Source organism: Phenylobacterium aquaticum (assembly GCF_022695515.1).
Taxonomy (GTDB): Bacteria; Pseudomonadota; Alphaproteobacteria; order Caulobacterales; family Caulobacteraceae; genus Phenylobacterium; species Phenylobacterium aquaticum.
Genome location: NZ_JALDPT010000019.1, coordinates 1 through 57,671 on the forward strand (window position 1 = coordinate 1; position 57,671 = coordinate 57,671).

Annotated in this window: 46 protein-coding genes and 2 pseudogenes (1 of these 48 running past the window's edge); 24 read left to right on the forward strand and 24 right to left on the reverse strand. The window is 69.5% G+C overall.

What is annotated here, in order from left to right; genetic code table 11:
* On the forward strand, nucleotides 1–2,011 hold a 2,011-nt coding region (locus MQH10_RS14705), incomplete at its 5' end, for a CocE/NonD family hydrolase (protein WP_242564787.1).
* 184 nt (nucleotides 2,012–2,195) lie between these two features.
* On the opposite strand, the gene MQH10_RS14710 is transcribed toward MQH10_RS14705, so the two are convergent.
* The 4 genes from MQH10_RS14710 to MQH10_RS14725 are packed head-to-tail and all read right to left on the reverse strand — an operon-like array spanning nucleotide 2,196 to nucleotide 7,209.
* Complete coding sequence (locus tag MQH10_RS14710) at nucleotides 2,196–3,827, reverse strand: dipeptide ABC transporter ATP-binding protein (protein ID WP_242564788.1); 1,632 nt, start codon at nucleotides 3,825–3,827, stop codon at nucleotides 2,196–2,198.
* Nucleotides 3,820–4,653 (reverse strand): ABC transporter permease, encoded by an 834-nt coding sequence (locus tag MQH10_RS14715; protein WP_242564789.1) that lies wholly within the window; start codon nucleotides 4,651–4,653, stop codon nucleotides 3,820–3,822. Before MQH10_RS14715 ends, MQH10_RS14710 begins: the two co-directional genes overlap by 8 nt.
* Nucleotides 4,650–5,606, reverse strand: a complete 957-nt coding sequence (locus tag MQH10_RS14720) for an ABC transporter permease (RefSeq protein WP_242564790.1) — start codon at nucleotides 5,604–5,606, stop codon at nucleotides 4,650–4,652. The genes MQH10_RS14715 and MQH10_RS14720 overlap by 4 nt, the downstream gene beginning before the upstream one ends.
* Complete coding sequence (locus MQH10_RS14725; RefSeq protein ID WP_242564791.1) at nucleotides 5,599–7,209, reverse strand: ABC transporter substrate-binding protein; 1,611 nt, start codon at nucleotides 7,207–7,209, stop codon at nucleotides 5,599–5,601. The genes MQH10_RS14720 and MQH10_RS14725 overlap by 8 nt, the downstream gene beginning before the upstream one ends.
* 99 nt (nucleotides 7,210–7,308) lie before the next feature.
* Between MQH10_RS14725 and MQH10_RS14730 the strand changes: the two genes are divergently transcribed.
* The 4 genes from MQH10_RS14730 (at nucleotide 7,309) to MQH10_RS14745 (ending at nucleotide 14,380) form a co-directional block, all read left to right on the forward strand.
* A complete protein-coding gene (locus tag MQH10_RS14730) occupies nucleotides 7,309–8,988 on the forward strand; it encodes a tetratricopeptide repeat-containing sulfotransferase family protein (protein ID WP_242564792.1) in 1,680 nt (559 codons plus the stop codon).
* 233 nt (nucleotides 8,989–9,221) lie between these two features.
* Nucleotides 9,222–11,657 (forward strand): TonB-dependent receptor, encoded by a 2,436-nt coding sequence (locus MQH10_RS14735; RefSeq protein WP_242564793.1) that lies wholly within the window; start codon nucleotides 9,222–9,224, stop codon nucleotides 11,655–11,657.
* 240 nt (nucleotides 11,658–11,897) lie between these two features.
* The gene (locus MQH10_RS14740; RefSeq protein ID WP_242564794.1) at nucleotides 11,898–13,208 is read left to right on the forward strand and encodes an alpha/beta hydrolase family protein; all 1,311 of its coding nucleotides are present in this window, start codon (nucleotides 11,898–11,900) and stop codon (nucleotides 13,206–13,208) included.
* Nucleotides 13,209–13,285: 77 nt separating this feature from the next.
* Nucleotides 13,286–14,380 carry a glutathione S-transferase family protein gene (locus MQH10_RS14745; RefSeq protein WP_242564795.1) on the forward strand — a complete coding sequence of 365 codons (1,095 nt, stop codon included), beginning with the start codon at nucleotides 13,286–13,288 and terminating at the stop codon, nucleotides 14,378–14,380.
* Nucleotides 14,381–14,619: 239 nt separating this feature from the next.
* On the opposite strand, the gene MQH10_RS14750 is transcribed toward MQH10_RS14745, so the two are convergent.
* Entirely contained in the window at nucleotides 14,620–15,579 is a 960-nt protein-coding gene (locus MQH10_RS14750; protein ID WP_242564796.1) for a LysR substrate-binding domain-containing protein, read from the reverse strand.
* Nucleotides 15,580–15,738: 159 nt separating this feature from the next.
* Between MQH10_RS14750 and MQH10_RS14755 the strand changes: the two genes are divergently transcribed.
* Genes MQH10_RS14755 through MQH10_RS14770 form a run of 5 tightly spaced genes read left to right on the forward strand, consistent with a single transcriptional unit; the run spans nucleotide 15,739 to nucleotide 20,956 of the window.
* Nucleotides 15,739–16,950: an aromatic ring-hydroxylating oxygenase subunit alpha gene (locus MQH10_RS14755; RefSeq protein WP_242564797.1), complete on the forward strand. Its 1,212-nt coding sequence runs from the start codon at nucleotides 15,739–15,741 to the stop codon at nucleotides 16,948–16,950.
* Nucleotides 16,947–18,215: a cystathionine gamma-synthase family protein gene (locus MQH10_RS14760; protein ID WP_242564798.1), complete on the forward strand. Its 1,269-nt coding sequence runs from the start codon at nucleotides 16,947–16,949 to the stop codon at nucleotides 18,213–18,215. The genes MQH10_RS14755 and MQH10_RS14760 overlap by 4 nt, the downstream gene beginning before the upstream one ends.
* Nucleotides 18,215–19,792 (forward strand): FAD-dependent oxidoreductase, encoded by a 1,578-nt coding sequence (locus tag MQH10_RS14765; protein ID WP_242564799.1) that lies wholly within the window; start codon nucleotides 18,215–18,217, stop codon nucleotides 19,790–19,792. The genes MQH10_RS14760 and MQH10_RS14765 overlap by 1 nt, the downstream gene beginning before the upstream one ends.
* Nucleotides 19,793–19,802: 10 nt before the next feature.
* The gene (locus tag MQH10_RS26455) at nucleotides 19,803–20,084 is read left to right on the forward strand and encodes an FAD-dependent oxidoreductase (RefSeq protein WP_272886951.1); all 282 of its coding nucleotides are present in this window, start codon (nucleotides 19,803–19,805) and stop codon (nucleotides 20,082–20,084) included.
* Nucleotides 20,060–20,956: an NAD(P)/FAD-dependent oxidoreductase gene (locus tag MQH10_RS14770; RefSeq protein ID WP_336605109.1), complete on the forward strand. Its 897-nt coding sequence runs from the start codon at nucleotides 20,060–20,062 to the stop codon at nucleotides 20,954–20,956. The genes MQH10_RS26455 and MQH10_RS14770 overlap by 25 nt, the downstream gene beginning before the upstream one ends.
* On the opposite strand, the gene MQH10_RS14775 is transcribed toward MQH10_RS14770, so the two are convergent.
* The gene (locus MQH10_RS14775) at nucleotides 20,953–21,426 is read right to left on the reverse strand and encodes an Lrp/AsnC family transcriptional regulator (protein ID WP_242564800.1); all 474 of its coding nucleotides are present in this window, start codon (nucleotides 21,424–21,426) and stop codon (nucleotides 20,953–20,955) included. The genes MQH10_RS14770 and MQH10_RS14775 overlap by 4 nt on opposite strands.
* 127 nt (nucleotides 21,427–21,553) lie before the next feature.
* On the opposite strand from MQH10_RS14775, the gene MQH10_RS14780 reads away from it, so the two are divergent.
* Nucleotides 21,554–23,899: a transketolase gene (locus tag MQH10_RS14780; RefSeq protein WP_242564801.1), complete on the forward strand. Its 2,346-nt coding sequence runs from the start codon at nucleotides 21,554–21,556 to the stop codon at nucleotides 23,897–23,899.
* A 4-nt stretch (nucleotides 23,900–23,903) separates the two neighbouring features.
* Complete coding sequence (locus MQH10_RS14785) at nucleotides 23,904–25,256, forward strand: pyruvate dehydrogenase complex dihydrolipoamide acetyltransferase (protein WP_242564802.1); 1,353 nt, start codon at nucleotides 23,904–23,906, stop codon at nucleotides 25,254–25,256.
* Here MQH10_RS14785 and MQH10_RS14790 read toward each other — a convergent pair.
* Genes MQH10_RS14790 through MQH10_RS27260 form a run of 5 tightly spaced genes read right to left on the reverse strand, consistent with a single transcriptional unit; the run spans nucleotide 25,246 to nucleotide 30,213 of the window.
* Nucleotides 25,246–25,767 (reverse strand): sarcosine oxidase subunit gamma family protein, encoded by a 522-nt coding sequence (locus MQH10_RS14790; RefSeq protein ID WP_242564803.1) that lies wholly within the window; start codon nucleotides 25,765–25,767, stop codon nucleotides 25,246–25,248. The two genes, MQH10_RS14785 and MQH10_RS14790, sit on opposite strands and share 11 nt — an antisense overlap.
* Complete coding sequence (locus tag MQH10_RS14795; RefSeq protein ID WP_242564804.1) at nucleotides 25,760–28,705, reverse strand: 2Fe-2S iron-sulfur cluster-binding protein; 2,946 nt, start codon at nucleotides 28,703–28,705, stop codon at nucleotides 25,760–25,762. Before MQH10_RS14795 ends, MQH10_RS14790 begins: the two co-directional genes overlap by 8 nt.
* Nucleotides 28,702–28,950, reverse strand: a complete 249-nt coding sequence (locus MQH10_RS14800; RefSeq protein WP_473828312.1) for a sarcosine oxidase subunit delta — start codon at nucleotides 28,948–28,950, stop codon at nucleotides 28,702–28,704. The genes MQH10_RS14795 and MQH10_RS14800 overlap by 4 nt, the downstream gene beginning before the upstream one ends.
* Nucleotides 28,835–29,506: an NAD(P)/FAD-dependent oxidoreductase gene (locus MQH10_RS27255; RefSeq protein ID WP_473828310.1), complete on the reverse strand. Its 672-nt coding sequence runs from the start codon at nucleotides 29,504–29,506 to the stop codon at nucleotides 28,835–28,837. Before MQH10_RS27255 ends, MQH10_RS14800 begins: the two co-directional genes overlap by 116 nt.
* Nucleotides 29,464–30,213, reverse strand: coding sequence for an FAD-dependent oxidoreductase (locus MQH10_RS27260; RefSeq protein WP_473828311.1), 750 nt, complete (start codon nucleotides 30,211–30,213; stop codon nucleotides 29,464–29,466). Before MQH10_RS27260 ends, MQH10_RS27255 begins: the two co-directional genes overlap by 43 nt.
* A 192-nt stretch (nucleotides 30,214–30,405) precedes the next feature.
* On the opposite strand from MQH10_RS27260, the gene purU reads away from it, so the two are divergent.
* Nucleotides 30,406–31,281, forward strand: a complete 876-nt coding sequence (gene purU / locus MQH10_RS14810; protein ID WP_242564806.1) for a formyltetrahydrofolate deformylase — start codon at nucleotides 30,406–30,408, stop codon at nucleotides 31,279–31,281.
* Here the strand turns inward: purU and MQH10_RS14815 are convergent.
* The 5 genes from MQH10_RS14815 to MQH10_RS14835 all read right to left on the reverse strand — a co-directional run bounded on the left by MQH10_RS14815 (nucleotide 31,278) and on the right by MQH10_RS14835 (nucleotide 35,076).
* Nucleotides 31,278–31,706, reverse strand: coding sequence for a hypothetical protein (locus MQH10_RS14815; protein WP_242564807.1), 429 nt, complete (start codon nucleotides 31,704–31,706; stop codon nucleotides 31,278–31,280). The genes purU and MQH10_RS14815 overlap by 4 nt on opposite strands.
* A gap of 14 nt (nucleotides 31,707–31,720) precedes the next feature.
* Nucleotides 31,721–32,359 carry a hypothetical protein gene (locus MQH10_RS14820; protein ID WP_242564808.1) on the reverse strand — a complete coding sequence of 213 codons (639 nt, stop codon included), beginning with the start codon at nucleotides 32,357–32,359 and terminating at the stop codon, nucleotides 31,721–31,723.
* Nucleotides 32,360–32,427: 68 nt separating this feature from the next.
* Nucleotides 32,428–33,057, reverse strand: a complete 630-nt coding sequence (locus tag MQH10_RS14825) for a TetR/AcrR family transcriptional regulator (RefSeq protein ID WP_242564809.1) — start codon at nucleotides 33,055–33,057, stop codon at nucleotides 32,428–32,430.
* A 19-nt stretch (nucleotides 33,058–33,076) separates the two neighbouring features.
* Nucleotides 33,077–34,069, reverse strand: coding sequence for a glutathione S-transferase family protein (locus tag MQH10_RS14830; protein WP_242564810.1), 993 nt, complete (start codon nucleotides 34,067–34,069; stop codon nucleotides 33,077–33,079).
* On the reverse strand, nucleotides 34,069–35,076 hold the full coding sequence (locus MQH10_RS14835; RefSeq protein ID WP_242564811.1) for an alpha/beta fold hydrolase: 1,008 nt from the start codon (nucleotides 35,074–35,076) through the stop codon (nucleotides 34,069–34,071). Before MQH10_RS14835 ends, MQH10_RS14830 begins: the two co-directional genes overlap by 1 nt.
* A 395-nt stretch (nucleotides 35,077–35,471) precedes the next feature.
* On the opposite strand from MQH10_RS14835, the gene wecB reads away from it, so the two are divergent.
* Nucleotides 35,472–36,650: a non-hydrolyzing UDP-N-acetylglucosamine 2-epimerase gene (gene wecB / locus MQH10_RS14840; RefSeq protein ID WP_242564812.1), complete on the forward strand. Its 1,179-nt coding sequence runs from the start codon at nucleotides 35,472–35,474 to the stop codon at nucleotides 36,648–36,650.
* Between the two features lie 734 nt (nucleotides 36,651–37,384).
* Nucleotides 37,385–38,203 (forward strand): annotated as a pseudogene (locus MQH10_RS14845) (DUF2334 domain-containing protein); the annotation flags it as partial.
* A 19-nt stretch (nucleotides 38,204–38,222) separates the two neighbouring features.
* Here MQH10_RS14845 and MQH10_RS14850 read toward each other — a convergent pair.
* The 4 genes and pseudogenes from MQH10_RS14850 to MQH10_RS26460 all read right to left on the reverse strand — a co-directional run bounded on the left by MQH10_RS14850 (nucleotide 38,223) and on the right by MQH10_RS26460 (nucleotide 44,970).
* Nucleotides 38,223–40,538, reverse strand: coding sequence for a glycosyl transferase family protein (locus tag MQH10_RS14850; RefSeq protein ID WP_242564813.1), 2,316 nt, complete (start codon nucleotides 40,536–40,538; stop codon nucleotides 38,223–38,225).
* Nucleotides 40,539–40,709: 171 nt separating this feature from the next.
* A complete protein-coding gene (locus MQH10_RS14855; protein ID WP_242564814.1) occupies nucleotides 40,710–42,863 on the reverse strand; it encodes a malate synthase G in 2,154 nt (717 codons plus the stop codon).
* A 162-nt stretch (nucleotides 42,864–43,025) separates the two neighbouring features.
* A pseudogene (locus MQH10_RS14860) lies at nucleotides 43,026–44,443 on the reverse strand (helix-turn-helix domain-containing protein).
* A gap of 65 nt (nucleotides 44,444–44,508) precedes the next feature.
* On the reverse strand, nucleotides 44,509–44,970 hold the full coding sequence (locus MQH10_RS26460) for a hypothetical protein (protein ID WP_272886952.1): 462 nt from the start codon (nucleotides 44,968–44,970) through the stop codon (nucleotides 44,509–44,511).
* Between the two features lie 64 nt (nucleotides 44,971–45,034).
* Between MQH10_RS26460 and MQH10_RS14865 the strand changes: the two genes are divergently transcribed.
* The 4 genes from MQH10_RS14865 (at nucleotide 45,035) to MQH10_RS14880 (ending at nucleotide 49,284) form a co-directional block, all read left to right on the forward strand.
* The gene (locus MQH10_RS14865; protein WP_336605110.1) at nucleotides 45,035–46,198 is read left to right on the forward strand and encodes an isocitrate lyase; all 1,164 of its coding nucleotides are present in this window, start codon (nucleotides 45,035–45,037) and stop codon (nucleotides 46,196–46,198) included.
* A gap of 164 nt (nucleotides 46,199–46,362) precedes the next feature.
* On the forward strand, nucleotides 46,363–47,292 hold the full coding sequence (locus tag MQH10_RS14870) for a GlxA family transcriptional regulator (RefSeq protein WP_242564816.1): 930 nt from the start codon (nucleotides 46,363–46,365) through the stop codon (nucleotides 47,290–47,292).
* 41 nt (nucleotides 47,293–47,333) lie between these two features.
* Nucleotides 47,334–48,728, forward strand: a complete 1,395-nt coding sequence (locus MQH10_RS14875; protein ID WP_242564817.1) for a DUF6880 family protein — start codon at nucleotides 47,334–47,336, stop codon at nucleotides 48,726–48,728.
* A 79-nt stretch (nucleotides 48,729–48,807) separates the two neighbouring features.
* Complete coding sequence (locus MQH10_RS14880) at nucleotides 48,808–49,284, forward strand: hypothetical protein (protein WP_242564818.1); 477 nt, start codon at nucleotides 48,808–48,810, stop codon at nucleotides 49,282–49,284.
* 61 nt (nucleotides 49,285–49,345) lie between these two features.
* On the opposite strand, the gene MQH10_RS14885 is transcribed toward MQH10_RS14880, so the two are convergent.
* Nucleotides 49,346–50,455, reverse strand: coding sequence for an alkene reductase (locus MQH10_RS14885; protein WP_242564819.1), 1,110 nt, complete (start codon nucleotides 50,453–50,455; stop codon nucleotides 49,346–49,348).
* Between the two features lie 163 nt (nucleotides 50,456–50,618).
* Here MQH10_RS14885 and MQH10_RS14890 point away from each other — a divergent pair, with 163 nt between their 5' ends.
* A complete protein-coding gene (locus tag MQH10_RS14890) occupies nucleotides 50,619–51,392 on the forward strand; it encodes an SDR family NAD(P)-dependent oxidoreductase (protein ID WP_242564820.1) in 774 nt (257 codons plus the stop codon).
* Nucleotides 51,393–51,478: 86 nt separating this feature from the next.
* Entirely contained in the window at nucleotides 51,479–51,949 is a 471-nt protein-coding gene (locus MQH10_RS14895) for a MarR family winged helix-turn-helix transcriptional regulator (protein ID WP_242564821.1), read from the forward strand.
* On the opposite strand, the gene MQH10_RS14900 is transcribed toward MQH10_RS14895, so the two are convergent.
* The 3 genes from MQH10_RS14900 to MQH10_RS14910 are packed head-to-tail and all read right to left on the reverse strand — an operon-like array spanning nucleotide 51,946 to nucleotide 54,182.
* Nucleotides 51,946–52,722 (reverse strand): molybdopterin-binding protein, encoded by a 777-nt coding sequence (locus MQH10_RS14900; RefSeq protein ID WP_242564822.1) that lies wholly within the window; start codon nucleotides 52,720–52,722, stop codon nucleotides 51,946–51,948. The genes MQH10_RS14895 and MQH10_RS14900 overlap by 4 nt on opposite strands.
* Nucleotides 52,719–53,555 (reverse strand): cytochrome b/b6 domain-containing protein, encoded by an 837-nt coding sequence (locus tag MQH10_RS14905; protein ID WP_242564823.1) that lies wholly within the window; start codon nucleotides 53,553–53,555, stop codon nucleotides 52,719–52,721. Before MQH10_RS14905 ends, MQH10_RS14900 begins: the two co-directional genes overlap by 4 nt.
* Nucleotides 53,556–53,579: 24 nt before the next feature.
* Entirely contained in the window at nucleotides 53,580–54,182 is a 603-nt protein-coding gene (locus tag MQH10_RS14910) for a hypothetical protein (RefSeq protein ID WP_242564824.1), read from the reverse strand.
* Nucleotides 54,183–54,331: 149 nt separating this feature from the next.
* On the opposite strand from MQH10_RS14910, the gene MQH10_RS14915 reads away from it, so the two are divergent.
* The 3 genes from MQH10_RS14915 to MQH10_RS14925 all read left to right on the forward strand — a co-directional run.
* Nucleotides 54,332–54,982 carry a glutathione S-transferase family protein gene (locus tag MQH10_RS14915; RefSeq protein ID WP_242564825.1) on the forward strand — a complete coding sequence of 217 codons (651 nt, stop codon included), beginning with the start codon at nucleotides 54,332–54,334 and terminating at the stop codon, nucleotides 54,980–54,982.
* Nucleotides 54,983–55,021: 39 nt separating this feature from the next.
* Nucleotides 55,022–56,026 (forward strand): zinc-dependent alcohol dehydrogenase family protein, encoded by a 1,005-nt coding sequence (locus tag MQH10_RS14920; RefSeq protein ID WP_242564826.1) that lies wholly within the window; start codon nucleotides 55,022–55,024, stop codon nucleotides 56,024–56,026.
* Nucleotides 56,027–56,249: 223 nt separating this feature from the next.
* On the forward strand, nucleotides 56,250–57,671 hold the 5' portion of the coding sequence (locus tag MQH10_RS14925; RefSeq protein WP_242564827.1) for an NAD-dependent succinate-semialdehyde dehydrogenase. The gene runs 63 nt beyond the window's last position; 1,422 of the gene's 1,485 nt are visible here — the first part of the coding sequence; the start codon lies at nucleotides 56,250–56,252; its stop codon lies off the right edge, out of view.

Consider the following 57,671-nt stretch of genomic DNA (forward strand, 5'->3'; position numbering starts at 1 on the left):
GCCTTCGCCGGCCTCGCCGACCGCGCCCGCCGCCGCCGGCTGGACCCTGCCGCCGGCCGGCGGGGTCACGGAGACGGAGCATGTCTGGATCCCCATGCCCGACGGGGTGCGGCTCTCGGCCCGCCTGTTCGTGCCGGACACCGCCGGCAAGACCCCGGTCCCGGCGGTGCTGGAATACATCCCCTACCGCAAGCGCGACGGCTATCGCGGCCACGACAGCGCCTGGGGCCCGCAGCTGGCCAGCCGCGGCTTCGCCTATGTCCGGGTCGATGTCCGCGGCTCCGGCGATTCCGAGGGCGTCATGGTCGACGAATACGACCTGCCGGAGCTCTCCGACGGCGAGGCGATCATCGCCTGGATCGCCCGCCAGCCCTGGTGCTCGGGCGCGGTCGGCATGCGCGGCATCTCCTGGGGCGGGATCAACACCTTGCAGGTGGCCTCCCGCCGTCCCCCGGCGCTCAAGGCGATCCTGGCGCTGGGGACCACCGACACCCGCTATGGCAATGACGCCCACTATGTCGGCGGCGCGCTCGGCCACACCAATCTGCAATGGGCCATCGCGTTTAAGTCGGTCATGGCCGGCCCGCCCGATCCGGCCAATGTCGGCCCGGCCTGGGAGGCCATGTGGCGCCAGCGCCTGGCCGCGACCCCGCCCATCACCAAGACCTGGCTCAGCCACCAGACCAACGACGCCTATTGGAAGCGCGGCTCCCTGGATCAGGACTGGCGCGCGATTCAGATCCCCACCTATGTCGTCTCCGGCTGGCAGGACAGCTATTCCAATCCCGTCGGCCGCATCCTCGAACACCTGAAGGTCCCCAAGAAGGGCCTGATCGGCCCCTGGGGCCACACCTATCCCTGGACCGCCGCCCCCATGAGCCTCGACTGGGCGGTCGAGGAGCTGCGCTGGTGGACCCAGTGGCTCAAGGGCGTCGACACCGGCATCATGGCCGAGCCCATGCTGCGCGCCTTCATGCCCTATGCGACCTGGGCCGAGACCCGGCCCCGGGAGATCCCCGGCCGCTGGGTGGCGGAACCGACCTGGCCCTCGCCCAAGATCCGCCCCCGCATCCTCCACCTCACCCCGGACGGCCTCGCCGACCGGCCCGGTCCCGGCCATACCGCCACCGTCGTCGGCGACAAGGTCGTGGGCCTGACCAAGCCGGAATGGATCGACCGCCCGCCTATCGACCAGGGCCTCGACGACGCCCGTTCGCTCACCTTCGACAGCCCGCCCCTGACCGAAGACCTGGAGATCCTCGGCTATCCGAGCTTCAGGGTCCGCGTCGCCGCCGACGTGCCCGTGGCCAAGCTCGCCGTGCGCCTCACCGAGGTCACCCCCGATGGCCGCTCCTGGCTGGTCAGCTACGGCCTGAAGAACCTGACCCACCGCACCTCGGACACCGACCCCGCCCCGCTCGCGCCCGGTCGCGCCTATGACCTCGACATCCCCCTGATGATGGTCGGCCACCGGTTCCGGAAGGGCAGCCGCATCCGCGTTGCGATTTCGGAAAACCTCTGGCCGCTCGCCTGGCCCTCGCCGCGGATCGCGACCCTCAGCCTGGCCCTGGACCGCTCCAGCCTCAGCCTGCCGGTCCGCCCGCCGGAGACGGCGCCCGCCCCGTTCCCCATCCCCATCCGCCATGCTCCCGCTGACACCGCGACCCCGGTTCCGGAGGTCACCACCGCCCCCATCGCGCCGGGCCATTACCGGATCGAGCTGAACACCCCGCCCGCGCCCTTCACCTGGCCCGACATCCAGACCACCACCGCCCGCGGCCACTGGGAGACTGTCGAGTTCATCGAGGGGCAGCCCAACAGCGGCCTGTGGCGCCAGAAGGTCACCAGCTCCTGGTCCCGCGACGCCTGGGACTGCGCCGTCACCGCTGTCATCGAACTCCGCTCCACCGAGACCGAGTTCCTGCTGACCGAAAGCCTCTCCGCCACCCAGTCCGGCAAGGTCATCTTCGAGCGCAGCGAGGATGCACGGATCTCGCGGAATTTCGTCTAGCTCTCGCCCCTCTTAGCCCTCGCCCCGTTTACGGGGGTCGAGAGCGGCGTATCGCCAAATCGTTGGCGACACGCATAGCCGGACCAAGCGGTCCGGCTCGCTCTCGACGGTTGGGTGAGGGGGCCTTGCTGAATCCACGCCGCCGCTGAAATGCCGAAAGACGCGTCGCTTGGCGACGCGCCCCTCACCCTGCCCTCTCCCCACGACGTGGGGAGAGGGTAAGCGGCTCACCCCACCGCCATCTCCGCCCCCAGCTCCCGCCCCGGTGCGGCGCCAGCAGGGCCTGGGTGTAGGGGTGGCTCGGCCGGGTCAGGACCTCGGCCGCGGGGCCGGTCTCGACCACCACCCCGTGCTGCATCACCGCGATCCGGTGGCCCATCTGGGCGGCCACCCTCAGGTCGTGGGTGATGAACAGGATCGCCAGGCCCAGCCGGTCCTGCAGGTCGCGCAGCAGGTCGAGGATCTGGGCCTGGACCGAGACGTCCAGGGCCGAGACGCTCTCGTCGGCGATCAGCAGGTCGGGATTGGCGGCCAGGGCCCGGGCGATCCCGACCCTCTGGCGCTGCCCGCCGGAAAAGGCCGCCGGCCGGCGATGGAAGGCCGCTTTCGAGAGCCCCACCAGCTCCAGCAGCTCTTCCGCCCGTCGCCGCGCCTCGACGGGCCGGGCGCCGGCCAGCACCCCGGCGCGGACGATCATGTCGCCGACGCGCCTGCGCGGATTGAGCGACCCGAACGGGTCCTGGAACACCATCTGCACGGCGCAGCGCTTGTCGCGCAGGGCCTCGCCCTTGAGCGCCAGCATGTCGACCCCGGCCACATGGGCCTCGCCGGCGGTCGAGGCGATCACCCGCACCAGGATGCGGGCCAGCGTGCTCTTGCCAGACCCGCTCTCGCCGACGATGGCGAGCGTCTCGCCCCGGCGGATCTCCAGATCGACGCCGCCCAGAGCCTGGCGCGCGCCATAGGTCTTGGTCAGGCCCCGCGCGACCAGGGCGTGCTCGCCCGTCACGGGCCGATGCGGCGGCGGGATCATGCCCGGCGCAGCGGCCATCAGCTCGCGGGTATAGGGATGGGCCGGCGCCAGCAGCACCTGGCGCGCCTCGCCGGCCTCGACCAGCTGGCCCTTGCGCATCACCACCACCCGGTCGGCGATCTCGGCGACCACGCCGACGTCATGGGTGATGAACAGCACCCCGTGGCCGTGGGTCTCCCGCAGCTCGCAGACCAGCTTCAGGATCTGGGCCTGGGTGGTCACGTCGAGCGCCGTGGTCGGCTCGTCGGCGATCAGCAGGTCGGGCTCGAGCGCCAGGGCCATGGCGATCACCACCCTCTGGCACTGGCCGCCGGACAATTGGCTGGGATAGGATCGGGCGATCCGCTCCGGGTCCGGCAGATGCATGTCGGCCAGCAGGGCGAGCGCCCGGCGGGTCCGCTCGGCCGCCGGCAGGTCGGTGTGCAGGGCGAACACCTCCTCGATCTGGCGGCCGACCCGCACCACGGGGTTCAGCGCCGCGATCGGCTCCTGCGGGATCATCGCCACCCGGTTCCCGCGGATCTTCCGCAGCTCCGGCTCCGACAGGGCCGTCAGCTCGATCTCGCCCAGGCGGATCACCCCGGCGTCGCGCTTCAGATCGCCGGGAATGGCCCCCATGACCGCCCCGGCCAGCATCGACTTGCCCGATCCGCTCTCGCCGACCACGCAGACGATCTCGCCGCGATGCACGGTCAGGGACACGTCCTCGACCGCATGGGCGCGGTCGCCCCCGGCCGGCAGGGCGATGGACAGGTGCTCGACCCGCAGGATGGGCTCAGCCACGGCGGCCCTCCGCGTTCAGCCCGTCGGCCAGCAGGGACAGCCCCACCACCAGGGACGAGATGGCCAGGCACGGGAAGATCACCAGGTGCGGGAAGGCCAGAGCCATGGCCCGGCCCTCGGCAACCATGCCGCCCCAGTCCGGGGTCGGCGGCGGCAGGCCCAGCCCGAGGAACCCCAGGGCCCCGATGGTGATGGCGCTGTAGCCGATGCGCAGGCAGTAATCGACCAGCAGGGGCGGGGCCGCATTGGGCAGGATGTCCTGGATCAGGATGCGGTGCGCCCGTTCGCCCTGGGCCTGGGAGGCCGCCACATAGTCGCGGCCGGCGATGTCGAGCGCGATGGCCCGCACGATGCGGAAGATCGCCGGCGCGCTGCCGAAGGTCACGGCCAGCACCACATTGGCGTAGGACGCCCCCAGCGCCACGATCACCACGATATAGAGCACCAGCACCGGGAATGAGAGCACCACGCTGGCCAGGAAGGACAGGATGGCGTCGGTCGCCCCCTTGAAATAGCCCGCCGCCAGGCCGGCGCTGACCCCCACCAGATAGGCGGTCGAGGTCGCCAGCACTGACAGCCCCACCACCGGGCGCGCGCCATAGATCACGCGGGACAGGATATCGCGGCCGAGCAGGTCTGTGCCCAGCCAGAAGGTCCCGCCGCCGGGCGCCCGCGCGCCGGGCGAGGCCAGCGGCGTCAGGCTGGCCAGGGGATCGAAGGGCGCGAGCCATGGCGCGAAAGCCGCCACCAGCAGCCATCCGGCCACCAGGAACAGCCCGATCATGGCCGAGGGCTTCAGGAGCATCAGGCGGCCGGCGGGTGTCATGAGTGACGTCCTCCGCCGGGGGCGAGCCGGGGATCCAGCCGCACATAGATCAGGTCGGCGATGGTCTGGCTGACCACGACCGCCAGCACGCTGACCATGGCGCAGGCCTCGACCAGATAGACGTCGGCGTTCAGCGAGGCCTGATAGAGCAGGGTGCCGAAGCCGCGATAGGCGAAGAACACCTCCACCACCATCACCCCGGACAGGATCCAGGGGATCTGCAGCATGATCACCGTCACCGGGGTGATCAGGGCGTTCCGCAGCGCGTGGCCCAGGATGATGCGGGCCGGGCTCGCCCCCTTCAGCCGCGCCATGCGGATATAGGGCTGGGCCATCACCTCGGCCATCGAGGCCCGGGTCATGCGGGCGATGTAGCCGGTGGAGGCCAGGGCCAGCACGCTGACCGGCAGGATCAGCTCGCGCAGCGACAGCCCCGCCGCCATGGTGCTCACCCCCGGCAGCCAGCCCAGGCCGATCACGAACACCGCCGACAGGAAGACGGCGGTGGCGAATTCCGGGATCGAGGTGGTGACGATCGAGACGAGCGAGATGGACCGGTCGAGCGCCGAGCCCTCCTTGGCGCCGGCCGCCACCCCCAGGATCAGGGACATGGGGATCATCACCAGCAGAGCCCCGCCGGCCAGGATCGCCGAGGCGCCCAGACGCGGCAGGATCAGCTTCAGGATGTCCTCGTGATAATAGGTCGAGGTCCCCCAGTGACCGCGCACGAAGTCGGCCAGCCAGCGCAGGTAACGGATGGCGAAGGGATCGAGATAGCCGTTCTCCGACAGCCAGGCGTGGCGCTGGTCGGGCGTCGAGAACTGGCCCAACACCTTCACCGCCACGCCCTCGACGTTCAGCTCAAGCGTCAGGAACACCAGGAACGACACCACCAGCATGGTCAGCGCCAGGCCGCCCGCGCGGCGGGCGAGATCGGTCAGGGTCTCACGCATCGGCGAGCCACACCCTGTCCATGCGGAAATAGTCCGAGGGGTGGGCGCGGTAGTTGCGCACCCGCGGCGACACCGCCGTGAACTTCTCCGCCCAATACGGCTGCACCATCACCGCCTGGTCCTGCAGGATCTGCTCGAGGCCGGCCATGGCCTTGGACCGGGCCACCGGATCGATCAGCCCCATGGCCGTGTCCAGGCCCGCGTCGAACTTGGGTTCGTTGAACCGGCTCTCGTTCCACGAACTGGTCGAGCGATAGGCCAGGTCCAGCGCCATGACCCCCAGCGGCCGGTGCGCCCAATAGGTCAAGCCGAACGGGGTCTTGTCCCACACCGACCAGAATTCCGACGCCGGCAGAACGTTCAACTTTAAACGAATGCCGGCCTCGGCCAGGTTTTGCTGCAGCACCTGGGCGGTGTCCTGCTCGAACCGGCCCTGGGTGTTGCCCAGGGTCAGCTTAAGCTCGACGCCATCGGCGTGCCCCGCCTCGGCCAGCAGATGCCGGGCCTGGGCCACGTCGCGCTTGAAGGCGGGCAGGGCTGCGTAGTCCGGCTGGAAGGGCGCCACATGGTGGTTCTCGCCCACCACCCCATAGCCGCGATAGGCCAGGCGCAGCATCTGGGCGTTGTCGGCGGCCAGCTGCACGGCGCGGCGCACACGCAGGTCGTCGTAAGGCTTCTGGTCGTGCTGCATGCGCATGACCACGGTCTGGGCCGCCTGCTGGCGGATCAGCCGCGCCTGGGGCAGGCGGTGGACCAGGTCCAGTTCGGCGACGCTGACCCGATAGAGGATGTCCACCTGGCCGGCGGCCAGGGCCGCGACGTGGGTCGAGATGTCGGTGCCGAGGTCGATATAGTCGATCTGGGCGAGCGTCGGCGGCGCCCCCCAATAGCCGTCGCGGCGGCGGAAGCTTGCCTGCCGGCCGACCTGGAAATCGGTCAGGCTGAAGGGGCCGGTGCCGATCGGGTTCTTCGGCCAGTCGGCGCCCTTGCGCTCGAAGTCCCGGTGCAGCATCGGGCAGGTGAAGGCGTAGAGCTGTTCGGGCAGGGAGCAGACCGGCCGGTTCAGATGCAGGCGGAAGGTCAGCGGCCCTGTCACCTCGATCCCGGTCAGGGCGGCGAAGGCCGTCCGGTTCACCGACTTCGAGTTCGGCGCGATCCAGCGGTTGATGTTGAAGGCCACGTCCTGCGTCGTGAAGGCGTCGCCGTTCGACCAGCGCACCCCGTCGCGCAGTTCGAAGTCCCAGGTCTTCAGGTCCTCCGAGGGCCGCCAGCTCTTGGCCAGGAACGGTCGGCAGATATTGTCGGCGTCGACCTCGACCAGAAACTCCAGGCAGTTGCGGAACAGGTTTGAGGCCTCGATCCAGGTGGTGAGCGCCGGATCGGTCATCTGCTGCACCGCGCAGACGAAGCGCACCGTATCCTTGCTGATCGGCGCCTGGACCGGGGCGCAGGCGGACAGCCCCACCGCCGCCGCGGCCGAGGCGCCTGAGACCCCCAGCCAGCTCGCCGCCCGCAGGAAGTCGCGCCGCCCGATCTCGCCGCGCCGCAGCTGTCGCAACAGCTCGGGCGCCGCCGGGTGGGGACGACCGCCGTCAAGGTTCACGAGGCCGTCTGTCTCCCCCAAGCTGCGCGGTCCCCCATCCCCGTCCGATCGTCGCGATCGCCTCCCGCCACCCTCGGGTCGGGCGCGGCGCGCCATCCAATGCCTTTTTCAGATACGCCCATCGATATTCAGAACGCGCCCGGTCCGACGGGCCCTGGCGCAGGGATTGGGGGTTGCGCGGGGCAGGGGGTCAAGGGATGGATTGCCGGCCCGCTCAACGCCCCGCGCCTGGAGATCGCCCTGTCCGCCGTCCTGCCAGATGTCCTGGACGACGCCCGCCGCGCGCTCGGACCCGACCCGGCCCGCGCGCTGGCGCTCGCCCGGACCCTGCCGCCGGGACCGGAGACCACCTTGCTGATCGGCGCCGCCCAGCGCCGCCTGGGCGAGGCCGCCGCCGCCGTCGCGACGCTCGCCCCACTCGCCGCCGCTCAGCCCAAGGCCTGGGGCGTGCAGTTCGAACTCGGCGCGGCCCTCGCCGTCCTGGGGCGCGCCGCCGAGGCCGAGGCGGCGCTGGTCCGCGCGGTCGCGCTCAATCCCCGCTCCGCCCAGGCCCGGCTGCATCTCGCAGGCCTGCGCGCCGAGATCGGCGATCTCGAGACCGCCGCCGCCGACTACGCCGCCCTGGCCGCCGAGGCCCCCGACCAGCCACCGCTCTGGCTGAGCTACGGCCACGTCCTCAAGACCCTGGGCCGCCAGGCCGACGCCGTCGCCGCCTATCGCCGCGCGCTCGCCCTGGCCTCCGACTTCGGCGAGGCCTGGTGGAGTCTCGCCAATCTCAAGACCTGGCGCTTCTCGCCCGCCGATCTCGACGCCATGGCCGCCCAGCTCGCCCGCCCCGACCTCGCTGAGCCCGACCGCGCCCCGCTGCACTTCGCCCTGGCTAAGGCCCTGGAGGACGAGGCCCGCTACCCCGAGGCCTTCGACCACTACGCCCATGGCAACGCCTGTCACCGCGCCCGCAACCCCTACGACGCCGACGCCAACACCGCCTTCGTCCAGGCCCAGATCGACCTCTACACTCCCGCCTTCTTCGCGGCCCGCGAGGGCCTCGGCTGCGACGCCCCCGACCCGATCTTCATCCTCGGCCTGCCGCGCTCGGGCTCCACCCTGGTCGAGCAGATCCTGGCCAGCCATTCCGCGGTCGAGGCCACCGCCGAACTGCCCGACCTGACCGCCGTCGCCGCGACCCTGCCCAGGCCCTATCCGGCCAGCCTCGCCGATCTGCCGCCGGCCGCCTTCGCCGACCTGGGTCGCGACTATCTCAGCCGCATGTCGATCCAGCGCCGCACCGACCGGCCGCTGTTCACCGACAAGTTCCCCAACAATTTCATGCACGCCGGCCTGATCGCCCTGATCCTGCCGCGGGCCAAGATCATCGATGTCCGCCGCCATCCCCTGGCCTGCGGCCTGTCGGGCTTCAAGCAGCTCTACGCCCAGGGCCAGGCCTACAGCTACGACCTCGCCGACCTCGGCCGCTACTACACCGACTACGCCCGCCTCATGGCGCACCTGGACGCCGTCCTGCCCGGCCGCATCCACCGCCTGTCCTATGAGGCCCTGGTGGAGGATCCGGAGACGGAGATCCGCGCCCTCCTGGCCTATTGCGGCCTGGCCTTCGAGCCCGCCTGCCTGGCCTTCCACGAGACCCGCAGGCCCGTGCGCACCGCCAGCTCCGAGCAGGTCCGCCGGCCCCTCAACCGCGACGGCCTCGACCAGTGGAAGCGTTTCGAGCCCTGGCTCGGCCCCCTCAAATCCGCCCTGGGTCCGGGCCTCCTCTGACCCGCATCGGTTGGGCGCGCACGCCCAGGATGCCTTTTTTGGATGCCGCCATATCGAAATTCTGCTTCCCGGTTAAGGAGCCGGGGGCGAACCTCCATGACGAAATTATGTATCGGGTCGCCTCAAACGCAGCGCCCCGCAAGACGACATAAATAATGGCTGTGTCCGTCGCGCCTTGCGCGCGGGCGTTATTGTCAACGAGGGGGACTGAAGTGAATTTATCAAATGGAAACGTGCTGCGCCAAAGTCATGGCGCGCGCAAGCTGGCGGTTCTTCTGGCCTCCGGCGCCAGCCTCGCCGCGCTCAGCTGCGGCTCGGCCTGGGCGGCGGACGCCAAGGCCGGGACCGAGCTGACCGAGGTGGTGGTCACCGCCAACCGCTCCGGCGCGGAATCCCTGCAGAACGTGGCCATGGCCATCTCGGCCGTCAGCGTCGAGCAGATCACCCGCTCCGGACAGGGCAACCTCTCCGACCTCGCCAAGTTCACCCCCTCGCTGTCGATCACCGAAGGCGCGCCGGGCTACAACAAGTTCGACATGCGCGGCCTGTCGACCGGCGGTTACGCCAGCTCCGACACCTCCGACCGCTCGCTGGTCGCCGTCTATCTGGACGACACCCCGATCTCTCTGCAGGGCCAGACCCCGGACCTCAAGGTCTATGACCTGGAGCGCGTCGAAATCCTGCGCGGTCCGCAAGGCACCCTCTACGGCGCGGGCTCCATGGCCGGCACCATCCGCTTCGTCACCGCCAAGCCCTCGACGTCCAGCTTCTTCGGCTCCGTCGAGGCTGGCGGCGCCACCACCGAGCACGGCGGCGAGAGCTACAGCCTGCGCGGCATGGTCAACATGCCGATCATCAAGGACCAGCTGGCCATCCGCGCCACGGTCTATCAGGGCGAGGACGGCGGCTACATCGACAATATCGGCCTGCGCAACAAGGCCGACGCCAACCTCAACCGCACGACCCAGGCCCGGGTCGCGGCCCGCTGGACGCCCACCGACAAGTTCACCGTCGACGCCAGCTACACCTTCGAGCAGAGCCACGCCTATGGCCTGAACAGCGGTCTGAGCGGCCTCGGCGACTACAAGGTCTCGACCAATTCGCCGGAAGGCACCCGCGACAGCTTCCAGATGTATTCGATCAATTTCGACTACGATCTGGGCTTCGCCGACCTGGTCTCGACCAGCGCCTACACCTGGCGGCGGATCGGCTTCAACGCCAGCCCCGAGCCGCAGATCGGCTACTTCTTCCAGGACTATACGGGCCTGACCCCCAGCGCGAACGCCTATCCCCTGTTCAAGCAACCGGCCAGCTACAGCCAGGCGGTCACCAATTCGATCCCGCCTGAAAAGTACATGATCTCCAACAAGGTGCATGACTACATGCAGGAGATCCGGCTGGTCTCGAAGAATGACGGCCCGATCAAGTGGACCATCGGCGCCTTCTACGAGCAGCAGCGTCGCAACCTCTACCAGGACATCCCGACGCCCGGCTTCGACAAGCTGTCCTACATGAACTACTTCTACGGGCCCTTCAACACGCCCGACGGCAAGTACAATTCCAAGACCGTCGACGGCGCCTTCAATCCCGACGACATCTTCTCGGGCCTGCAGAACCAGGAAGAACACCAGTTCGCGATCTTCACCGACGACACCTGGCACGCCACCAAGAAGCTCGACGTGACCGTCGGCCTGCGCTGGTTCTCCTTCTCGGAGAAGTACTACCTGTTCGAGGGCGGGGTTTACGGGGTCATCGACCACAAGCCGCTGGAGCTCAACGCCAAGCAGAAGTCCAACGGCTTCAACCCGCGCTTCAACGTCTCCTACCACGTCAATGACGACCTCATGGTCTATGCCGAGGCCGCCAAGGGCTTCCGCTATGGCGGCGCCAACCAGCCCGTGCCGCTCGGCACGACCGGCGTCGCCGGCCAGTGCACCCAGAACCTGGCCAGCTACGGCTACACCGCCGCCCCGCTGACCTTCGGTCCGGACCATCTGTGGAGCTATTCGGTCGGGGAAAAGGCCAAGCTGGCCGGCGGCCGCGTGACCCTGAACGCCGACGCCTATTACGTCGACTGGCAGGACGTGCAGACCCGCCTCTTGCTGAACTGCTCCTACTTCTTCACCGCCAACAAGGGCGCCATCACCTCCAAAGGGATCGAGCTCTCCAGCGTGGTGAAGCTGACCGACGAACTGACCTTCTCGGGCAGCGCCGCCTATAACGACGCCAAGGCCAACGGGGACATCCCGACGGTCGGCGCCTTCGACGGCGACAAGACCCCCTACTTCCCCGACTGGACGGCCACGGCCGCCTTCTTCTACGACAAGCCGGTCGGCGACGGGACCCTGCACCTCCAGGCCAGCTACCAGTACCGCGGCAAGGAGCAGACCACCTTCGACTCCTCGGCCACCACCATCAAGAACGGCGTCCTGACCCGGACCGGCCCCAGCGCCAGCTTCGCGGTCATTCCGACCTCGGAGAATGTCAGCGCCTCCCTGGCCTATGACATCGGTCGCTATGAGGTCGGCGTCTACGCCAACAACATCACCGACGGCGCCAAGGTCACCAACATCGGCCGCGCCACCTATTACAAGATCTACCAGGCCGGCGACCGGCTGACCTACGCCCGTCCCCGCACCATCGGTGTACGGATCAAGGCCACCTTCTAGTCCGACCCGAGAGCTAGGCCGGATCTCCCCGGGCGCGGTGTTCTCGAACACCGCGCCCACTCCGTTTTCGGGGCAAGTTCTGCGTCGCCTCCAGAGTTTATCCCTCTCCCCCTGAGGGGGAGAGGGTAGGGTGAGGGGGTGTCAGCGCGCGCCTTGGCCGCGCGCCTGCCGGACGCCGCGCCGACACCCCCACCCCAACCCCTCCCCGCTTGGGGGGAGGGGCTTATCGTTGGAGCGCAGATGTCCCGCCCCGGTCTCCTCCTCGCCGCCCTGCTGGCCTTCGCCGCCCCGGCCCGGGCCGAAGCCCCGCCCAGCGTCCCCGGCGTCGACGCCCCGGAGCTGGCCCGCCTCGGCCCCCAGGCGGTGGGCGTGCGCACGGTCACCTGGATCCAGCCGGCCCAGCCCGACGTGCTCGCCTTTGACAAGGCCAAGGCCGCGGCCCCCCTCGTCGACCGCAGGCTGACGGTCGAGATCTGGTACCCGGCCAAGGCGGTCCCCAAGGCCAAGGCCGCCGTCTATGCCGACGCCCTGTCGGCCGAGCCGCCCATGCCGCCGGTCGCCTTCACCGTGCCGGGCATCGCGGTGCGCGACGCCCCGGCCGTGGCCGGATCCTTTCCCCTGGTCATCCTTTCCCACGGCTATGGCGGGGCCAGCGCCGGCATGAGCTGGCTGGCCGAGAACCTCGCCTCCAAGGGCTATGTGGTCGTGGCCCCCCGCCATCACGATCCGGACTTCGGCGACGCCGCGGGCTTCCCCGGCCCCCTGATGCGCCGGCCGATCGACATCGCCTTCGCCGCCGCCCAGGCCCGCGCGGGCGCGCGCGCCCGCCAGCCCGGCCTCGCCGCCGCCGATCCCAGCCGCACTATCCTGATCGGCTATTCCATGGGCGGCTATGGCGTGCTGACCGACGCGGGCGCCGGCCTCGATCCCAAGGGTTCGGTCAATTTCGTGCCCGGCGGCCTGATGGCCCCCTTCGCCCGCGGCGGCGCCCGCGCGGCCCAGCTCCGGGTCCCCGACGTGAAGGCGGTCGTCGCCATCGCCCCCGCCGGGATCAGCTTCAACGCCTGGGGCGCCGAGGGCCTCAACGGGGTCACCGCCCCCCTGCTGATCATCGGCGGCGACCGCGACCGCACCGTGGGCTTCGCCGGCGGCATCCGCCCGGTGTTCGACCGCGCGATCCACGCCGACCGCTACCTGCTGGTCTTCCAGAACGGCGGCCACGCCATCGGTATGAACGGCGCCCCGCCGACCATGCGCAATTCCGTCTGGGACATGGACTGGTTCGAGGATCCGGTCTGGCGCCACGACCGCATCATGGCCATCAACCAGCACATGATCACCGCCTTCCTGGACGCTGAGGTGAAGGGCGACGCGAGCCGGCTCGCCTATCTCACCCCCGACACGGTTCAGTCCAACGACGCCAAGTGGCCCGCCAACGGCCCCGCCGGCTACGCCCCCTTCAGCCCCGGCGGACCCGGCGCGACCTGGAAGGGTTTCCCCAAGAACCACGCGCTCGGCCTGGAGTTGCACCACGCGGCCCCCGCGCCCTGAGCCCCTTGGACAAGCTTCGCCGGATCAGGCTTCAATAGGTCCAAGCGGTCGATCAACGCCCGCACGGGGGAGATCGCATGACCGACGTCCATGAGGGCCGCTATCGAATCCTGGGCGGTCCGGGCTCGCCCTATTCGCTGAAGCTGCGCGCGGCCCTGCGCTATCGCCGCATCCCCCACAACTGGATCGTGCCGCCCGGCTACCTGGCCGAGGCCGGCGAGCTCAAGGCCGCCGACAAGGGCATGATCCCGGTCATGCAGACCCCGGATGGCCGCTATTGGGCCGACTCCACCCCCATGATCCTGGCCCTGGAGGACCGCCATCCCGGCGACCGCAGCCTGCTGCCCGATGATCCGGCCGACCGCTTCCTGGCCCGGCTGGTCGAGGACTTCGCCGACGAATGGCTGGTCCTGCCGATGTTCGACTTCCGCTGGGACGCCGAGCTCGACCAGGCCTTCTGCGCGCGGCGCCAGATGGCCGGCTGGCTGGGGGCCATGCCCCACGCCCAGTTTGACGAGATCATCGAACGCTTCCGCGCCCGCCAGACCGGCGTCCTCGCCCGCATGGGCGATCGGGAGACCAACCGCCCCCTGCTACGCGCCACCTATGCCGAGGTGCTCGAGGCCATCGAGGCCCAGCTGGAGGTCAGCCGATTCCTGTTCGGCGGCCGCCCCTCCATCGGCGACATCGGCCTGTTCGGCCAGCTGTCCCAATGCGCCATCGACCCGACCCCCTCGGCGATCATGCGCCGCGACGCGATCCGCACCTATCAGTGGGTCCAGGACCTGGACGACGCTTCGGGAATCGAAGGCGCCTGGCGCGATCCGGCCACGCCGCGCGGCCCCGGCCTGGAGCGCCTGCTGACCCTGATCGGCGAGGTGTTCATCCCCTACATGGCCGCCAACGCCGCCGCCGTGCGGGCGGGCGAGGGCGCGGTCTCCATCGAACTGCGCGGCCAGCCGCTGAAGGCCCGCGCCAACCCCTACCGCGCCTATTGCCTCGGCTGGCTCAAGCTCGCCCTCGCCGACGCCCTCGCCGCCGGCGCCCCGGATCTTGAACCCACCCTGCGCCGCCTCGGCGCCTGGGACACCCTCCAACTCGCCCCCGGCGAACGCGAATCCCTCCCGCCGCTGTCGCCCGAATCCACCGGCCGTCGGACAGGATTGTTCTGATCTTTGGCGCTCCGCAGCCCGGAACCCTCGCCCCACATCGTGGGGAGAGGGCAGGGTGAGGGGCGCGTAGCGCAGCGGAGCGTCTTTCGGCGTGAGAGCGGGCGCGGCGCGGCCGCAAGGCCCCCTCACCCAACCCTCTCCCCGCAAGCGGGGCGAGGGCTATCCACGAAGATCCTCCCCCAGAGGGCGAGCAGCGTAGCCCCCCGCTCAGCCCCGAACAGGCAGGGACCCAACCCCCCTCAAATATCCAGCATCTCCGACACCGCCCGCCCCGTCGCCGCGGCGAACCGGCCCAGCACCCAGCTCCGAAACAGCGAGATCGCCGGGTCGCCCAGGTCTTCGGCGTGGAACTTGAGGTAATAGCCGTAGCCGTCCTCCATCATCGCCTCGAAGGGCCGCACCAGCTTCCCGTCGGCGATCTCCTGGGCGAACATGTCGATGTCGGCCAGCGCTACCCCGCCGCCGGACATGGCATACTGGACGGCCGAGATGGCGGTGTCGAAGGCCAGGCCCCGGTCAGTGTCGACCTCCAGCCCGAACTGGCGCACGAACATCCCCCAGAGCAGGCCGCGCGGCTCGCTCTCCAGCTTCACATGCAGCAGTTCACTGGTCTTCAGGGCCTCGGTCAGTGACTGGCCCTGGATCTGCTCGGCCACCTCCGGCGAGCAGACCGGCGAGACCCGCACCATCCACAACAGGTCCGTCACCCGATCGTCCACGCTCGGCCGGTCATAGACGATCGCCACGTCCAGATCCTCGCGCGGCAGGCCGGTCACGTGGCTGGAGGACACGTCCAGCAGCACGTCCGGAAACTCGCGGCGGAAATCGCGCAGCATGGGCAGGGCCATCTGCTGCAGCAGGGAGGGCGGCATGTGCACCCGAAGCGTCCGCCCGCCGGTGTCGCCGCTGCGCACCGCGTTCAGCGCCTGCTCCAGCCGGTCGAAGGATTTGCGCACCACCGGCAGCAGGGCCGCGCCGGCCTCTGTCAGGGCCAGCCGATGCGGCCGTCGGTCGAGCAGCTGGCGGCCCAACAGGTCCTCCAGGCTGATCACATGCCGGCTCAGGGCGCTCTGCGACACGTGCAGCGCCTGGGCGCCGGCCGTGAAGCTCAGGTTCTGGCCCACCGCGTCAAAGGCGCGCAGCGCGTTCAAGGGCAGCCACCGTCGATTGATCGGGGTGGATTTCGTCTCGCTAGCCATGCGTCCTCCGCCAGCACTCGTTCCGTCGCCGGAACGCCTGACCTTGGCTTAAGCGGAGGCGTGCGAGAAGGGGCAGATTATGGAATGCCCGTATGAGGAAATGCGATGCGGCGCGCCTCATCCTTCGTGCCATGTTTCGTCGCTCGTACAGGAGGGTTCATGAGCGATCTGCGCGCCATCAGGAGCATGCTGGCGGCCCGTCGCCCCGGCCACAGTCTGCCGCAGGGCCTCTACAATGATCCCGCCGTCCACGACTTCGATCTGAAGGCGATCTTCGCGCGCACCTGGCTCCTGGTCGGGGCCGAGGTCGAGCTCCCCAAGCCCGGCAGCTATATGACGCTGGAGGTGGGCCAATGGCCCGTCCTGGTGCTGCGCGACCGCACCGGGACCCTGCGCGCCTTCCACAATTCCTGCCGCCACCGCGGCGCCCCGGTCTGTTCGGGCCACGGGACGACCGCGCGTCTGGTCTGCCCCTATCATCGCTGGACCTATGAGCTGTCGGGCGAGCTGGTTCACGCCGGCCGCATGCCCGAGGATTTCGACCCCTCGCAATACAGCCTCAAGCCCATAGCGCTCGAGACCCTGGCCGGGATCATCTACATCTGCCTCTCCGACGATCCGCCGGACTTCGGGCCCTTCCGTGAGGCCTTCGCCCCCCAGCTCCTGCCCCACGACCTGGCCAACGCCAAGCTCGCCCACACCAGCTACCTGGTCGAGAAGGCCAACTGGAAGCTGGTCATGGAGAACGCGCGGGAGTGCTATCACTGCCCGGGCGCCCACCCGGAACTCTCGGTCACCTTCCCGACCGGCGCCTCGGCCCATTTCGACTATGGCGAGGACAAGCACGCCGAGGACTTCTACGCCCGCATGAAGGCGCTGGGCCTGCCCTCCGACGAGGTCGAGGGGTCCTGGTGGCAGGCGGTCCGCTTCCCCCTCAACGAGGGCTGCGTGTCCATGACGCTGGACGGCCAGCGCTCGGTCGACAAGCTGATGTGCGAGGTGGGCGACGGTGACATCGGCTCCCTGCGCTGGGCGCTGGAGCCGAACAATTTCTGCCACGCCACCGGCGACTTCGTCTTCCTGTTCACCTGCATGCCGACCGGCCCGCACGAGACCCTGGTGACCGCCAAGTGGCTGGTCCACAAGGACGCCGTCGAGGGCGTGGACTATGACCTCGGCCGCCTCACCGCGCTGTGGGAGAAGACCAATCTCCAGGACCGGGATCTCGCCGAGAACAACCAGCGCGGCGTCAACTCCCTGGGCTATCAGCCCGGTCCCTACTCCCCCGACGCCGAGGCCCTGTTGATCCGCTTCGTCGACTGGTACTGCGCGACCGCGCAATCCTTCATCGACGAGGTCGAACCGGCATGAGCGACAAGACGGGTCTGCATCTCGAAACCCTGGCCATCAGCCACGGCTATGATCCGCAGTCGGGGCAGGGGGCGGCCAAGCCGCCGATCTATGCCACCTCGACCTTCGTCTATCGCTCGGCCCAGCAGGCCAAGGATATCCACGAACAGTTCTTCGACGGGCCCGATAGCGAGGGCGCCAAGCGCCTGGCCGGCGAGCCCGAGGCCTATATCTATGGCCGGCTCGGCCACCCCAACCTGACCATGGTCGAGGCGCGCCTGGCCGCCCTGGACGGGGCCGAGGATGCGGCGGCCTTCAACAGCGGCATGGCGGCGATCTCCACCACCCTGTTCGCCCTGGTCCGGCCCGGCGACAGCATCGTCCACAGCCGGCCCTTCTATGGCGGGGCCGACAACCTGATCCACAACGTCCTGACCGGGTTCGGGGTCAACGCCTTCTCCTTCCTCGACGGCCTCAGCGAGGCCTCGATCCAGGCCGCCCTGGACGAGGCCGCGGCCAAGGGTCCGGTCAGCGTGATCTGGCTGGAGACCCCGGCCAATCCGACCGCCGCCCTGGTCGACATCGCCCTCGTCGTCCGCCTCGCCAAGGCCTTGGGGGAGCGCCAGGGGCGCACGCCGATCGTCGCCGTGGACAACACCTTCTTAGGTCCCCTGCTGCAGTCGCCGCTCGCCGAGGGCGCCGACCTCTGCATGACCTCGCTGACCAAGTACTGCGCCGGGCACTCCGACCTCCTGGCCGGCGGCGTCTCGGGCTCGGCCGAACTGATCAAGACGATCAAGGCCCTGCGCACCTTGAAGGGCGCCCATCTCGACGCCCAGACCGCCTGGCTGCTGCTGCGCTCCTTCGAGACCCTGCCGGTGCGCACGGCGCGCGCCTGCGACAACGCCCTGAAGATCGCCACCTATCTGCGCGCCCACCCCAAGGTCCGCGGCGTCACCTATGTCGGCTTCCGTGACGAGCCGGAGGCCGTGGCCCTGCTCGCCCGCCAGTGCCGCGGGACCGGCTCCACCTTCTCCGTCCGGCTGAAGGGCGGGGAGGCCGAGTGCTTCCGCTTCCTCGACCGGCTGCGGGTGCTGCGCCTGGCCGTCAGCCTGGGCGGCACCGAGACCCTGATCTGCCACCCGGCCACCACCACCCACTACGCCGTGCCCGCCGCCGACCGCGAGGCCTCCGGCATCGACGACGGGACCCTGCGCCTGTCGGTGGGGCTGGAGCATCCCGACGACCTGATCGCCGATCTGGACCAGGCCCTGGAGGCGGTCTGATGACCCTCGTCGATCCCCACGCCCTCAACGGCAAGCTGCCCAGGCCCGAGCGCACCGTCGAGGTGTTGGTGATCGGCGCCGGCCCGGCCGGAACCGCCGCCGCCATCGCCGCCGCCCGCCTGGGCGCGCAGGTGCTGCTGGTCGACGAGAACCCGGTCTCCGCCGGTCTGATGGGCCTCGACACCCCGCTCTATTTCGGCGGCCGGATGACCTCGGCCGTGCAGCGCCAGTCGCGGATGATCGAGCAGGTCTTCGCCGCCAATCCCGACCTCGAGACCGCCATGGAACTCGGCGTCGAGATTGCGCTGGGGACCTATGCCTGGGGCGCCTTCGTGAATGGCCCCGGCGTCGGGACCCTGCCGGAGCCGGTCGTCGGCCTGGCCGACGAGGAGCGCGCCTGGCTGGTCGGCTTCAAGTCGCTGATCCTCGCCACCGGCGCCCGCGACATCGCTCTGTCCTTCCCTGGCTGGGACCAGCCGGGCGTCATGGGCGCCAACGGCCTGGCCGCCCTGCTGGACCGCTACGACGCCTTCGCCGGCCGGCGCATCGTCATCCTCGGCTCCGGCGATCTGGCGCTGGACACCGCCCGCCGGGCGCTCGCCCGTGGCCTCGACGTGGTGGCGATCATCGAGGCCCTGGACACGATCCAGGGCGCGCCGGATCGCGCAAAAGATCTTCAGAATCAAGGCGTTGAAATCCTGACCGGCCAGGTGATCCATCGCGCCCTGGGCGGCCTGGACGGGGTCGAGAAGGTCGAGATCGGCCCGGTCTCCGGCCCGACCCGGACCCTCGACTGCGACACGGTCTGTCAGGCCATCGGCCTGGCCCCGGCCATCGAACTCCTGAACATCCTGGGCGGGTCCCTGACCATGGATCCGGGCCGGGGCGGCCATGTCCCGGTGCTGGTCGACACCGTCAAAACCTCACTCGTCCATGTCTACGTCAGTGGCGACTCAGCTGGCCTCGCCGGCTGTGGCGAGGCCGGCGTCGCCCGGGCCGCGGCCCAGGGCGAAGCGGCTGCCCGCGCGGCCCTCGGCGAAGCCTACGATCCCGTGGCCCCGGCCCCGGCGGTAGATGCGATCGCCTACCAGCTCGCCTGGACCCGGGCCCTGATGAGCGTCGGCTCGGACGAGATCATGGTCTGTCAATGCGAGGAGGTCACCCGTGGCGACCTGCTCGGCGTCCAGCCCCCGCGCTACCTCGACCGTCCCGAGCGTATGGCCGCCCGCGACCTCAACAGCCTGACCGCCGACGGCCCGGCGAACCAGGATCAGATCAAGCGCCTGACGCGGGCCTGCATGGGCGCCTGCCAGGCCCGGCGCTGCCGCGAGCAGGTCGCCCTGATCCTCACGGCCGCGACCCAGGCCCCCGCAGGCTCCATCCCCCTGGCCGGCTTCCGCGCGCCGGTTCGCCCCTTGCCCCTGAAGGTCCTGGCCGACTGGAACGAGGCCGCCGAGATGGGCGCCGGCTGGGACGTCTGGTTCGGCATCCCCGAGCAGTGGATCCCCTATCGCGACATCGGCACCGAGCGGGAGGCGATGCACATCGCCATCCTCGGCGGCGACATGCACCTCTGAGGACCCGGCCATGACCAGTTCCAAAGGCGCCTCGGTGGTGATCGTGGGCGGCGGGGTGACCGGCCTCAGCGCCGGCTGGCAGCTGGCCCGCGCCGGCTGCGACGTGGTCGTCGTCGACAAGGGCGTCGTCGGCTACGAAGCCTCCAGCCGCAACGGCGGCGGGGCCTCGCACTATCACAGCCCCCTGTTCGCCGAGGAGCAGCGCCTCTGGCCGCAGATGGACGAGCTGCTCGGCTATCCGACCGAGTACCGCCGCGAGCGGTCATCGTGGCGCTCACCGAGGCCCAGCTGACCCACTACCACTACATGGCCGCCATGTTTAACGAGCTCGGCTACACGGCCGAGCATCTCGACGTGAAGCAGGCGCTGGAGATGGCGCCCCTGGTCAACGACAGGATCCTGGGCGGCATTCACCTGAAGTTCGGCGGCCAGGCCAATCCCCAGCGGACGGTCCAGGCCTATGCCTGGGCCATGCAGGACCATGGCGGGCGCATCCTGCAGAACGCCCAGGTCACCGGCTTCGAGACCGCCGGCGGCAAGGTCACGGCCGTGGTCACCAGCCGCGGGACCCTGGGCTGCGACGCCCTGGTGATCGCCGCCGGGCCCCAGACCGAGGGCCTCGCGGCCCAGCTCGGCGCCTTCGCGCCCATGGCGCCGGCCCGGGCCGAGATGATCATCACCGAGCCGGCCCCGTTGATGCCGATCGGCGGGGTGGACGGCAACGGCCTCTATGGCCGCCAGACCCTGCGCGGCAATCTCGCCTATGGCGGCGGCCCGCACGAATGGCTCGACGTGAGCGCGGCCGGCCCCAGCGCCCGACCGACCACGCCCCTGATGCGCAACCTCGCCAAGCGCGTCGCCGAACTGCTGCCCAAGGCCGAGCACCTGCGGGTGATCCGCAGCTGGGCCGGGGTGATCGAGACCACGCCTGACGGCCGGCCGATCCTCGATCGGCTGAAGGCGCCCGACAATGTGGTGCTGGCCTCGATGTCCGGGGTCGGCTTCGGCCTGTCGCCGGCCAGCGGCCACGCCATCTGCGACCTGGTGCTGGAGGGCCGTTGCACCTTCGCCGAGATCGACAAGCTGGGCGTCGACCGGTTCGCGGGCCTGTCGCCCGACTGGCGGGCCGAGCGCGGCTGGACCCCGGTCGCCCAGGCCGTCTAGGCGGCTGGCGGCGAGGTCCGCTGGATCACGGCGCGCAGGGCGAAGCTCGACTGGATGTGGGCCACATTCGGGATGCGCGTCAGCCGCCGGGTCAGGAAGTGCTCATAGGCGTCCAGGCTCGGCACCACGACCCGCAACATGTAGTCCGACCCGCCGGTCATCAGGAAGCAGCTCATCACCTCCGGCGCCCGCGAGATCTCGCGCTCGAACACCGCCAGGGCCTCCTCCGACTGGGTCGACAGGGTCACCGCCACATAGGCGCTCATGGCGTAGCCCAGCTTGCGTTCGTCGAGCCGCGCGCCATAGCCGGTGATGACCCCGTCCTTCTCCAGCCGTCGAACCCTGCGCAGCAGTGGGGTCTGGGAAAGCCCCACCTTTTCAGCAAGATCGCGCAGGCTGCCGCGGCCGTCCTCGGCCAGGGCGGCGAGGATCCGGCGGTCGATGTTGTCAAGCTTCGGCTCTGAGTTCATTTGGGGCTTCTGAGGCGCAACATGAGTTCAATTATGCCAAATAAGGGCCTTTTGCGAGCGCAGATTGGCAGGAATTGCTCTGCACGCGCCTATATATAGAGACCTCCACTCGTCGGAGGCGTCGCGCGTGCTGAAGGTCCAGAACCCCGTCAACGACAACCTGGCGATCCTGCAGGAGCTGGACCGCAAGGTGCACTGGCTCTCCGCCTGGATGATCCACAACGCCAACCACCTGCGCGAAAGCCGCGACGGGCTGAAGGTCGGCGGCCACCAGGCGTCCTGCGCCTCTATCGCCACCATCATGTCGGCGCTCTATTTCGGGGTGCTGCGGCCCGAGGACCGGGTGGCGGTCAAGCCGCACGCCAGCCCGGTGTTCCACGCGATCCAATATCTCTACGGCCGCCAGAGCCTGGACCAGATCCAGAATTTCCGCAGCTTCGGCGGCGCCCAGTCCTATCCGTCTCGGACCAAGGACAAGGACGATGTCGATTTCTCGACCGGGTCGGTGGGCCTCGGCGTGGCCATGACCGCGTTCTCATCCATCGTGCAGGACTACATGCTGGCTCACGGCCGCATGGAGCCGGGCCGTACGGGGCGGATGATCTCGCTGCTGGGCGATGCGGAGCTGGACGAGGGCAACATCTATGAGTGCCTGATCGAGGGCTCCAAGCACGACCTGCGCAACACCTGGTGGATCGTCGACTACAATCGCCAGAGCCTGGACGCGACCACCTGGGACCGCATGTTCCTGCGCTTCGCCGACGTGTTCGCGACCATGGGCTGGGACGTCATAACCCTGAAATACGGGCGCAAGCTTCAGGCGGCCTTCAAGCTGCCGGGCGGAGAGGCCCTGCGCGAATGGATCGACGAATGTCCGAACGACCTGTTCGCGGCCTTGAGCTTCCAGGGCGGTGCGGCCTGGCGGGCTCGGCTGGAGGCGGATTTCGCCAAGCGCCCGGCGGTGCTGGCGCTGATCGCCGGCTATGACGATGACGAACTGACCGCCCTGATGACCAATCTCGGCGGCCACGACCTCGACCTGCTGCTCGAGACCTTTCAGTCGGTGGACGACACCCGCCCCAAGCTGTTCATCGCCTATACCATCAAGGGCTTCGGCCTGCCGTTCCAGGGCCACAAGGACAATCACTCCGGCCTGATGACCCCGACCCAGATGGAGGCCTTCCGGGGCCGCATGGGGGTGGAGCACGGGCGCGAGTGGGAGGCCTTCGAAGGCCTGCCCCGTCCGGAGGCGGAGTATCGCCGCTATCTCGACAACGCCGCGTTCCAGGCGCGCCCGAAGTCCCGCCCGCAGGCGCCGGTCATCCCGGTGCCGGACGCCGCCAGCTTCCCGCGCCCGACCGGCCGCCAATCGACCCAGGTCGCCTTCGGCAAGGTGCTGAACGATCTGGCCCGCATCGGCGGTCCCCTCGCCGACGCCATGGTGACCACCTCGCCCGACGTGACGGTTTCGACCAATCTCGGCGGCTTCGTGAACCAGCGCGGCCTGTTCGCCCGCGAGCTGCGCCCCGACCAGTTCAAGGACAGCAAGATCGCCTCGCCGCAAAAGTGGGCCATGGGGCCGCAGGGCCAGCACATCGAACTCGGCATCGCCGAGAACAATCTGTTCCTGATTCTGGGCGCCCTGGGCCTGGCCGGCGACCTGTTCGGCGAGCGGTTGATCCCGGTGGGCACGGTCTATGACCCCTTCATCAACCGCGGCCTCGATGCTCTGAACTACGCCTGTTACCAGGACGCCCGCTTCATGCTGGTGGCCACGCCGTCGGGTCTGACCCTGGCGCCCGAAGGCGGCGCCCACCAGTCGATCCACACCCCGCTGATCGGCATGGCCCAGGACAAGCTCAGCTATTTCGAGCCGGCCTATGTGGATGAGCTGGTCGAGATCATGCGCTGGGGCTTCGAGCACATGCAGACCCCGGACGGCGGCTCGATCTATCTGCGGCTATCCACCCGCGCCCTGGATCAGCCGGATCGCACCCTGACCCCGGACCAGATCGAGGCGGTGCTGGCCGGCGCCTATTGGCAGGTCGAGCCGGAGCCGGGCGCGGAGTTCGCCATCGTCTATACCGGCGCCGTGGCGCCCGAGGCGCTCGAGGCGTTCGCGCAGATCCGCGAGGACCTGCCGGGCGCCGGCCTCTTGGCCGTGACCAGTCCCGACCGCCTGCATCGCGGCTGGTCCCAGGCGCTGACCGCGCGGGCCAGGGGGGAGCGGGTCGCCGCCCATGTGGAGCGTCTGCTGGGCCGGCTCGCGCCGGGCGCGGGCCTCGCCACCGTCATCGACGGACCGCCCGCGACGCTCTCCTGGCTGGGCGGGGTGCGGGGCAACCGGGTCGCGCCGCTCGGCCTCGATCGCTTCGGCCAGTCCGGCGACGTGCCGGACCTCTATCGCGCCTATCGCCTGGACGCCGAGGCCATCCTCGACGCCTCCGCCTCCGCCCTGATCGATCCGGTCTGACGCCATGTCCATTGATGTCCTGATGCCCGCCCTGTCGCCGACCATGGAGGAGGGGACGCTCGCCAAGTGGCACGTGAAGAAGGGCGATGTGGTGAAGTCCGGCGATGTGATCGCCGAGATCGAGACCGACAAGGCGACCATGGAGGTCGAGGCGGTCGACGAGGGCGTGGTCGAGGACGTTCTGGTGCCGGAAGGGACCGAGGGCGTGAAGGTCAATACGCCCATCGCCCGGCTGGTGGGGGAGGGCGAGGCGGCGGCGCCTGCTTCTCCTGTTCCTTCTCCCCTTGCGGGAGAAGGTGGCCCTGCGGAGCAGGGTCGGATGAGGGGTCTTGCTGACTCCGCCGAAAAGCCCGTCATCGAGGTTGCGGCTGGGGGAGCGCAACCCCTCATCCGACCGCTCTCCGAGCGGCCACCTTCTCCCTCAAGGGGAGAAGGGTCTGACGGCAGGATATTCGCCTCGCCGCTCGCGCGCCGGATCGCCCAGCAGAAGGGGCTGGATCTGTCGGCCCTGAAGGGCTCGGGCCCGCATGGCCGGATCATCAAGGCCGATGTCGAGTCCGCGACGCCGGGCGCCGCCCGTCCCGCGCCGGCCGCTGCCGGCGGGACGACGACGGCCGCGACCGCCCCGCGTCAGGTGCTGAGCCTGGCCCAGATGGGCATTCCGGACGGCTCCTATGACCTCATCCCGCTGGACGGGATGCGCAAGACCGTGGCGCGCAGGCTCACCGAGAGCTTCCGGGACGTGCCGCACTTCCCCCTGACGCTCGATCTGGAGATCGACGCCCTGCTGGCTGGCCGGGTGAAGATCAACGCCCTGCTGGAGCGCCAGGGCGTCAAGGTCAGCGTCAATGACCTGGTGATCAAGGCCGCGGCCATCGCGCTGCGCCAGGTGCCGGAGGCCAACGCCTCCTACACGCCGGAAGGCATCGCCCTGCACCACCATGCGGACATCGCCATGGCGGTGGCCCTGGACGGCGGGCTGATCACCCCGATCATCCGGGCGGCGGAGACAAAGGGTCTGGCCCAGATCGCCACCGAGGCCAAGGACCTGGCGGCGCGGGCGCGGGCGCGGAAGCTGAAGCCCGAGGAATTCCAGGGCGGGACCTTCTCGATCTCGAACCTCGGCATGTACGGGATCAAGGCCTTCTCCTCGATCATCAACGAGCCCCAGGGCGCGATCCTGTCGGTGGGCGCGGGCGAGCAGCGGCCGGTGGTGAAGAACGGACAGCTGGCCGTGGCCACGGTGATGACCGTCACCATGACCTGTGATCACCGGGTGGTGGACGGCGCCGTCGGTGCGCGCTGGCTCGCCGCCTTCAAGGCCCTGGTCGAAGAGCCGCTCGGCCTTATCCTCTGACGTCGAGGTTGCCGGCGACGCTGGTCCAGTAGGCGAAGAGGTCGGCGGCGTAGCTCGGCGCCACATAGGCGTCGACCCGGGTCTCGGCGATCACGTCGAAGCGGACGGCCATGTGCTCGATCACCGTGCCGGCGACGCAACCCGGCGCGAAGGCCGGATTCTCGGCGTCGAACACCCCGCCATGGGTCAGCAGGACGCGCCAGTCGGTGCCGACGAGGACGCAGCGGGCCGCCGCGCCGGAGATGTCGGTGACTGCGCCGTCGGCGCCGGCGATCTCGACCAGCCGATCGAGGATCGTCTGAGCCGGGTCCGTCTCGACACGGATCATCCAGGCGCCCGGCTCACGCCAGATCACCCGCAGGCCGGACGTCGTGATCGCCTGGCCCGCGCCGGGCAGGGCGGCGCCGAAGGCCGCGGCGAAGCGGGCGGAGGTCTCGGCCAGTCCGCTCCACAGCTCCAGGCGGATCAGGGGCTGGGCGGGGGCGGCCTGGAAGCGCGGGGCGTCAGTCACGATAGCGCGCTCCCTCGGGATCGTAGAACACCGGCTCGACCACCCGCACCTTGGCGCTCACGCCGCGGGTCGGGGACCAGGCGGTCAGGGTCTCGCCCATCCTGGTCCGGCCGTCTCGCAGCAGGGCGAGCGCCACGGAGCCGTCTTCGAGAACGCGGGGGCTGGCGGCGGTGACATGGCCCTCGGGCTCGCCGGGAGCGTGGCGGACCAGCATCGAGCCTTCCGGAATCGACCCCTCCGACTCCAGGCCGACCAGCTGCTGGCGGCCGGTCTCGGCCACCAGCGCGGGACGCTGCAGGGCCGGGGCGCCGACGAAGGGCCGGGCGGGGTTCAGCATGCGATGCAGGCCGAGGTCCTGGGGCGTGGTGCGGCCGTCGATCTCGCCGCCGACCACGACATGGCCTTTCTCGATGCGGAGGAACTCCAGGGCTTCGATGCCATAGGGATGGCCGCCGAGGGCATGGCCCGCCGCGTCGATGGCCGTCCAGACGGGCGCGATCTCCTGGCCCGCGGCATAGATCTCGAAGGCCCGCTCGCCGGAATAGCTGGCCGCCAGGATCAGGACGGGGACCCCGGCGATCCGGCCGCGGGCCACCGACATGTGGCGGGGCATGTCGGTCAGCCCCGTGACCTGGGCGACCAGGGCCTTGGCGCGGGGGCCGGCGACGGCGATCCCGGCCCAGTGCTCCTGGACATTGGCGATGGCGACCTTGAGCTGAGGCGCCAGGATCTGGCGGACATAGGCCAGATGGTGGGCCATGCGGTCCGCGCCGCCGGTGGAGCTGGTCAGCAGATAACGGTCGGTGCCGATGCGCCAGACTGTGCCGTCATCCATGACCATGCCGTCTTCGCGCAGCATGAAGGTGTAGCGCCCGCGGCCTACGGCCAGCTTGGCGACGGTGGTCGTGCAGACCCGCTCCAGGAAGGCGGCGGCGTCGGGGCCCGCGATCTCGAACTTGCCGAGTGTCGAGACGTCGATCCAGCCGACGGCCTCGCGCACGGCCCGGGCCTCGCGCATGGAGGCGGCGTGCAGGTCCTCGCCGGCCAGCGGATAGGCGCGGGGGCGCGACCAGTAGCCGACAGGCTGCCAGATCGGCTTGCGCGCGGCGTGCAGGTCATAGAGGGCCGGTCGGCGCAGGGGCGCGGAATGGAAGCCGGTTCCGTGACCGGCCAGGGCGCCGAGGGTCACGGGCGTATAGGGCGGCCGGAAGGTGGTCAGGCCGACCTCGGGAACCGGCCGGCCCTCGCGCGCGGCCAGGCGGGCCAGGCCGATGATGTTGCTGGTCTTGCCCTGGTCGGTGGCCATGCCCAACGTGGTGTAGCGCTTCAGGTGCTCGACCGAGCGGTAGCCCTCCTGCCAGGCGAGATCGACATCCGCCAGGGTCACGTCGTTCTGGAAGTCGACGAACGTATGCTTGAGGTCGGTTCCCGGCGGCGGGGCCAGGGCGGCGACGCTGTTGGACGGTCCGGGATAGGTCTCCGCCGCCTGGGGCGGTCCGCCCTTGGGCATGGGCTTGCCCAGGCCGTGCGCCGCGGCGCCGCCGGCCGCCCAGCCCTCGGCCAGGATTTCGGCGAGATCGTCGAGGCCCGCGGCGGAGCCCGTGGTCGACTGGTTCTGGCGCGCGACATCGGGGGCGAAGGCGCCGCTGGTCTCGTCCCAGGCCAGGGTCCCGCCGGCCTGCATGTGCAGGTGGGCGACGGGGGAGAAGCCGCCGGAGACCGCGATCAGGTCGCAGGCCAGCTTGATCGCCCCGGTTTCAGTGCGGGCTTCGGCGCCGGTCAGGCCGCCGGCCCCTCCGATGGCGCGGGTGACCTGGGCGTTGAAGCGCACCGGGAAGCGATCCTGGGCGGCTTTGACGATGGAACTGTCCGAGGGCGGACGACTGTCGAGCACGGCGGCGATTTCGCATCCGACCTCGGCCAGGGCGAAGGCGGTGCGATAGGCGTCGTCATTGCAGGCCGCGATCACCGCGCGCCGACCCGGCGTCACGCCATAGCGATGGATATAGGTCCGCACCGCTTGGGCCAGCATCACGCCGGGCCGGTCATTGTCGGCGAAGGGCAGGGGGCGCTCGATGGCGCCGGTCGCCAGGATCACGCGCCCCGCGCGCACGCGCCAGAGCCGCTGGGCCGGGGCGTCGGCGGCCGGCGCCTGGCCGGGTTCCGTCACCTTCTCTGAGAGGGTGACGAGGTCGTGGTCCCAATAGCCGACGGCGGTGGTGCGGGTCAGGATGCGGACGCCGCGTCCGGCCAGGGTGGACTGGGCGCCGGCGATCCAGTCGACGGCGTCGGCGCCGTCGATCTGGGCGGCGTCGCGTAGGAGGCCGCCGCCGAGGCGGGAATCCTGCTCGGCCAGAATGACCCGCGCCCCGGCCGCCGAGGCCGCCAGGGCGGCGGCGAGGCCGGCGGGACCCGCGCCCACCACCAACACGTCGCAGAAGGCGGCGCGGTGATCGAAGCGGTCGGGGTCGGCGGCGACGGGGGGCTTCCCGAGACCGGCCGCGTGGCGGATGAAGTGCTCATAGACCTTCCAGAGGCCGGGCTTGCCCAGGAAGGCCTTGTAGTAGAACCCGGCCGGAATGAAGCGGCTGAAGGCGCCCAGCACCGCGCCCGCGTCGAACGCCAGGGACGGCCAGCGGTTCTGACTTTCGGCGACCAGGCCGTCATAGAGGAACAGGTCGGTGGCCCGGGTGTTGGGCTCGAACCGCCCCTCGACGCCCACGCCGACCAGGGCGCTGGGCTCCTCGACTCCGGCGGCGAGGATCCCGCGCGGCCGGTGGTACTTGAAGCTGCGGCCCAGGAGGCCGATGCCGTTGGCGAGCAGGGCCGAGGCGAGGGTGTCGCCCGGGTGGCCCTCATAAAGCTGGCCGTCAAAGGTGAAGGCGATCGTCCGGGTGCGGTCGATCAGGCCGCCGGCCGGCAGGCGGGCGCTGGTCATGCGAGGCCCCCGATCGTCTCGACGATGTCGATCTCGTGGGTGACTGTGTGGCGATGCAGTTTCAGCCAGGCGCCGCAGCCGGCGGTGTGGCGCCACAGCTCCCACGACCAGCCGCGGGGATTGTCGCGCTCATAGAGCCGGCTCACCGCCTCGGCCGGACTGGCGTCCAGGGACAGGACCGCATCGAGGGCGCGGTCGAAGACGAACTCGACCTGGGCGCGGGGGCCGCAATGGGGACAGACGATCCGCAGCATCTAGCGATCCTGCGCCTTGGGGCGCGCCGGCCTCGTCGATGGTCGAGCCGTTGGCGAACCGCGCCAGATTGAACGGGGCGGCCAGCTCGTGGGCCCGGCCGGTCGCCAGGTGGTGGGCGTAAAGCGCGCCGGAGCCCGGCGTGGCCTTGAACCCGCCATAGCACCAGCCGCCGTTCAGATGCAGGCCCTCGATCGGGGTCTCGTCGATGATTGGCGAGCCGTCGAAGCTCATGTCGGTGGTGCCGGCCCAGCAGCGCAGCATGCGCAGCCGCGAGAGCGCGGGGACCAGCGCGATGGCCTGGCCGGCCACCTCCTCGGTGCGCAGCGCCATGCCGCGCTGGGAATAGGTGGGGTACATGTCCGGGTCGCCGCCCAGCACGATCTCGCCCTTGTCGGACTGGCTGATGTAGCAGTGGATCGATTGGGACATGATCACCGTGTCGATCATCGGCTTCACCGGCTCGGAGACGAAGGCCTGCAAGAGGTGGCTCTCGATCGGCAGCTTCAGGCCCGCGAGGCCCGCGACATGGCCGCTGTTTCCGGCCACGCAGATGGCGACCTTGTCGGCGGCGATCGCGCCCCGGCTGGTTTCGACGCCCTCGACCTTGCCCGCGCGACCGAGATGCCGGTGACTTCGCAGTTCTGCAGGATGTCGACGCCGAGCGCATCGGCGGCGCGGGCATAGCCCCAAGCGACGGCGTCATGGCGGGCCGTGCCGCCGCGCTTTTGGATCAGCCCGCCATGGACCGGGAAGCGTGCGTCCGGCGACATATCCAGCACGGGGATCAGCCGGGCGACCTCGGCCCGCGTCATCAGCTCGGCGTCGATGCCCTGGGCGCGCAGGGCGTCGCCGCGCTGGGCCAACTGGGTCATGTCGGAGTCGGAGTGACCCAGGAAGACCGCGCCGCGCTGGCTGAACATGACGTTGTAGTTCAGCTCGTCGGTCATCCCCTCCCAGAGCTTGAGGGAATATTCCAGCATCCGCTGCAGCTGCGGCTGACGGTAGTTGGAGCGGACGATGGTGGTGTTGCGCCCGGTGTTGCCGCCGCCGATCCAGCCGCGCTCCAGCACGGCCACCGACTTCACCCCGTGATATTTCGCCAGGTTATAGGCGGTGGCCAGGCCATGGCCGCCGCCGCCGATGACGACGATGTCGTAGCGGGGCTTGGGCTCCGGCGCGCGCCAGGCGCGGGGCCAGGACGTGTGGCCGGACAGGCCGGCGGTCAGCAGTCCCAGCGTCGAATAGCGCGCCATCTAGGCCCGCCCGCCCGCGGTCTCGATCATGCTGTTCGAAGAAGCGCCCATTTTTCGTCGATAGGCCCTGGGGCCCCGCGCGACCAGCCGCAAAAATTAGATCGGCGGGCGACAAAATTCGATTGGCGCTGAGGGGCCGCCAAACCGTCTCCTGTCGACCCGGTCCGACGTGGCCGGACGAAAGGATACCTCGTGAAGGCCAAGCCCAAGACCCCCGAGAGCCGCTATGTGCTCATCCTGAAATGCCCGGACCGCAAAGGCGTGGTGGCGGCGGTCTCCGGCTTCCTGGCCGACAATGACGCCTCGATCCTGGAGTCCAACCATTTCAACGATGGCCTGGCCGACCAGTTCTACATGCGCACGGTGTTCCGGCCGGACGGCGCCATGCCGCCGATCGAGGCGATGCGGGCGGGGTTCGAGCTGATCGCCCAGCGGTTCTCCATGACCTGGTCGCTGCACGACGCTTCCGAACGGCCCCGGGTGCTGATCGCGGTGTCAAAGTTTGGCCACTGCCTGTTCGACCTGCTGCACCGCTGGCGGGCGGGGCTGCTGCCGGCCGAGATCGTCGGCGTGGTGTCCAACCATGACGACATGCGCTCGTTCACTGAATGGAGCGGCGTGCCCTATCACCACCTGCCGATCACCGCGGCGACCAAGGCCGAGCAGGAGGCCGCCTTCCTGGGGCTGGTCGAGGAGCTCAAGGTCGATCTGGTGGTGCTCGCCCGCTACATGCAGATCCTGTCGCCGCAGATGTGCGCCAGCCTCGATGGCCGCTGCATCAACATCCACCACTCGTTCCTGCCGGGCTTCAAGGGCGCGAAGCCCTATCACCAGGCCCACGAGCGTGGGGTCAAGATCATCGGGGCGACGGCCCATTATGTGACGACCGACCTCGACGAGGGGCCGATCATCGAACAGGACGTGCGCCGGGTGGACCACAGCCAGGATCCCGACCGGCTGGTGCAGATCGGCCGCGATGTGGAATGCGCTGTGCTCGCCCGCGCCGTCGCCTGGCACGTTGAGCGCCGGGTGCTGGTCGAGGGCGGCAAGACGATCGTCTTCGCCTAGGCTTTCCGCCGCAGCGACAGGGCCAGGAAGACCAGGGTGATCGCGACGACGCCGACGCTGGCGTAGTGCTCGGGCGGGTGGTGGCCGCCCGCGCCCTTGAGGAACCAGCCGTCCAGCAGCATCAGGCCGCGCTCAAGGATGATCAGGGCCAGGAACAGCGGGGTGAGTGTGCGGTAGCGCAGGCCGATCACCACCTCCGCGACCCCGTGCGGGATCTGCAGGGCGCCGAACCAGGCGAAGACCGCGATGATGATGCGGGCCCTGTCGCCGAGATCGAGATGGGCGATCACCCGGGACCCGCCGTCCGGCAGGAAATAGTGGATGCAGCCGGGGACGATGGTCCCCACCCCCATCAGGACCAGCCACCAGGCCGAGATCGTCGCGCCGCGGTAGTCGCGGTTGGTGCTGTCGGGCAGGAGCGCCATTGCGTCTTCTCCGTCTAGTCGAGGGCGCCCATCAGGAGGGCGATCTGGGCGAGGGCGGCGATGAGCGCGATCGATAGCCCGACCCAGTGGCGGGGGCTGGCCAGCGTCATGATCACCGGGCGGGTGGGGAAGGAGAAGGTCTGGGGCATGGCCGCGAACTTGAAGTCGTGGGCGCCGCCGAACCGCGGATCGGCCACCAGGATCGCCAGGTCCCGGCGGCTGCGGTAGCGCATATAGCCGATCAGGGTCCATTCCGGGCCGGGCTCGACCCCCCAAGCGTCGACATAGGGCCCGATCTTGCGCGCCGCGATGGCGGGATGGCCGCCCCGCCGGAACAGGGCGGGCAGGAACACACGCGTATAGCCGTCCATGACCGCCCGGGCGGGCCGCATCTGGCCGGTCACCGGGTCGGCGACCTCGGTCGAGGCGACGCGGACCAGGTTGAGCATGAAGAACTCGCGCCCGTCATCGGCCTCCAGGAAGCTGCGGACCACGGCGGGGTCATTGCGGTCGGTGTCGGGATTGTGCGCCCTGATCCTGGCCATGAGATCGTCGATCTCCTTGGGCTTCAGCGGGCCGCGCCAGTTCACGTACCAGGCCAGGAACAGGCCATAGACGGCCAGGGCGACGCCCCAGACCCAGAAGGTATCCATCCCGCGCTCCCCTTGATTGGAGGGCAGGGTCACAAATGACAGTATCTATGTCAATATAGCCGCGAGCGTCAGCCGCCGGCGAGCAGGCGCTTCAGGGCGCGGGCCACGGTCGTCCGGGCCTGATCGACATCGAGCCCCTGGGTGCGGCGCAGGCGCAGCCAGCCGTCGATGGAGGCGATGAGATCGGCGGCGTCGGCGATCTCCGGCGCCGCCTTGGCCTCGGGCAGGAAGGCCAGGAGCTGGGCGCGCTGCTGGGCGGCGAAGGCGGCGCGGGCGCGTTGAAGGGTCGGCGAGCCGTGCAGGCGGATGTCGCCGGACAGATAGTACATGGTGATCAGCTCGAAGGTCCTGGCCCGCTGGCCCGTCAGGATCTCCAGACGCTGGTCGAGATCGCCCTGGGGCGCCGCCATCGGCGCCTCCTCGACCAGGGTGCGGATCTTGGCGTTCAGCTCGTCGAACAGGGACTCCATGTCCTGGAAGTGGCGGAAGACCGTGCGGTGGCCGACGCCGGCATGGACGGCGACCGCCTCGGAGGTCGGGTCGAGGTTCCCGCCGGCGATCATCTCCAGCACGGCGCTGACGATCCGCTCGCGGGTGCGCGCGCCGCGCTCGAAGCGGCCGTCGGGCTTGGTGTCCGCCGCCAGGGTCAGGGTGTCGCTCATCCGCTCGCCATAGGGGCGGGCGTGCAGGCCTGACAAGCGGTTCCGGCCTCGCGGGTCACTGAAGCAGGTCCAGGCAGCCCTCCGCCTGGAGAATCGCCTGCAGACCGGGCGCCTCGGCCGCCGAGGCGTAGCGGGCCTTCAGGGCCGCCAGCGAACGCGCGTGGTACTTCTGGGGGCCCTGGACATAGGCGCCGCCGGGCAGATCGACGCTGAAGCTTTCGGCCCCCTCGGCCAGGGCCTTCGCATTGGCGGTCGTCCAGGGCAGGAAGTAGCGGCCGACATAGGCGAGGATCGGCGCGAGGGTGGGGGCGAGGCTGTCCCAGGTCTCGAAGCCGCCGTCCTGCCGGGGCTCCATCATCCGATGACACCAGTCGAGAACCGCGGGCCCACGCGCGCGCATGCCTGCCCCGCAGGTCGGGTCAACCGAGGCCTCATAGAGCTGGCTCGCCAGGCCGAAATCGCCGAACGACGGCCGGGCGCCGAACAGATAGGGCCGGGTGGCGAGGTGCGCTTCGAGCAGGTCGAGCAGTTCGAAATAATAGCCGGTGATCAGCGGCGCGGTGGCGTCGCTGGAGCCCACGAAGTGACCGCGTCCGCTCATGCGCTCCAGGATGAAGGCCGCCCTCTGGGCCACCTCCTCGGCGCTGGCGTGCGGGGCGCTGAGCCGGGCCAGGGTCTGGGCGGAGGCCAGCTTATCCACCTGGGCGTACCAGCGATGATGGAACATCAGCTTGTTGCCCCACTCGTCGCCGAACTCCTCAAGCAGCGCCGAGAGGAAGGCGAGGGCGGGGTCATCGGGATGGATCGAGGGCGTCGGATGCTTCGCCTCGACCGCCTCCATGATCGGGGTGGAGTCCTGCAGGCCCTCGTCATCCGGCGTGGCCACCGTCGGGACGATCGGCAGGCGGGCGTAGCGCTTGTAGTCCTCGTCGTTCTCGGCCCGGCGGGGGATCCAGGTGTGCGGAATCTGCTTGAAGCGGAAATAGGAGCGCACCTTCACCGAATAGGGCGACATCTCCGATCCGAAGATCCGATAGGGCTTGGTCATCAGCTTTCCTCGGCGAGGCGGCGCAGGAAGATCTCCGCGATCTCGCGCCCATGGGTGTCTTGCAGGAAGTGGCCGGCGTCCGGCAGCAGGTCGAAGCTGGCCTGGGGATAGAGGCCCGCCCACTGGCGGCCCCAGGCCTCGGTGAACACCGCGTCGGTTCCGCCCCAAATGAAGTGAACGGGCTTGCTCCAGGACTTGAGCGTCTCGAACCAGACCGCCTGGTCGGCGGCGGCCCCGCCCGTGGGATTGTCGAAGGGCAGGCTCAAGGGGAACCGGCGGGGCCCGGCCATCCCTTCGCGCCCTAGGCCCTCGAACGGGGCGTCATAGGCGCGGCGCACGGCGGCGGCGTCCGCGCTGAGCGGCGGCGGGGTCTTGGTGGTGATGATCCCGAACAGGTCTCGCGACTGCATGTGGCCCAGCGGCAGCATCATGAACCAGCCGATCGACAGGGGATCGGGGATGTTGATCCCGAACAGGCCGTCGGTCTGCCACTGGCTGTTCCACTGACGCAGGGCGTCCGTGTAGGCGTAGCCCTCGTGATGCAGCCAGGTGTTCATCACCACCAGCCGGTCGAACCGCTCCGGCAAGGTCGCCGCCTGGGCCAAGCCGATCGGCCCGCCCCAGTCCTGGACGAAGAGGGTGACGCCGGTCAGGTCGAGGGCCTCGACCAGGGCGCGATGGGCGGCGACATGGCGGGCGATCGAATACCAGCCGTCGTCGATCACCTTGTCCGAACGCCCGAAGCCGATGTGGTCGGCGGCGATGCAGCGCCACCCCTCGGCGACCAGGCGGGCGATGATGTGGCGGTTCAGGAAGCTCCAGGTCGGCATGCCGTGCATCAGCAGGGCGACGGGCCCGTCGCGCGGCCCCTCGTCCACATAGGCCAGCCTCAGGCCTTCGACGCTCAGATAGCGCGGGGCGTAGGCGAACTCCGGCAGGCCGGCGAAGGCCTCCTCCGATGTGCGGAGGAAGCGGACGCCGTCTGGAGTGCTCAGGGACTGGGTCATGGCGTCAGACTATTCTAGTGGCATAGGCAATGTCGATAGATAGCTGGTGGGCCGGCCACTGCGGGGACTGAGGTGGCCTATACTCAGTTTGGGGCAAGACGCCGCCCTCGGCGCGACGTTTGGAAAGGTCAAACGCCGGCGCGCCTCCGACCTGAAATTGCAATTTGCAATATAAGGGCGAGTTCTGGGCCGGCAGTTCCTCCGCATGATTTGAGGCGAGGAGCTTTCGGTACGAAAGACTCTCCTAATGGGCGAGCTGTGCTTGCCTTTATCGGGGTCATTGCCATGGTGAACGCTGGATGGTCGCCGTTTTACTGCGGCCTCCACTGACGGGGCCGCGGGGGTTGGGCCGTCGGGATTGAGGCGGGGGTGGCTTTGTCCAACGGGTGCGAGCGATGAGCGTCGGCGCGGCGCCGCGCGTGGTGGTCGCCGTGGGCACGCGGCCGGAGGCCATCAAGCTGTTCCCGGTCATCCGGGCGCTGAAGGCGGACCCGGACCTGAGGGTCACGGTCTGCGCGACCGGCCAGCATCGCCAAATCCTCGACCAGGCGCTGGAGATCGCCGGGATCGCTCCGGACGTGGATCTCGACGTCATGAAGCCCCGCCAGGGGCTGGACGCCCTGTCCGCCGCCCTGCTGACCGGCTTCGGCCAGATGCTCGACGAGGTCCAGCCGGACATGGTCGTGGTCCAGGGCGACACCACCACGGCGGCGATGTGCGCCCTGTCCTCGCACTATCGGCGCATCCCGGTGGCGCATGTGGAGGCCGGGCTGCGCTCTGGAGACCTGCATCATCCCTGGCCGGAGGAGGCCAACCGCCGGATGGTCGGCCAGATCGCGGCCCTGCACTTCGCCCCGACCCAGAGCGCGGCGGAAAACCTGCTGCGCGAGAACATCGGCGCCGACGCCGTGCATGTGACCGGCAATACGGTGATCGACGCGCTGTATCTGACGCTGGCCGAAATGGACCGGCTCGACCACCTGACCGCCGAGGTGCGCCAGATCCTGGCGGAGGCGCAGGGGCGCCGCATCATCCTGGCGACCACCCATCGGCGGGAGAATTTCGGCGGCGGCCTGGAGCAGATCGCCCTGGCGCTCGAGCATCTGGCCCGGCGGCCCGATGTGATGGTTGTGGCCCCGGTGCATCCCAATCCGCAGGTGACCCGGGTGATGGGCCGGCTGGGCGACCATCCCAATATCCGCCTGATGCCGCCTCAGACCTATGTGCCGTTCCTGCATCTGATGGCGCATTGCGATCTGATCCTGACCGACTCCGGCGGCGTGCAGGAGGAGGCGCCGGCGCTCGCCAAGCCGGTGCTGGTGCTGCGCGACAAGACCGAGCGGCCCGAGGGGATCGCGGCGGGCACCGCGCGGCTGGTGGGCGCCAACGCCGCAGTCATCATCGCTGAGACCGAGCGCCTGCTCGACGATCCCGCCGCCTATGCGCGCATGGCCGGCGCGGGCAGCCCCTATGGCGACGGTCTGGCGGCCGGGCGGATCGCGGCGGTCATCCGCGCGGACCTGGAGGCCCGCGGCCGCCTGCCGGCCGTCCACAGCGACGCCCGGGTGGCCTGATGGCCCGCGGGCGGCGCCGGAGAGGGATGCGCTGGGGGCGGGTCTTGCTCTTCCTGGTCGCCGTGCTGGCCGGTGTCGCCGCCCTGGATCCGAGCCGCCCGGCCGGCCGACACCCGGCCAGCGCCGAGGCCGTGCCGCATCTGACCAAGCCGGCCGCCCCGGCGCCGAGCACGCTCATCCTCTATACGAACACCGGACCCTGGGGGGATCTGGGCGAGCTCTACGCGATCTTCGCCGCCAATCTCGCCGGCCGCTTCGGGACCTATGAAGCCAAGCCGGTCAGCGCCTTCGCCCCCGGGGACCTCGACCGACACACGGCGACGATCTTCATCGGCTCGACCTTCGAGGAGAAGCTGCCGGCGGCCTTCCTGGAGGCCGTCGCCCACAGCGCCCGGCCGGTCCTCTGGATGCAGTACGGCATCGACCAGCTCGCCCGCGCCACCCCCGACTTCGCCGAGCGGTTCGGCTGGACGCCGCTCGCCTATGATCCGCCGGCCGCGGTCGCCGAGGTCCGATACAAGGGCGCGTCCCTGACCCGCCAGCCGACCGACGATGGCGGCGTGACGGCCCTTCGGCTCGATCATCCCGACCGGGTCGATGTTCTGGCCCAGGCGGTCCACGCCGGCGGCCGGGAGGCCCCGTGGGCGGTGCGGTCGGGATCCCTGACCTATATCGGCGAGAACCCGTTCAGCTACATGTCGGAGACCGATCGCTACCTGATCCTCTCCGACCTGATGTTCGACCTGCTGGCGCCGAAGACGCAGGAGCGGCATCGCGCCCTGGTGCGGATCGAGGATGTCAGCCCGAACTCCGACCCGGCCAAGCTGAAGGCGATCGCCGACTATCTGTGGTCGGAGCAGGTCCCCTTCTCGGTGGCGGTGATCGACACCTATGCCGATCCCCTGGGCGTCGAGACCGGCAAGCCCCGCCGCATCGATCTGGCTCATGCGCCCAAGGTGGTCGACGCCCTGCGCTACATGGCGGCCCATGGCGGGACCCTGATCATGCACGGCCACACCCATCAGGCGGGGCGGATGCGCAATCCCTATGACGCGATCACGGGCGACGACTTCGAGTTCTACCGCGCCCATGTCGACGCCAAGAACTACGTCCGTTACGACGGCCCCCTGGCCGAGGACTCGACGCCCTGGGCCCTGGCGCGGATCGACGAGGGTTTGGCGGTCTGGGCGGCGGCCGGCCTGCCGGCCCCGACCTATTTCGAGTTTCCACACTATGCCGGCTCAGCCGCCGACTATGTCGCGGTCCAGAACCGGTTCGGCCAGCGCTATGACCGGGCGATCTATTTCCGCGGCACGCTGTCTGGACACCCCGACGCCCGGCGTCAGGACGGCCAGTTCTTCCCCTATCCGCTGCGCGACGTGTACGGCTCTTGGGTGATCCCGGAGAACCTCGGGAACGTCGAGCAGGTGGGATACAATCACAACACCAGCCGCACCCCGGCCCAGATCGTGGAGTCCGCCCGGCTGAACCTGGTGGTCCGCGACGGCTTCGCGAGCTTTTTCTACCACGCCTATCTGGGCCCGACCCAGCTGAAGCAGATCGTCCCGCCGATCAAGGCGATGGGCTACGCCTTCGTCGCCCCGGCGAGCCTGACCCCGCCCGGCGCCGGCCTATTCCGCGGCCATGAGCTTGGGGGCCGGGACCAGCAGCTTCAGGCGGGTCGCGGTTTGCAGGACATCCGGATCGCCGGCCGGCTGGGCGGCCAGCGCCGCCCGCAGCTGGGCCTCGGTGATCACGCCGCGGGCCAGCAGATATTCCCCAAGCCGCTGATCCGATCCCCAGAACCCGGCCAGGGCGGCGGCGAGCGTCTTGTGATCCAGCGCCTCCTGGCGGACGAGCAGGTCGCCCAGCAGCACATGGGGTCTGCGCACCGCGGCCCAGACCTTGGCGGCGTCGGCGGCGTGCAGGGCGCCGCGATCGACCAGCCGGTCCATTGCCGCATGAGCGGCGCTCAGGGCCCCGTCGCGCCAGCCGAATCTCAGGGCGAAGGCGATGTCGCTGAGCGGCGCATAGACATAGGCGACCCTCTGGCCGCTGCGGGGCGCGAGAAGGGTCTCTAGGGCGCCGGGCCGTCTTGTCGAGCGGTTCGGCCAGGGCGACCTGGGTGACCCCGTCGCGGCGCGCCACCGGCACGGCGCGGAACCGGGCGGCCTGGCGGGCGGTCAGGAGATGCAGCAGGCGCGGCTCGACCTTCATCACGTCCAGGCTGATCGGCTGGCTGCCCGCCTGTTCGGCGAAGGCCGCGGCTAGCGCTTCCTCGGTCACAGCCCCGCGCTCGACCAGCAGCAGGCCCAGCGGGCGGTAGCGATGCTTCTGGGCCATGAGGGCCGTGTGCAGGTCGTCGCCGCTGACCTGGTTCCAGTGGCGAAGGAGTTCGCCCAGCCGGGTGCTGCGGTGGCGCAGCTGCTCCAGGCCGGGGAAGGCGTGCTGGGTCTTGTCCCAGGCGATCGCCCGGCCGGTGATCAGATGGCCGACGAACAGGCGCATGGAGCGGCCGAAGGCGGCGAAGCCGATCAGGTTCGAGACCACGATCCGCACCGGGCTGAGCAGGGCGAAGCCGATCCCGTGGGCCCGCGCCGTGAACCAGGCCCGGTGCAGCATGCGGTTCAGCAGGAACAGGGCGTTGACGACCAGCAACGCCACCACCCAGCTCCGGTCGATCAGCGGGGGCAGGGCCTGGGCCGCCTGCCAGACCGGGGTGAGGGCGGCGATCAGCGCCACGCTGATCAGGATCAGATAGGCCAGCGCCCCGACCGGCGCGGTGAACAGGGCCTTGCGGTCGCGGAACAGGAAGTAGCGGTTGGCGAGGTCTCCGAACCAGCCGAGCTGGGCCCAGCCCATATAGGAAATGCCCAGCATCCAGCGGGCCTTCTGGCGGACGCTGGTGCGCCAGGTGTGCGGGAAGAACTCCTTGGTGGCGACCAGCTCGCGCCGCAAAACCCGAACCTGGCCCTTGCGGAACCAGGCGGGACGGAACCGCGCCGTGCGGGCGTAGTAGCGGATGAAGTCCGAAGAGAAGCCCAGCGCCTTCAGCCGGTGGCCGATGTCGTAGTCCTCGGTCAGGCTGGCGGTATTGAACACCTGGCCGGCGCGTTCGGCGCTGAGCGCCTGCAGGGCCTCGCGGCTGAAGGCCGTGGCCACCCCGGCCGAGGGGGTCATGCGGCTGAGCAGGGCCCGGACCGGCAGGTCCTTGGTGTGGAACTCGGCGAACTCGTCGAGATAGTGGCAGGCCACCCACTGGTTCCAGCGGCGGTTCATGGACAGGACCGGCAGCTGGATCATGCCGGCGCCCTCGATGAACCAGTTCATCACCCTCAGGCCGAAGGGGTGCACCACGTCCTCGGCGTCGTGCATGGCGAAGATCTCATAGACCTCGCCGGTCTGCGCCTCGCGGGCCGCGACCCCCTCGAGGATCCAGTTCAGGCAATCGGCCTTGCAGGTGGGGCCATCGGCCCCGACCCGGGCCAGGTGCACATTGGGAAAGGCCTTCTGGACCCGCTCGACCTCGCGACGGGTGTCGGGGTCGTTCTGATAGACGCCGACGAAGATGTCGAAGCGGGTGTAGTCGAAGGCGTTGATCGTATTGACCAGCATGTTGGCGATCACCTCGGCCTCGCGCCAGGCGGGGACCATGATGGCGATGCGCTGCTCGGGCTTGAGCCGCAGCCGGTCTTCCGAGGGCTTGCGGCGGCCCAGGCGCCGGATGGGGCGGGTCAGGCGCTCCAGCCAGTAGCAGAGGTCGATGAAGAGATCGTCGGTGGAGGACAGGCAGATCAGCACCGCCACCACAATCAAGAGTAGTTTGAGGGCCAACCAGTAGGTTAGGAGGGCGTGATCGGCCCCGGCCGACAAGGCCGCGAGGTTCAACTCAAATCCAGATCCGAACAGACCGCTCACTTATAGTCACCCACACCCCGTTAACCTTCTTAGGGTCGGGCGGCAGGCCGCACAACGCCGCTCGCGGATGAGGCGTGTTTTCTGGTGAGGCGGGACGACCGCAGGCGCCCGGAGACCGTTCCCCGGGCGCCCGGTCGCGGGTCAGCCGGCGGCGAGCTGGGCCTTCCGCTCGCGGCGGCGGCGGGTGAGGATGTGCTCGGTGTAGCCGTTGGGCTGGGTGCGGCCCTCGAACACCAGGTCCAGCGCCGCCTGGAAGGCGATCGACTGGTCCGGCGCCGGGCTCATCGGGGTGTAGGCGGCGTCGCCGGCGTTCTGGCCGTCGACCACCTTGGCCATGCGCACCAGGGTCTCGCGGACCTGGGCCTCGGTGCAGACCCCGTGGTGCAGCCAGTTGGCGATGTGCTGGCTGGAGATCCGCAAGGTGGCGCGGTCTTCCATCAGCCCGACATTGTGGATGTCCGGCACCTTGGAGCAGCCGACGCCCTGGTCGATCCAGCGGACGACGTAGCCCAGGATGCCCTGGGCGTTGTTGTCGAGCTCCTCCTGCACGTCGGCGGCGTTCCAGTTGGAGCGGGCCAGCGGCGGGGTCAGCAGTTCGTCCGTGCCCGTGGCCGTGGGGTGCGCGCTCATCTGCGCCTGCAGGCCCGGCACATCGACCTCGTGATAGTGCAGGGCGTGCAGCACGGCGGCGGTGGGCGAGGGCACCCAGGCGGTGTTGGCGCCGGCCTTGGGGTGGCCGACCTTGGTGGTCAGCATGGCCTGCATCATGTCGGGCGCGGCCCACATGCCCTTGCCGATCTGGGCATGGCCCGGGAAGCCGGTGGCCAGGCCGATCTCGACATTGCGCTTCTCATAGGCCGGCAGCCAGGGCTCGGCCTTGATGGCGTCCTTGCGGACCACGGGGCCGGCTTCCATGGCGGTGTGGATCTCGTCGCCGGTGCGGTCGAGGAAGCCGGTGTTGATGAACACCACACGATTGCGGGCGGCGTGAATGCAGGCCTTGAGGTTGGCGCTGGTGCGGCGCTCCTCGTCCATGATGCCGATCTTGACCGTGTTGCGGGCCAGGCCCAGCAGATCCTCGACCAGGTCGAACAGACGGACGGCCAGCGCCACCTCGTCCGGGCCGTGCATCTTGGGCTTCACGACATAGATGGAGCCGGCCGGGCTGTTGCGGCGGGCCCCCTTCAGGTCGTGCAGGGCGGCGGTGACGGTGATCAGGGCGTCGACCGCGGTCTCGAAAGCCGCCTCGCCGTTGAAGGTGACGGCGTCGGTGGTCATGTGGTGGCCGACATTGCGCACCAGCATCAGGCTGCGGCCACGCAGGCTCAGCTCGCCGCCGGTCGCCGACTGATAGACGCGGTCGGCCTCGAGCCGGCGGGTCTCGGTGGCGCCGCCCTTGGCGAAGCTGGCCGACAGGTCGCCCTTCATCAGGCCGAGCCAGTTGCGATAGACGCCGGTCTTGTCCTCGGCGTCGACCGCGGCGACCGAGTCCTCGCAGTCCTGGATGGCGGTGAGCGCGGCCTCGACCAGAACGTCGGCGACCCCGGCCGGATCGTCCTTGCCGATGTTGCTCGACCGGTCGATCAGGATCTCCAGATGCAGGCCGTTGTGGCGCAGCAGGACGCCTTCGGGGGCGTAGGCGGACCCGCGCCAGCCGACGAACTGACCGTCGTCGGCCAGGGTGGTTTCGCGCCCGTCTTTCAGCTTCACGATCAGGCCGCCGGCGATGACCGAATAGGCGGTCGCGTCGGCGTGAGAGTCGGACGACAGCGGCGCGACGCGGTCCAGAAGATCGCGCGCAAAGGCGATCACCTTGCCCCCGCGGACCGGATCATAGCCCTTGGTTCCGGTCGGCGGCTCGATCGCATCGGTGCCGTAGAGGGCGTCATAGAGGCTGCCCCAGCGCGCATTGGCGGCGTTCAGAGCATACCGGCCGTTCGAAACCGGCACGACCAGCTGCGGGCCGGCCAGCTTGGCGATCTCCGGGTCGACGTTCTCGACGCCGATGTGGAAGGCCTCGGGCTCTGGCAGCAGATAGCCGATCTCGCGCAGGAAGGCGGTCTCCTCGGCGACCGAGAAGTCCTTGCCCTTGCGGGCCGCCCACCAGGCGTCAATCTGTTGCTGCAGTTCGTCCCGACGCGCCAGCAGGGCGGCGTTGCGCGGGGTGAAGTCGGCCAGTACGGCCTCGAGCGCCGCCCAGAACGCTGCGGGCGCGATATCGGTCCCGGGCAGCAGTTCGCGTTCCACAAAGCTATGCAGAAGGTCGTCGACGGACAGGGTGCTGGTGATGTTCATGCGCGTACCGGGCTCTCGAAAAAGGTGTCCCAAGGTCCGCCGCCGCGGCGACCGACCGTAAGTCTCGGTCGCTTTACTGCACGGAAGCGCGCCGCTTTGAAGCCCCCCGGGGCAAGGAATTTTCCGAATGACTTCGGCGCCGCACAATCAGGCGATCCGGACTCAGCTGTCCGAAAAGCCGAAGGGAAGGCTCGTCCGGCGGATGTCGTCGGACAGGATCTGGCGGCCGATCGGCGGGGCCGAACGGGCGGTGCATTCGGTGCGGTGACACAGGCGGCAGGTGACCCGATCGGGGTCGCGGTGTCGGCCCCGAGGCCCGGCTGGTCGCGGGTGTAGATCAGCCGGCCAGCGTGCTCGGCGGCGCAGCCGAGCGCGATGGCCCGCTCCACCCGGGGCGTGCCGAAGGCGCCGCCGCCGGCGGTGACGGTGCGGGCGATCGAGAAGAATTTCTGACCGTCCGGCAGCTCCAGCCACTGGGTGACGATCTCCCGCGGCGTCTTGAACACCTGGTGCACCGACCACAGCGGACAGCCGCCGCCGTGCCGGGCGAAGGGGAAGCCGGCGCCGTCCAGGCGCTTGGAGACGTTGCCGGCCGGATCGACCCGGATGAAGAAAAACGGCACCCGCTCGTGCCCCGGTTTCTGCAGGGTGGTGAGCCGGTGGGCGGTCTGTTCGAAACTGGCGCCGAACTGGCGGGCGAGCGCCTCGACGTCATAGCGCCTCGCCTCCACCGCCCGGGCGAAGGCGGCGTAGGGCATGATGATCGCCGCCGCCGCATAGCTCGCCAAAGCCCGGCGGGTCAGGCGCTCGCCGCTCTCGGTGTCGAAGCTGCCCTCGGCCAGCACCGCGTCGACCTCGCCGCGCAGCTCCAGATAGGCCAGCTGCAGGGCGAGCTGGAAGGTCTGGCTGGCGGTGTCCAGGCCGTCGTCCAGCAGGATCTCCTTGCGGTGCTGGTCGAGCCTGCGGATCGAGCCGACCATGACGCTGGAGGGCAGGCGGCGCGTGCGCAGGCCGTGCCGGGCCTTGAGATAGCCGGCCAGATTGTCGTGCCCGGCGACCGCCTCGGCCAGGCGCTCGGCCGCATCGTCCAGGCTGGGGAAGCAGTTGCGCCGCGCCGCCAGGAACCGCCGGGACTCGGCCACGGGGTCGGGCGCGTCGGAGCTGCGGCTGCCGGTGGCCAGCGATTCCGCCCCCCGGTCGGCCAGCGCCAGCTGCTCCTCGCGATAGGTCGTGTACAGCCGCAGCAGGGCCTCGGTGATGCCCGGGAAGTTGGTCGCGACGTCGGTGGTCTCCAGCGACTGCAGGTCGATGTCGGCGAACATCGGGTCCTTCAGCACCGCCTGCAGCCGGGCGGTTTCGTCCGCCCCGCCGCCGCCGGCGAGCGTCGCCATGTCGATCTTGTAAGTCTGGGCGAGCCGCAGCAGCACCTCTGCGCTAAGCGGCCGGTGATTGCGCTCCAGCAGGGCCACATAGGAGGCCGAGACATCGAGGTCCGCGGCCATGTCCGCCTGGGTCAGGCCCAGGTCGCGCCGCAGCCGGCGCAGGCTCGGTCCCACATACAGCCGTCGTTCCGTCGCCATGCCCTGCACGCCCTGAAATGTAGGGACATTACAACATTACAATCAAAATCTGTAAAGTCATACATCTAGACCTCGCTCGCCCTTTCGCACTGCGGCAAAGGCGGCGTACGGGGGCGGCCAAGATCCGGGCCTTCCTGTTTTCCCCCGGCTGATCGCGGAAGAGGCACATGTCCTATCAAGACCACATCATTCAGATGAGCCAGCTCATCTCGAGCAAGAACGGCACCTGGGACGGCATCAACGCCGAGTCCGTGGCCCGGATGCGTCTCCAGAACCGCTTCAAGACCGGCCTGGAAATCGCCCGCTACACCGCCGACATCATGCGCAAGGACATGGCGGCCTATGACGCCGACTCCTCGCAGTACACCCAGTCCCTGGGCTGCTGGCACGGCTTCATCGGCCAGCAGAAGATGATCGCGATCAAGAAGCACTTCGGCACCACCGATCGGAAGTACCTCTACCTGTCCGGCTGGATGGTCGCGGCCCTGCGTTCGGAATTCGGCCCCCTGCCCGACCAGTCGATGCACGAGAAGACCTCGGTGCCGGCCCTGATCGAAGAGCTCTACACCTTCCTGCGCCAGGCCGACGCCCGTGAGCTCGGCGGCCTGTTCCGCGACCTCGACGCGCCGCGCGCGCGACAAGGCCAAGGAAGCCAAGCTGCTCGACCAGATCGACAACTATCAGACCCACGTCGTTCCGATCATCGCCGACATCGACGCCGGCTTCGGCAACGCGGAAGCCACCTATCTGCTGGCCAAGAAGATGATCGAGGCGGGCGCCTGCGCCCTGCAGATCGAAAACCAGGTCTCCGACGAAAAGCAGTGCGGCCACCAGGACGGCAAGGTCACCGTGCCGCACGAGGACTTCCTGCAGAAGGTCCGCGCCTGCCGCTACGCCTTCCTCGAGCTGGGCGTCGAGAACGGCATCATCGTCACCCGCACCGACTCGCTCGGCGCCGGCCTGACCAAGCAGATCGCCGTCAGCCATGAGCCGGGCGACCTGGGCGACAAGTACAACAGCTTCCTGGACTGCGAGGAAATCTCGCCGGCCGACATGAAGAACGGCGACGTCGTTCTGAACCGCGGCGGCAAGCTGCTGCGTCCGAAGCGCCTGCCCTCCAACCTGTTCCAGTTCCGCGAAGGCACCGGGGCCGAGCGCTGCGTGCTCGACTCGATCACCTCGCTGCAGAACGGCGCCGACCTGCTGTGGATCGAAACCGAGAAGCCGCACGTCGAGCAGATCGCCAGCATGATGGACAAGGTTCGCGAGGTCATCCCGAACGCCAAGCTGGTCTACAACAACTCGCCGTCCTTCAACTGGACCCTGAACTTCCGCCAGCAGGTCTATGACGCCTACAAGGCGGCCGGTAAGGACGTCTCGGCCTATGACCGCGAAAAGCTGATGAGCGTCGACTACGACACCACCGAACTGGCGATCGAAGCCGACGAACGTATCCGCACCTTCCAGGCGGACGGCGCCAAGCGGGCCGGCATCTTCCACCACCTGATCACCCTGCCGACCTACCACACCGCGGCCCTGTCGACCGACAACCTGGCCAAGGAATACTTCGGCGCGGCCGGCATGCTGGGCTACGTCCTGGGCGTTCAGCGCCAGGAACTGCGCCAAGGCATCGCCTGCGTGAAGCACCAGAACATGTCGGGCTCCGACATCGGCGACGACCACAAGGAATACTTCGCCGGCGAAGCGGCCCTGAAGGCCGGCGGCGTCCACAACACGATGAACCAGTTCGCCTAAGACCTGGACCATCTGAACAGGCGGGACGGCCCGGTGCGAAAGCGCCGGGCCGTTTTGCTATGGGCGGTCGGGCCGCGCGCGGCCCTGGATCCCGGCGCCGGATTTGCCCGCCAGGGGCAGGGACGATAGAGTCGAAATCGAACCCGTTCAGGGAGACTTCGACAATGATCTCCGTGTCCGTCCTGGCTCTGCCTGGAGGCCTGGCCTCCAGCCTGGCCATCACCTGCGACGCGCTCGACACCGCCAACCGGATCAGCCTGAACGGGGGCCGGTCCGCGCCCTTCGCGGTGCAGACCTTGAGGCTTGGCCGCGAACCTCTCCCGACCTTCGGGCCCGGCGATCTGGTGATCGTGCCCGGCCTGGGCGGTCAGTCGGAGGAGGAGCTGACGGCGCGTCTGGCGGCCCCCGCCGCGCGCCGGGCGATCCGCATCGTGACCCAGGCCCATGCGGCGGGGGCGACGGTCGCGGCCTCCTGCGCCAGCACCTTCCTCCTGGCCGAGGCCGGCCTGCTTGCGGGCCGCGAGGCGACCACCACCTGGTGGCTGGCGTCCCTGTTCCGCCGCCGCTATCCGGACGTGGCCCTGAACGTCGACCGCCTCGTCGTGGCCGACGGACGGGTCCTGACCGCAGGGGCGGCCATGGCCCAGATGGACCTGATGCTCGCCCTCATCGCCCGCTTCGCCAGCGGCGGGCTCTCGGAGGCCTGCGCCCGCTACCTGCTGTTGGATCAGCGGCGGTCCCAGGCGCCCTATATGGCCGTGACCTTCCTGGCCGGGCAGGACGAGACCATCGCCCGGGCCGAGACCTGGGTGCGGGCCCATATCGAGGACGACTTCAGCATGGACGATCTGGCCGCCGCGGTCGGCCTCACCCCGCGCACCTTCGCGCGGCGCCTGCACCAGGTCTGCGGCCTGTCTCCGGTGCGCTTCGCCCAGCGGGTGAGGATCGAGGCGGCGGAGCGGCTCTTGGAGACCACCCGTCTGTCGGTCGATGAGGTGGCTCGCCGGGTCGGTTATGCCGAGCCCTCGACCCTGCGCCGCCTGATCCGCCGCGAGTCCCGCCGGTCCCCTGCCGAACTGCGCCGCGCGGTCTGAAGCCCATTGGACGAAACCCATCGCGATCGCCAAGGTAGGTCATGAGTGCGACTCCCCCGGTGAAACGGCCCAAATCCCGCAAGGCGCTGAACGCCGCCAATCTGGAGGCCCTGGGCCCGGAGCGCCTGGCCGCCATCCTGATGGACGAGGCCGACGGCCGGCCGATGATCAAGGGTCGGCTGCGCCTGGAGCTGGCCGCCGCCATGGGGCCCGAGGCCCTGCAGGACGAGCTCAACAAGCGTCACGAACCCCTGCAGTTCTCCCGCACCCGCATCCACTGGCGAAAGCAGAAGGAGTTTCGGCGCGACCTGGAGCTTCAACGTCGAACGATCGTGGGCCCCCTGGCCGAGGCCGATCCGGCCCGGGCGCTGGAGCTGCTCTTGAAGTTCGTGGCCCTGGAGCGGGGCCTGCTGTCGCGGGCGACTGACGCCAAGGGCGAGATGGCCGACATCTTCTCGACCGCCTTGGCCGACCTGCCAGCCGTCGCCGCACAGGTCGCAACCCCGATCCCCGACCTGACCGAGACCCTGATCGATGCGCTCGCCATGGCGCGGGTGGGGGCGGGGGGCGAGGTGGTCGCCGCCTGCCTGCCGGCCCTGGACGCGGCGGGCGTCGAGCGCCTGCGGGCCCGGATCGAGATGGAATCCGCCCCGCCGCGCCGGGCCAACGCCATCTGGCGCGCGCCCCTGCAGGCGGTGCTGGAGGCCCAGGGCGATGCGGCGGCCCTGGCCGACAGCTTCTCGGCCGGCGAACAGCTATTGCCCCCGGTCGGCGCCCGGATCGCACGGGCCTATCTGGCGGCGGGCGATGTCGACAAGGCCAGGGCGGCGCTCGACCGGTCGGACCCCTATGCCGACGCCGTGGCCGCGGCGCGCCGGCCGGGCGCGGTCGAGCCGGACGCCGGCGAGATCGCCTGGGACGCCGCCCGCATCGCGCTGCTGGAGGCCAGCGGTGAGGCCGACGCCGCCCAGGCCCAGCGCTGGGCGAGCTTCGAGCGCGGTCTCACTGCCCCGGCGCTCCGCGACTATCTCAAGCGCCTTTCCGGCTTCGACGACGTGGTCGCCGAGGACAAGGCCCTGCTGCACGCCCGCATCTATCCGCGTTTCGCTCCGGCTCTGCGGTTTCTGGTCGACTGGCCCAGCCTGGAGACCGCGTCCGTCCTGGTGCTGGAACGCCGCGAGGACATCGACGCCACCGACCCCCTGCTGCTGGAGCGCGCCGCCCGCGCCCTGGAAGGCCGCTATCCGCTCGCCGCCATGCTGCTGCTCCGCGCGGCCATCGCCCACGTCGCCCGCTTCGCCCGCCAGGAATTCTTCGACGACGCCCAGAGGTGGCTCTTAGAAGCGGAGTCGCTGGCGGCGGGGTTGAGCCTGGATGACGAGATCGAGCCGCATGCGGACTTCGCCGCCCGGATCGCGGGTCATCGGCGGTGGTGAGCGCGCGCATGTTTATCGTCGCGCGACCTCGGTCCCTTCGCACCGGCTGGCCGCCTAGACTTTCGACCAGAGGGGTTGGGTGCGCATTGAGTCCAATCTGCGGCCGTGGCAACCTTGTGCGGTGAAGGTCACAGCAGACAATTTTGAGCAATTGCGGGCTTGGTTCGAATACATGGGCCGCGAGGCGTTTCCGACTGCATTCGATTCACCCGACACTGATCCTGTCGCAGTCTTGGACCGGCTCGCCGCGACTTCCAAAGCGAAGGCGCGCCAGGGCCTATCAATGGCGATAGGCGACATCATCGAGATGACGAGCCGTTGGCCAGCGCAAAAGGTCGTGCTGGCCGACCGGCGTTTGCTTGAGGACGGCCTGCCGAGCCTCTCTGAAATGCGATTGCGCTTCTCCGGGGCAGTTCAGCGGGTCATGCGTCAAGGCCGGATAGCCACCGAGGCGGAATACCATGCTGTCCGGAATGCGGTTGAGGTGCTGGGGCGGGAAGATGGGCCGCTATGGCGTCTGCTTCTTGCCTATGAGGAGCATCGCCCACGTCATTGAGTATTCGCTGGGGTCGCGAGCGCCCGAACATGTCGGACCTAGAATTGGCCATCAGCACGCCTCACCCACCATCCCCCAGCCCCCCCGCCTCCGCCAGCGTCGGGAAGTCCGTATAGCCCCGCGCCCCGCCGCCATAGTACGCGGCCCTCGGCGCGTCGATCAGCGGGGCGTTCACCTTCAGCCGCTCGACCAGGTCGGGATTGCCGATGAACGGCCGGCCGAAGGCGATCAGGTCGGCGGTGTTGTCGCGGCGGGCCTGGAGGGCGAGGTCGCGGTCATAGAGGTTGTTGGCGATGGTCGCGCCCTTGAACAGGCGGCGCAGCTTCTGCAGGTCGAAGCTGGGTTCGCAGGTGCGTGAAATACCGGTGTCGCCCTCGACCAGGTCCAGCCAGCCGACCTTCAGGTCGTTCAGCCGGCCGACAAGATAGGTGAACAGGGGCTCGGGATCGCTGTCCCAGGCGTCATAGGCGTGGCCGATGGGGGCCAGGCGCACGGCGACCCGCTCCGGGCCCCAGACCTCGATCAGGGCCTCCAGGATCTCGATCATCAGCCGGCAGCGGTTCTCGATCGAACCGCCATAGCGGTCGGTGCGCTTGTTGGTCATGTCGCGGACGAAGGCGTCGATCAGATAGCTGTGGGCGCCGTGCAGCTCGACCCCGTCGAAGCCGGCCGCCTTGGCGCGGACCGCGGCGCGGTGGAACTGGGCGATGACCTCGGGGATCTCCTCGAGGGTGAGGGCGCGGGCCTCGTCATAGGGGGCCAGGCCCTTTTCGGTGAACACCTGGCCCTCCTGCTTCATCGCCGTGGGCGCTACCGGGGCCAAGCCCTGCGGATGCAGGGAGGAATGGCTGAGCCGGCCCGCGTGCCAAAGCTGGCTGAAGATCAGTCCGCCCTTGGCGTGGACCGCGTCGGTGGTCAGCTTCCAGGCGGCGATGTGGGCGTCGTCATAGAGGCCGGGAATATAGGCCCCTCCGCGCCCCTCCGGCGCCACGGCCGTCGCCTCAGTGATCAAGAGGCCCGCCGAGGCGCGCTGGGAATAGTAGGTCGCCTGCAGCGGGCCGGGGCTGCCGTCCATGGCCGCCCGCGTCCGGGTGAGCGGCGACAGGACGATGCGGTTTTGCAAGGTCAGGCCATTGAATTGGCAGGGGTCGAACAGGTCCGTGTCGCTCATGGCGCGCCTCCCAGGCTCTTGTTGCGGTGAGCTTGCCCGCTTCCCCAGGGACAGATGCAAGCCTGTCCTTGGGTCATGATTGACAGGGCCCGCCCTGGCGCACACGCAGGAGCGAACAAGGCCCGCCCGCCAAGAGGCCGGGCCCAGACCGGGAGCCCGCGCCGTGACCTATCCGACCCCCAATGTCTCCACCGACCTGACCGGCCAGACAGCCCTGATCACCGGCGCCTCCTCGGGCCTGGGCGTCCGCTTCGCCAAGGTGCTGGCGGCCTGCGGCGCCAAGGTCGCCCTGACAGCGCGGCGCACCGACCGCCTGGAGGCGCTCGCCGCCGAGATCCGCGCCGAGGGCGGGGAGGCCATCGCCCTGGCGCTCGACGTCACCGACGCTGACCAGCTGCTGGCCGTGGTCGGCAAGGCCGAGGAGGCCCTGGGGCCGGTGACCATCCTGGTCAACAACGCCGGCATCCCCGACGCCCAGCGGGCGGTCAAGATGTCGGTCGACCTGATCGACCAAGTGATCGGGGTGAACCTTCGGGCGCCCTATATTCTCTCCTGCGAGGTGGCGCGCCGGCTGATCGCGGCCAAGACGCCGGGCCGTATCGTCAACATCGCCTCGGTGGCCGCCTTCGAATACAGCGGCAACGGCGCGGCGCTCTATTCCATCACCAAGTCGGCGGTGGTGCGCATGACCGAGGCCCTGGCCGTCGAGTGGTCGAGCGCCCGGATCAATGTCAACGCCATCGCGCCCGGCGCCTTCGCCTCGGAAATGATGGACGGCATGCTGAAGCGGGTGGGGGACATCTCCCAGCACTTCCCCCGCAAGCGGCTCGGCGACCCGGCCCAGCTGGACTCGACCCTGCGCTATCTGGTCTCGCCGGCCTCGGACTTCGTCACCGGCGCCACGATCCGGGTCGATGACGGCCAGAGCGGCCGCTAGGGTTTGGCCCTGAGGTCGGGTCGGGCTTGCGCCCGGACCCGGCCGCCATCCATATGCGCGACGAACTCGGGCATGGAGTGCGTGCTATGGCGACAGACGGCAAGATGGCGGAGGCGGGCGCGGACCCCCTGCGCCTGGAGTCCCAGCTCTGCTTCGCGCTCTACAGCGCCAGCAATCTCATGACCCGGGTCTACCGGCCGCTGCTGCAGCCGCTGGGCCTGACCTATCTGCAATATCTGGCCCTGCTGGCCCTGTGGGAGCAGGCGCCCCAGACCTTTGGGGATCTGGCCCGTCGGCTGGGGCTGGATTCCGGCACCCTGACGCCGCTGTTCAAGCGCATGGAGGCCGCCGGCCTGATCACCCGCACCCGGGACCTGGCCGACGAGCGGCGCGTGACCATCGATCTGACCGCCAAGGGCCGCGAGCTGAAGGCCCGGGCCCAGGCCGTGCCGCCGGCCGTGGTCTCGCAGATCCCGATCCCGCTGGAGGATCTCGCCGCGCTGAAGGCCCAGGTCGAACGCCTGGTCGGCGGCCTGCGGGTGGCCGAGAGCGCCTAGATCCCCGCGTACCACTGATAGCCGCGGTCTTCCCAATAGCCGCCCTTGCCCTGGCCGAGCTTGGCGAAGCTGTCGATCAGCTCGATGCGCATGACGTACTTGGCCATCTTGTAGCCGAGCTGGCGCTCCAGCCTCAGGCGGATCGGCGCGCCATGGGCGACCGGCAGGGGCTGGTTGTTCATCTCATAGGCCAGGATGGTCTGGGGGTGGTGGGCGTCGGCCAGGTCGATGGTCTCGTAATAGTCGCCGGTGCCGTCGAGGGTCAGCTCCAGGGTGTCGGCGCAGAAGAAGGCGACATACTTGGCCTGGGGCTTCACCCCGGCGCGGTCGAGCAGAGGGCCGAGCGTCGCGCCCTTCCACTTGGCGATGCTGGACCAGCCTTCGACGCAGTCGTGGCGGGTCACCTGGCTGCGGGCCGGCGCCTGGCGCAGTTCGTCGAGCGACAGGCTCAAGGGGCGCTCCACCAGGCCGCCGATCTCCAGGCGCCAGGCCTTGAAGCCGTCGGCGACGTGGGCCTGATAGTCCTCGCTGTCAGGATTGGTGGTGCCATTGGCGCGGAAGTCCGGGGCGATGGCGCTCTCCGGATATTCGCGGGCCAGAGCGTTGCGGCCGAGCAGCAGGCGCTGGACGTGGAAGTTCATCCCCTCGGCGAGGTTCAGGCGCTCATTGACCTGGGGCGAGGCGGCGAGCTTGTCGCAGGCGGCGAGGCCCGTGGCCGCGCCGGTCAGGGCGCCGCCGAGCAAGAGGCGGCGGGTGGGATCGGAACCGCTCATGGCTTTTCCCTGCGGATGACGAACCAGCCGGTCAGGATCGAGCGCATCTCGTTCACCGGCCCGGCGGCGATGACCATGGCCACATGCACGACGAAGAAGCTCACCAGGCCCGAGGCGACGAGGAAGTGGATCGTGCGGGCCGACTGCCGCCCCCCGAACAGATCGGCCAGGACGGGGAGGCGGGCGTACATGGCCGGCGACATGACGAGGCCTGTCAGCAGCATCAGGGGCAGCAGGCCGAAGATCACCGCCAGATAGGCGAGCTTCTGCAGGATGTTGTAGTCGCGGGCCTCCTCGCCATGGGCGAAGCGCAGGCGCAGGTGGTCCAGGACCGAGCGGCCGAGGCCGCGCAGCTCCTCACGAGTGGGCTTCAGCATCGCCCGGGTCCGGCCTGTGCCGAGCGCGAAGCCCAGATAGATCAGGCCGTTGATCACCAGCACCCAGGCGAAGGCGAAGTGCCAGCGGCGGCCGGCGCCCAGGTCCAGATAGCCGGGCAGGGTGGCCCAGCTCGGGAAGGCGCGGGCCTGCAGCTGGTCGCCGCCGGACTTGGACGCCCCAAGAACGCCCGTGGTGTCGAGCCGGGCGCCCGCCACCGTCAGCTGGCCTTTCAGATCGCCGTTCGCCGCCGTAGTCGCCTCGATCGCCGCGAACGGCCGGTCGAAGTGCGAGACCTCGCCCCAGTAGAAGGCCGGGTGGGCGTTGAGGATCTGCAGGCCGCTGAGCAGCAGCACGAGCAGGCAGAGCGCATTGACCCAGTGGGTGGCGCGCACCAGCAGGGGATGGCGATAGATCGCCGTCACCCCCTTGGATGTGCGTTCGCGAACCTCGGTCATCTGCGCCCTCCCGTTTCGTCCGCCTTACATCGGCGGCGCGGAGCCCTTGTCGCCCACGGCCACCGCGCCGGTGATCAGACCGCCGCCCGGCTTCGGGAAGGCCATCAGGAACACCTTAGCGCCCGGCTTGACCATGGTGCGGTCGCCATTTGTGATCTGCACCACCGGCACCTTGGCCGGGACCACGATCTTGCGCTGGCCGGTGGGATAGCTGACCTGCAGCTCCTGGCCCTTGGCGCCGGCGGTCACCTTGCCGACCGTGCCATTGGTCATCATCGAACCCTTGCGCAGGTTCCAGGCGTAGTGGCCCTCGCCGATCTTCACGCCGGGCGGGAAGACGTGGACTTCCAGCGACTTGCCCGAGCCGTCGGCCTGGGGGATCTCGGAGGTGCCGATGAAGCTGCCTTCCTTGATCTCGCTGATCGCGACGGGCTTGGTCACCTGGACCGACCAGTCGGGGGTCAGGTCGATGCTGAGCGGACCGCCGGTCTTCTGCTTAATGGTCAGCTGGGTGGCGCTGATCGCGCTGACCTGGCCGCGGATGGCCTGGGGACCGGCGGGCGGCGGAGCCTGGGCGGCGGCGGCGGTGCTGAGGGCCGCGAAGGCGGCGATGAGAGCCAACTTCATACAGTTCATGAACAGGTCCTTCTAAGGGGGCGCCGCCGGGCGGCTGACCATGAATTGCACGTTATTTAATCGTATGCAATCGACCTGACTTGACCTCCCCAAGGTCAAGACCGACCTGATGGGGCGACTTCAATCAAGGACGCCGCCCCATGACCGCTCCCCTCGTCGTCCACCACCTCGGGATCTCCCAGTCCGAGCGGATCGTCTGGCTCTGCGAGGAGCTGGAAATCCCCTATGAACTGAAGGTCTACCAGCGCGATCCGGTCACCCGCCTGGCGCCCGCCGAGTACAAGGCGCTGCATCCCATGGGGGTCGCGCCGGTGATCACCGACGCCGGACGGACCCTGGGCGAGTCGGGGGCGATCGTCGACTACATCATCGGCCGCTACGGCCAGGGCCGGCTGGCGGTCGCAGCCGATCAGCCGAACTACGCCGACTATGTCTTCTGGCTGCACTTCGCCAACGGCTCGTTCGTGGCGACCGAGATGCTGGGCCTGGTGGCCAATGCGCTCGGCGTGCCCGCCGATCATCCCGGCCGCGGCTTCATGAACGCCCGCTCGGAACGGGTCTATGACATGGTCGAGCAGCGACTGGGCGAGACCCAGTATTTCGCGGGCGACGCGCTCACCGCCGCCGACATCATGATGGTCTTCGCGCTCACCACCATGCGCATGTTCACGCCCAAGGACCTCTCGGGCTTCCCCAACATCCTCGCCTATCTCCAGCGCATCGGCGCGCGGCCGGCCTATCGCCGGGCCATGGAGAAGGGCGATCCCGGCCTGCCGCCGCTGCTCACCTGATCCATTCCACACCTCCGACCCCGCTGAAGGATACGCCCCATGAAAGTCGCCGCCGTCAAAGCCCCGGGCGGGCTCGACAAGATCGTCATCGAGGACCGCGCCCAGCCGGTCGCCGGACCCGGCCAGGTGCTGGTCCGCGTCCGCGCCAGCTCGCTCAACTTCCATGACTTCGCCGTGGTCGCCGGCATGATCCCCGCCGCCGATGGCCGCATCCCCATGTCCGACGGGGCCGGCGAGGTGGTCGCAGTGGGCGAGGGCGTCACGACCTGGAAGGTCGGCGACCAGGTGCTCTCGACCTTCTTCCCCAACTGGCCGGCCGGCGCGCCCGTGCTGGAGCGCCTGCTGGGCGTGCCCGGCGACCAGGCCGACGGCTTCGCGGCGGAATATGTCGCTTCGCCTGCCACCGCCTTCACCCGCATCCCCAAGGGCTGGACCCTGGAGGAAGCCTCGACCCTGCCCTGCGCGGCCCTGACCGCTTGGCGCGCCCTGATCGTCGAGGCCAAGATCAAGCCGGGCGACGTGGTCCTGACCCAGGGTACGGGCGGCGTCTCGATCTTCGCCTTGCAGTTGGCCAAGGCGGCCGGCGCGACGGTCATCGCCACCTCCTCCTCGGCCGAGAAGCTGGCGCGCCTGAAGGATCTCGGGGCCGACCACCTGATCAACTACAAGGACGATCCGGCCTGGGGCCAGACGGCGGCCAAGCTCACCGGCGGTCGCGGGGTCGACGCGGTGGTCGAGATCGGCGGGCCGGGCACCATGAACCAGTCCCTGCACGCCTCGAAGATCGGCGGCCATATCTCGCTGATCGGCGTGCTGACCGGGGTCTCCGGCGAGATCGCCACGGCGCTCGCCATGTCCAAGAACATCACCATCAAGGGCGTGACCGTCGGCTCCCGCCAGGAGCAGGAGGAGATGATCGCCGCCATCGAGGCCAACGGCATCAAGCCGGTGATCGATTCCACCTATCCGCTGGACCAGATCGCGGCGGCCTTCGCCCACCAGATCTCGCAGAAGCACTTCGGGAAGATCTGCCTGTCGATCTGAGGCGGCGTTGCAGCGCTTTAGCCCTCTCCCCGTTCACGGGGAGAGGGTTGGGTGAGGGGTCCTTGCTGGCTCGCCACCTCACCTGAACCGCAAAAAGACGCCCCGCTTCGCGGCGCGCCCCTCACCCTTCCCTCTCCCCGCAAGCGGGGCGAGGGTGGGAGGCTTGAAGTCCCAGCCGCCACCCAGCACTTGACCCGGGCCCCGCCCGGGCGAGGATCGCGGCATGACCCAGACCTCCGACATTTCCGCCGAACAGACCCGCCTGGCCCTGAAGCGGCCCGACCTGCTGCGGGAGGCGGCCTATGTCGGGGGGGAATGGATCACGGCCGAGGCCCGCATCGCCGTGACCAATCCGGCCACCGGGCGGGTGCTGGCCCATATTCCCAATCTCGGATCCGAGGCGACGCTTCAGGCCGTGACGGCGGCGACGGCGGCGCAGGGGGACTGGGCGGGGCGACCGGCCAAGGCCCGCGCCCAGGTGCTGCGCAAATGGTTCGACCTGATGATGGCGCACCAGGAGGACCTCGCCCGGCTGATGACCGCCGAGCAGGGCAAGCCGCTCAGCGAATCCCGCGGCGAGATCGCCTATGCGGCCGCCTTCCTCGAATGGTTCGGGGAAGAGGCCAAGCGGGCCTATGGCGACGTGATCCCCGGTCATCAGGCCGACCGCCGGATCCTGACCCTGAAGCAGCCGGTGGGAGTGGTGGCGGCGGTCACGCCCTGGAATTTCCCCGCGGCCATGATCACCCGCAAGGTCGGCCCGGCTCTGGCGGCCGGCTGTTCGGTGGTGCTGAAGCCCTCGGAGCTGACCCCGCTTTCGGCCCTGGCGCTCGCCGTGCTGGGCGAGGAAGCCGGCGTGCCCAAGGGCGTGTTCAATATCGTCACCGGCGAGGCGGCCCCGATCGGCGAGGTGCTGACCACCGATCCCCGCATCGCCAAGTTCACCTTCACAGGCTCGACCGCCGTCGGAAAGATGCTGGCGGCCAAGTGCATGGACACGGTCAAGCGGGTGTCTCTGGAGCTCGGCGGCAACGCCCCCTTCGTGGTGTTCGCCGACGCCGACCTGGACGCAGCGGTTGAGGGCGCCATGGCGTCCAAGTTCCGCAACGCCGGCCAGACCTGCGTCTGCGCCAACCGCTTCTATGTCGAGGCCCCGGTGGCGGCGGAATTCGCCCGGCGGCTTGCGGGGCGGGCCGCGGGTTTGCGGATCGGCGACGGCCTGGCGGGCGAGACCGATCAGGGCCCGTTGATCGACGGCCGGGCCGTCGCCAAGGCGCGCCGCCATGTGGAGGACGCCCTGGCCGGCGGGGCGCGGCTGCTGACCGGCGGCACGACCCTGGACGGACTGGGCGCCTTCTTCGCCCCGACGGTGCTGGCCGACGTCGCCCCCGACGCCCTGCTGACGCGGGAGGAGACCTTCGGACCCGTGGCCGGGATCACCGCCTTCCAGGACGAGGCCGAGGCGATCGCCCTGGCCAATTCCACCCGCGCGGGCCTGGCGGCCTATCTCTACACCGCCGACCTCAAGCGCGCCTGGCGGGTCAGCGAGGCGATCCAGTCGGGCATGGTGGGGCTGAACACCGGCCTGATCTCCACCGAGGTCGCGCCCTTCGGCGGGGTCAAGGAATCAGGTCTCGGCCGCGAG

Coding starts and splice junctions, on each gene's coding strand:
- MQH10_RS14835 (WP_242564811.1), bottom strand. CDS start 35,076: ATGACCCAGTCCCTGAGCACTCCAGACGGCGTCCGCTTCCTCCGCACA.
- MQH10_RS14820 (WP_242564808.1), bottom strand. CDS start 32,359: ATGGATACCTTCTGGGTCTGGGGCGTCGCCCTGGCCGTCTATGGCCTG.
- MQH10_RS14730 (WP_242564792.1), top strand. CDS start 7,309: ATGCCTTTTTCAGATACGCCCATCGATATTCAGAACGCGCCCGGTCCG.
- MQH10_RS14905 (WP_242564823.1), bottom strand. CDS start 53,555: ATGACCGAGGTTCGCGAACGCACATCCAAGGGGGTGACGGCGATCTAT.
- MQH10_RS14745 (WP_242564795.1), top strand. CDS start 13,286: ATGACCGACGTCCATGAGGGCCGCTATCGAATCCTGGGCGGTCCGGGC.
- MQH10_RS14740 (WP_242564794.1), top strand. CDS start 11,898: ATGTCCCGCCCCGGTCTCCTCCTCGCCGCCCTGCTGGCCTTCGCCGCC.
- MQH10_RS14910 (WP_242564824.1), bottom strand. CDS start 54,182: ATGAAGTTGGCTCTCATCGCCGCCTTCGCGGCCCTCAGCACCGCCGCC.
- MQH10_RS14895 (WP_242564821.1), top strand. CDS start 51,479: ATGGCGACAGACGGCAAGATGGCGGAGGCGGGCGCGGACCCCCTGCGC.
- MQH10_RS14775 (WP_242564800.1), bottom strand. CDS start 21,426: ATGAACTCAGAGCCGAAGCTTGACAACATCGACCGCCGGATCCTCGCC.
- MQH10_RS27260 (WP_473828311.1), bottom strand. CDS start 30,213: ATGGCGCGCTATTCGACGCTGGGACTGCTGACCGCCGGCCTGTCCGGC.
- MQH10_RS14830 (WP_242564810.1), bottom strand. CDS start 34,069: ATGACCAAGCCCTATCGGATCTTCGGATCGGAGATGTCGCCCTATTCG.
- MQH10_RS14765 (WP_242564799.1), top strand. CDS start 18,215: ATGACCCTCGTCGATCCCCACGCCCTCAACGGCAAGCTGCCCAGGCCC.
- MQH10_RS14795 (WP_242564804.1), bottom strand. CDS start 28,705: ATGACCAGCGCCCGCCTGCCGGCCGGCGGCCTGATCGACCGCACCCGG.
- MQH10_RS14885 (WP_242564819.1), bottom strand. CDS start 50,455: ATGAGCGACACGGACCTGTTCGACCCCTGCCAATTCAATGGCCTGACC.
- MQH10_RS14915 (WP_242564825.1), top strand. CDS start 54,332: ATGACCGCTCCCCTCGTCGTCCACCACCTCGGGATCTCCCAGTCCGAG.
- MQH10_RS14900 (WP_242564822.1), bottom strand. CDS start 52,722: ATGAGCGGTTCCGATCCCACCCGCCGCCTCTTGCTCGGCGGCGCCCTG.
- MQH10_RS14870 (WP_242564816.1), top strand. CDS start 46,363: ATGATCTCCGTGTCCGTCCTGGCTCTGCCTGGAGGCCTGGCCTCCAGC.
- MQH10_RS14855 (WP_242564814.1), bottom strand. CDS start 42,863: ATGAACATCACCAGCACCCTGTCCGTCGACGACCTTCTGCATAGCTTT.
- MQH10_RS14815 (WP_242564807.1), bottom strand. CDS start 31,706: ATGGCGCTCCTGCCCGACAGCACCAACCGCGACTACCGCGGCGCGACG.
- MQH10_RS14755 (WP_242564797.1), top strand. CDS start 15,739: ATGAGCGATCTGCGCGCCATCAGGAGCATGCTGGCGGCCCGTCGCCCC.
- MQH10_RS14720 (WP_242564790.1), bottom strand. CDS start 5,606: ATGCGTGAGACCCTGACCGATCTCGCCCGCCGCGCGGGCGGCCTGGCG.
- MQH10_RS14920 (WP_242564826.1), top strand. CDS start 55,022: ATGAAAGTCGCCGCCGTCAAAGCCCCGGGCGGGCTCGACAAGATCGTC.
- wecB (WP_242564812.1), top strand. CDS start 35,472: ATGAGCGTCGGCGCGGCGCCGCGCGTGGTGGTCGCCGTGGGCACGCGG.
- MQH10_RS26455 (WP_272886951.1), top strand. CDS start 19,803: ATGACCAGTTCCAAAGGCGCCTCGGTGGTGATCGTGGGCGGCGGGGTG.
- MQH10_RS14715 (WP_242564789.1), bottom strand. CDS start 4,653: ATGACACCCGCCGGCCGCCTGATGCTCCTGAAGCCCTCGGCCATGATC.
- MQH10_RS14760 (WP_242564798.1), top strand. CDS start 16,947: ATGAGCGACAAGACGGGTCTGCATCTCGAAACCCTGGCCATCAGCCAC.
- MQH10_RS14785 (WP_242564802.1), top strand. CDS start 23,904: ATGTCCATTGATGTCCTGATGCCCGCCCTGTCGCCGACCATGGAGGAG.
- MQH10_RS14750 (WP_242564796.1), bottom strand. CDS start 15,579: ATGGCTAGCGAGACGAAATCCACCCCGATCAATCGACGGTGGCTGCCC.
- MQH10_RS14875 (WP_242564817.1), top strand. CDS start 47,334: ATGAGTGCGACTCCCCCGGTGAAACGGCCCAAATCCCGCAAGGCGCTG.